General features: G+C 58.6%; 48 protein-coding genes, 1 tRNA gene and 2 pseudogenes. 24 read left to right on the top strand and 27 right to left on the bottom strand.

Translation table 11 applies throughout. The annotated features are described in order from the left end of the window. Positions 1 to 179 precede the first annotated feature (179 nt). The 3 genes and pseudogenes from NZ705_08370 (at position 180) to NZ705_08360 (ending at position 2,343) form a co-directional block, all read left to right on the top strand. Positions 180 to 437: pseudogene (locus NZ705_08370) on the top strand (ATPase, T2SS/T4P/T4SS family). A gap of 29 nt (positions 438 to 466) precedes the next feature. Next, positions 467 to 679, top strand: a complete 213-nt coding sequence (locus NZ705_08365) for a hypothetical protein (protein ID MCS7292967.1) — start codon at positions 467 to 469, stop codon at positions 677 to 679. A gap of 29 nt (positions 680 to 708) precedes the next feature. Then, complete coding sequence (locus tag NZ705_08360) at positions 709 to 2,343, top strand: protein kinase (GenBank protein ID MCS7292966.1); 1,635 nt, start codon at positions 709 to 711, stop codon at positions 2,341 to 2,343. On the opposite strand, the gene cysE is transcribed toward NZ705_08360, so the two are convergent. Then, entirely contained in the window at positions 2,340 to 3,053 is a 714-nt protein-coding gene (gene cysE / locus NZ705_08355) for a serine O-acetyltransferase (GenBank protein MCS7292965.1), read from the bottom strand. The two genes, NZ705_08360 and cysE, sit on opposite strands and share 4 nt — an antisense overlap. A 117-nt stretch (positions 3,054 to 3,170) precedes the next feature. Between cysE and NZ705_08350 the strand changes: the two are divergent. Continuing rightward, positions 3,171 to 3,374 (top strand): annotated as a pseudogene (locus NZ705_08350) (NAD(P)H dehydrogenase subunit NdhS). On the opposite strand, the gene NZ705_08345 reads toward NZ705_08350, so the two are convergent. After that, the gene (locus NZ705_08345; protein MCS7292964.1) at positions 3,371 to 3,844 is read right to left on the bottom strand and encodes an ATP-binding protein; all 474 of its coding nucleotides are present in this window, start codon (positions 3,842 to 3,844) and stop codon (positions 3,371 to 3,373) included. The pseudogene NZ705_08350 and the gene NZ705_08345 overlap by 4 nt on opposite strands. 32 nt (positions 3,845 to 3,876) lie before the next feature. On the opposite strand from NZ705_08345, the gene NZ705_08340 reads away from it, so the two are divergent. From NZ705_08340 to NZ705_08315, 6 genes are read left to right on the top strand one after another with little or no spacing between them, the layout of a single operon-like run. Then, on the top strand, positions 3,877 to 4,977 hold the full coding sequence (locus NZ705_08340) for a SpoIIE family protein phosphatase (protein MCS7292963.1): 1,101 nt from the start codon (positions 3,877 to 3,879) through the stop codon (positions 4,975 to 4,977). Positions 4,978 to 4,986: 9 nt separating this feature from the next. Next, the gene (gene dusB / locus NZ705_08335; GenBank protein MCS7292962.1) at positions 4,987 to 6,060 is read left to right on the top strand and encodes a tRNA dihydrouridine synthase DusB; all 1,074 of its coding nucleotides are present in this window, start codon (positions 4,987 to 4,989) and stop codon (positions 6,058 to 6,060) included. Continuing rightward, complete coding sequence (locus NZ705_08330) at positions 6,051 to 7,115, top strand: AI-2E family transporter (protein MCS7292961.1); 1,065 nt, start codon at positions 6,051 to 6,053, stop codon at positions 7,113 to 7,115. Before dusB ends, NZ705_08330 begins: the two co-directional genes overlap by 10 nt. 49 nt (positions 7,116 to 7,164) lie before the next feature. Beyond that, positions 7,165 to 7,440, top strand: a complete 276-nt coding sequence (locus tag NZ705_08325; protein ID MCS7292960.1) for a MoaD/ThiS family protein — start codon at positions 7,165 to 7,167, stop codon at positions 7,438 to 7,440. A 3-nt stretch (positions 7,441 to 7,443) separates the two neighbouring features. Beyond that, complete coding sequence (locus NZ705_08320; GenBank protein ID MCS7292959.1) at positions 7,444 to 7,854, top strand: DUF2996 domain-containing protein; 411 nt, start codon at positions 7,444 to 7,446, stop codon at positions 7,852 to 7,854. A gap of 24 nt (positions 7,855 to 7,878) precedes the next feature. Next, entirely contained in the window at positions 7,879 to 8,445 is a 567-nt protein-coding gene (locus NZ705_08315; GenBank protein ID MCS7292958.1) for a Uma2 family endonuclease, read from the top strand. Positions 8,446 to 8,498: 53 nt separating this feature from the next. Here the strand turns inward: NZ705_08315 and NZ705_08310 are convergent, their stop codons facing one another. Genes NZ705_08310 through NZ705_08300 form a run of 3 tightly spaced genes read right to left on the bottom strand, consistent with a single transcriptional unit; the run spans position 8,499 to position 9,678 of the window. After that, on the bottom strand, positions 8,499 to 8,969 hold the full coding sequence (locus NZ705_08310) for a photosystem I reaction center subunit XI (GenBank protein ID MCS7292957.1): 471 nt from the start codon (positions 8,967 to 8,969) through the stop codon (positions 8,499 to 8,501). 15 nt (positions 8,970 to 8,984) lie between these two features. Continuing rightward, a complete protein-coding gene (locus NZ705_08305) occupies positions 8,985 to 9,110 on the bottom strand; it encodes a photosystem I reaction center subunit IX (GenBank protein ID MCS7292956.1) in 126 nt (41 codons plus the stop codon). Between the two features lie 13 nt (positions 9,111 to 9,123). After that, the gene (locus NZ705_08300; GenBank protein ID MCS7292955.1) at positions 9,124 to 9,678 is read right to left on the bottom strand and encodes a hypothetical protein; all 555 of its coding nucleotides are present in this window, start codon (positions 9,676 to 9,678) and stop codon (positions 9,124 to 9,126) included. 142 nt (positions 9,679 to 9,820) lie between these two features. On the opposite strand from NZ705_08300, the gene NZ705_08295 reads away from it, so the two are divergent. The 4 genes from NZ705_08295 (at position 9,821) to fabG (ending at position 13,278) form a co-directional block, all read left to right on the top strand. Continuing rightward, positions 9,821 to 10,609: a tetratricopeptide repeat protein gene (locus NZ705_08295; protein ID MCS7292954.1), complete on the top strand. Its 789-nt coding sequence runs from the start codon at positions 9,821 to 9,823 to the stop codon at positions 10,607 to 10,609. Then, positions 10,606 to 11,538, top strand: a complete 933-nt coding sequence (locus tag NZ705_08290; GenBank protein MCS7292953.1) for an NAD(P)H-dependent glycerol-3-phosphate dehydrogenase — start codon at positions 10,606 to 10,608, stop codon at positions 11,536 to 11,538. The genes NZ705_08295 and NZ705_08290 overlap by 4 nt, the downstream gene beginning before the upstream one ends. Positions 11,539 to 11,546: 8 nt before the next feature. Continuing rightward, positions 11,547 to 11,619, top strand: a tRNA-Ala gene (locus NZ705_08285). A gap of 918 nt (positions 11,620 to 12,537) precedes the next feature. After that, entirely contained in the window at positions 12,538 to 13,278 is a 741-nt protein-coding gene (fabG, locus tag NZ705_08280) for a 3-oxoacyl-[acyl-carrier-protein] reductase (protein ID MCS7292952.1), read from the top strand. Here fabG and NZ705_08275 read toward each other — a convergent pair. The 5 genes from NZ705_08275 to NZ705_08255 are packed head-to-tail and all read right to left on the bottom strand — an operon-like array spanning position 13,268 to position 16,812. Next, positions 13,268 to 14,368 carry a glycosyltransferase family 4 protein gene (locus NZ705_08275; GenBank protein ID MCS7292951.1) on the bottom strand — a complete coding sequence of 367 codons (1,101 nt, stop codon included), beginning with the start codon at positions 14,366 to 14,368 and terminating at the stop codon, positions 13,268 to 13,270. The two genes, fabG and NZ705_08275, sit on opposite strands and share 11 nt — an antisense overlap. Next, positions 14,368 to 15,378 (bottom strand): NAD-dependent epimerase, encoded by a 1,011-nt coding sequence (locus tag NZ705_08270; GenBank protein MCS7292950.1) that lies wholly within the window; start codon positions 15,376 to 15,378, stop codon positions 14,368 to 14,370. The genes NZ705_08275 and NZ705_08270 overlap by 1 nt, the downstream gene beginning before the upstream one ends. Further along, complete coding sequence (locus NZ705_08265; protein ID MCS7292949.1) at positions 15,375 to 15,662, bottom strand: DUF3593 domain-containing protein; 288 nt, start codon at positions 15,660 to 15,662, stop codon at positions 15,375 to 15,377. The genes NZ705_08270 and NZ705_08265 overlap by 4 nt, the downstream gene beginning before the upstream one ends. Beyond that, positions 15,659 to 15,934: a DUF2499 domain-containing protein gene (locus NZ705_08260; protein ID MCS7292948.1), complete on the bottom strand. Its 276-nt coding sequence runs from the start codon at positions 15,932 to 15,934 to the stop codon at positions 15,659 to 15,661. Before NZ705_08260 ends, NZ705_08265 begins: the two co-directional genes overlap by 4 nt. A gap of 59 nt (positions 15,935 to 15,993) precedes the next feature. After that, on the bottom strand, positions 15,994 to 16,812 hold the full coding sequence (locus NZ705_08255) for a fatty acid desaturase (protein MCS7292947.1): 819 nt from the start codon (positions 16,810 to 16,812) through the stop codon (positions 15,994 to 15,996). A 147-nt stretch (positions 16,813 to 16,959) separates the two neighbouring features. Between NZ705_08255 and NZ705_08250 the strand changes: the two genes are divergently transcribed. After that, positions 16,960 to 18,069, top strand: coding sequence for a glycosyltransferase (locus NZ705_08250; protein ID MCS7292946.1), 1,110 nt, complete (start codon positions 16,960 to 16,962; stop codon positions 18,067 to 18,069). Here NZ705_08250 and bchD read toward each other — a convergent pair. Further along, on the bottom strand, positions 18,066 to 20,000 hold the full coding sequence (bchD, locus tag NZ705_08245; protein ID MCS7292945.1) for a magnesium chelatase ATPase subunit D: 1,935 nt from the start codon (positions 19,998 to 20,000) through the stop codon (positions 18,066 to 18,068). The two genes, NZ705_08250 and bchD, sit on opposite strands and share 4 nt — an antisense overlap. A 1,073-nt stretch (positions 20,001 to 21,073) precedes the next feature. Here bchD and queA point away from each other — a divergent pair. Next, positions 21,074 to 22,171 (top strand): tRNA preQ1(34) S-adenosylmethionine ribosyltransferase-isomerase QueA, encoded by a 1,098-nt coding sequence (queA, locus tag NZ705_08240; protein ID MCS7292944.1) that lies wholly within the window; start codon positions 21,074 to 21,076, stop codon positions 22,169 to 22,171. 25 nt (positions 22,172 to 22,196) lie between these two features. Next, positions 22,197 to 23,363, top strand: coding sequence for an LptF/LptG family permease (locus NZ705_08235; protein MCS7292943.1), 1,167 nt, complete (start codon positions 22,197 to 22,199; stop codon positions 23,361 to 23,363). Here NZ705_08235 and NZ705_08230 read toward each other — a convergent pair. From NZ705_08230 to NZ705_08215, 4 genes are read right to left on the bottom strand one after another with little or no spacing between them, the layout of a single operon-like run. Then, the gene (locus NZ705_08230) at positions 23,360 to 23,677 is read right to left on the bottom strand and encodes a DUF2488 family protein (protein MCS7292942.1); all 318 of its coding nucleotides are present in this window, start codon (positions 23,675 to 23,677) and stop codon (positions 23,360 to 23,362) included. The genes NZ705_08235 and NZ705_08230 overlap by 4 nt on opposite strands. 42 nt (positions 23,678 to 23,719) lie before the next feature. Beyond that, on the bottom strand, positions 23,720 to 24,304 hold the full coding sequence (locus tag NZ705_08225; GenBank protein MCS7292941.1) for a cation transporter: 585 nt from the start codon (positions 24,302 to 24,304) through the stop codon (positions 23,720 to 23,722). Beyond that, positions 24,282 to 25,331 carry an LOG family protein gene (locus NZ705_08220; GenBank protein MCS7292940.1) on the bottom strand — a complete coding sequence of 350 codons (1,050 nt, stop codon included), beginning with the start codon at positions 25,329 to 25,331 and terminating at the stop codon, positions 24,282 to 24,284. The genes NZ705_08225 and NZ705_08220 overlap by 23 nt, the downstream gene beginning before the upstream one ends. Continuing rightward, positions 25,328 to 25,849 carry a DUF4330 domain-containing protein gene (locus NZ705_08215; protein ID MCS7292939.1) on the bottom strand — a complete coding sequence of 174 codons (522 nt, stop codon included), beginning with the start codon at positions 25,847 to 25,849 and terminating at the stop codon, positions 25,328 to 25,330. The genes NZ705_08220 and NZ705_08215 overlap by 4 nt, the downstream gene beginning before the upstream one ends. Before the next feature lie 121 nt (positions 25,850 to 25,970). Here NZ705_08215 and NZ705_08210 point away from each other — a divergent pair, with 121 nt between their 5' ends. Beyond that, positions 25,971 to 27,017, top strand: a complete 1,047-nt coding sequence (locus tag NZ705_08210) for a Gfo/Idh/MocA family oxidoreductase (protein MCS7292938.1) — start codon at positions 25,971 to 25,973, stop codon at positions 27,015 to 27,017. Here the strand turns inward: NZ705_08210 and NZ705_08205 are convergent. Beyond that, the gene (locus NZ705_08205; GenBank protein ID MCS7292937.1) at positions 27,014 to 27,709 is read right to left on the bottom strand and encodes a cytochrome c biogenesis protein CcdA; all 696 of its coding nucleotides are present in this window, start codon (positions 27,707 to 27,709) and stop codon (positions 27,014 to 27,016) included. The two genes, NZ705_08210 and NZ705_08205, sit on opposite strands and share 4 nt — an antisense overlap. Before the next feature lie 72 nt (positions 27,710 to 27,781). Here NZ705_08205 and carA point away from each other — a divergent pair, with 72 nt between their 5' ends. From carA to NZ705_08190, 3 genes are read left to right on the top strand one after another with little or no spacing between them, the layout of a single operon-like run. Next, on the top strand, positions 27,782 to 28,936 hold the full coding sequence (carA, locus tag NZ705_08200) for a glutamine-hydrolyzing carbamoyl-phosphate synthase small subunit (GenBank protein ID MCS7292936.1): 1,155 nt from the start codon (positions 27,782 to 27,784) through the stop codon (positions 28,934 to 28,936). A 22-nt stretch (positions 28,937 to 28,958) separates the two neighbouring features. After that, on the top strand, positions 28,959 to 29,462 hold the full coding sequence (locus NZ705_08195; GenBank protein MCS7292935.1) for an NYN domain-containing protein: 504 nt from the start codon (positions 28,959 to 28,961) through the stop codon (positions 29,460 to 29,462). A 30-nt stretch (positions 29,463 to 29,492) separates the two neighbouring features. Next, entirely contained in the window at positions 29,493 to 29,960 is a 468-nt protein-coding gene (locus NZ705_08190; GenBank protein ID MCS7292934.1) for a DUF4079 domain-containing protein, read from the top strand. Positions 29,961 to 30,211: 251 nt separating this feature from the next. On the opposite strand, the gene NZ705_08185 is transcribed toward NZ705_08190, so the two are convergent. Further along, positions 30,212 to 30,892, bottom strand: coding sequence for a lipid-binding SYLF domain-containing protein (locus NZ705_08185; protein ID MCS7292933.1), 681 nt, complete (start codon positions 30,890 to 30,892; stop codon positions 30,212 to 30,214). Between the two features lie 115 nt (positions 30,893 to 31,007). Here NZ705_08185 and mrdA point away from each other — a divergent pair, with 115 nt between their 5' ends. Together mrdA and NZ705_08175 are read left to right on the top strand one after the other, a co-directional pair. Further along, positions 31,008 to 32,792 carry a penicillin-binding protein 2 gene (gene mrdA, locus NZ705_08180; GenBank protein MCS7292932.1) on the top strand — a complete coding sequence of 595 codons (1,785 nt, stop codon included), beginning with the start codon at positions 31,008 to 31,010 and terminating at the stop codon, positions 32,790 to 32,792. Further along, positions 32,789 to 34,372 carry a DUF3685 domain-containing protein gene (locus tag NZ705_08175; protein ID MCS7292931.1) on the top strand — a complete coding sequence of 528 codons (1,584 nt, stop codon included), beginning with the start codon at positions 32,789 to 32,791 and terminating at the stop codon, positions 34,370 to 34,372. Before mrdA ends, NZ705_08175 begins: the two co-directional genes overlap by 4 nt. A gap of 65 nt (positions 34,373 to 34,437) precedes the next feature. Here NZ705_08175 and NZ705_08170 read toward each other — a convergent pair whose 3' ends face one another. The 8 genes from NZ705_08170 to apcB form a co-directional block, all read right to left on the bottom strand. After that, on the bottom strand, positions 34,438 to 35,667 hold the full coding sequence (locus NZ705_08170) for a DUF4912 domain-containing protein (GenBank protein MCS7292930.1): 1,230 nt from the start codon (positions 35,665 to 35,667) through the stop codon (positions 34,438 to 34,440). Between the two features lie 119 nt (positions 35,668 to 35,786). Next, positions 35,787 to 37,226: an NADP-dependent isocitrate dehydrogenase gene (locus NZ705_08165; GenBank protein ID MCS7292929.1), complete on the bottom strand. Its 1,440-nt coding sequence runs from the start codon at positions 37,224 to 37,226 to the stop codon at positions 35,787 to 35,789. A gap of 308 nt (positions 37,227 to 37,534) precedes the next feature. Continuing rightward, on the bottom strand, positions 37,535 to 38,227 hold the full coding sequence (locus tag NZ705_08160; protein MCS7292928.1) for an NnrU family protein: 693 nt from the start codon (positions 38,225 to 38,227) through the stop codon (positions 37,535 to 37,537). Between the two features lie 6 nt (positions 38,228 to 38,233). Beyond that, the gene (locus tag NZ705_08155; GenBank protein MCS7292927.1) at positions 38,234 to 39,517 is read right to left on the bottom strand and encodes a S41 family peptidase; all 1,284 of its coding nucleotides are present in this window, start codon (positions 39,515 to 39,517) and stop codon (positions 38,234 to 38,236) included. Positions 39,518 to 39,528: 11 nt separating this feature from the next. Continuing rightward, positions 39,529 to 40,761, bottom strand: a complete 1,233-nt coding sequence (gene ispG / locus NZ705_08150) for a (E)-4-hydroxy-3-methylbut-2-enyl-diphosphate synthase (protein MCS7292926.1) — start codon at positions 40,759 to 40,761, stop codon at positions 39,529 to 39,531. Positions 40,762 to 40,823: 62 nt separating this feature from the next. Then, positions 40,824 to 41,186, bottom strand: coding sequence for a VOC family protein (locus NZ705_08145; protein MCS7292925.1), 363 nt, complete (start codon positions 41,184 to 41,186; stop codon positions 40,824 to 40,826). 33 nt (positions 41,187 to 41,219) lie between these two features. Continuing rightward, entirely contained in the window at positions 41,220 to 42,041 is an 822-nt protein-coding gene (locus NZ705_08140; GenBank protein MCS7292924.1) for a TlyA family RNA methyltransferase, read from the bottom strand. A 3-nt stretch (positions 42,042 to 42,044) separates the two neighbouring features. Continuing rightward, positions 42,045 to 42,644, bottom strand: coding sequence for an allophycocyanin subunit beta (gene apcB / locus NZ705_08135; GenBank protein MCS7292923.1), 600 nt, complete (start codon positions 42,642 to 42,644; stop codon positions 42,045 to 42,047). Between the two features lie 102 nt (positions 42,645 to 42,746). On the opposite strand from apcB, the gene glnA reads away from it, so the two are divergent. Continuing rightward, entirely contained in the window at positions 42,747 to 44,168 is a 1,422-nt protein-coding gene (gene glnA, locus NZ705_08130; protein ID MCS7292922.1) for a type I glutamate--ammonia ligase, read from the top strand. Between the two features lie 558 nt (positions 44,169 to 44,726). Here glnA and ruvA read toward each other — a convergent pair. Both ruvA and NZ705_08120 read right to left on the bottom strand, forming a co-directional pair. Further along, positions 44,727 to 45,338 carry a Holliday junction branch migration protein RuvA gene (gene ruvA / locus NZ705_08125; GenBank protein MCS7292921.1) on the bottom strand — a complete coding sequence of 204 codons (612 nt, stop codon included), beginning with the start codon at positions 45,336 to 45,338 and terminating at the stop codon, positions 44,727 to 44,729. Then, positions 45,335 to 45,660 (bottom strand): chromophore lyase CpcT/CpeT (locus NZ705_08120; GenBank protein ID MCS7292920.1); only part of this gene is annotated, 326 nt, incomplete at its 5' end. The genes ruvA and NZ705_08120, both read right to left, overlap by 4 nt.

Genomic DNA, 45,660 nt, shown 5'->3' with positions numbered 1-45,660 from the left:
ACGCAGGTCTGTGCTGTAAGGCTTAGACATGAAAAACCTCTATGAACTCATTAGCCCTATTCTATGCCAAGCTAAACATTTTTAGCTATAGACTACAGCGATGACGCTCCACTCCTGCAGGCGGCGGGAGAAGTTGTTGGAAGAGCCGTTCACCTAGCAGCCTGTGGCTAAATGTCCATAGCTTTAGGAACGGCCTGCGGGCCATCCTGCGCCAAGACCCCGACATCATCATGGTGGGGGAAATCCGCGACGGTAGTGCGCGCCGCCCTGACGAGGCATCTGGTGCTGACGACGATGCACACAATTGACACGGCGACGGCTATTCCCCGCCTGCGGGATTTGGGCCCCAACCCCGGCCTAATCAGCGATGCCCTGCTGGGGGTCTCGGACAGCGGTTGGTGCGGCGGGTATGTCCTCACTGTGCCGTGCCCTACCGACCCGCGCCCGAGGAGTTGGCCAGTCTCGGATGGACGCCCAACACTGGCGACGAGGACAGGGGTGCGCCCAGTGCCTGGGAACGGGCTATCTCGAACGGATTGCCGTGATTGAACTGCTGGAGGTGACAGACCCCATGCGCCAGTTCATCTACCAGGGCACCGTACGGGAATTGCGCCAGTACCTTGTGGCGATCGATGACGACGCTGGCCGAACTGCGCCGCGTGTTGGACCCGCAGGGTAAATTGGAAACAAACCCCTTGCGAATCCCCCGTGACAGCACCAGCCGGTTATTTGCACTTACAGAGCAACGGTCAGGAGCTATGGCTCGGTCCGATGCGGCCCCATGCCCTGTTAGGGCGACATCCCACCAGCGACCTCATCGTGGACAACTCCTTTGCGTCCCGTTACCACGCCCGCATCGAGTACCGTCCTCCCGATTTCTACCTGCGGGATGAAAGCCGCAACGGCACCTTTGTCCGCTGGGGAGAGCCGTCCCAGGTGTTGCACGTCCGGGGCGAGGAAATTCGCCTCCCCGCTGAGGGGGAAATTAGCCTGGGATGTGCCTTTGACCGGGAACCGCCTGACGTGATCCGGTTCCATTGCACCGCCACCCTACCAGACGCGCTAGCTCCACCGCTGACTAGCCCAGGCGACGAAACCTTGACCATCTACCCAATGCCACCCCAACCCCTGGCCCAGGTCCCTGCGGAACTGCAGGTGGGGCGGGTGCTAGAGCCGTTGGTGCGGGATTTGGTGGCCGTTCTTAGCCCCGAAGGCCGGATTTACTACCAGAATCCAGCGCTAGCCCAATGGTGGGGTCACAGCCTGGCCCAGGTATTGGGACGGGACTGGTTGGAATTTGTCCATCCGGAGGACCGGCAGGCGTTTGTGGATGGTCAAACCCAGGCGCTGTTGCAACAGCAGACCCTGGCACCTCAGGTCAGGCTGCGACTGCGGGTGGGGTCCGACGCTTGGCAACCGGCGGTGTTTACGCTGCAACCCCTGTCTCCCTTGGCGGGGCTAGCGGGACTCCTGCTGGTGGGACGACCGGCGGAGCAACCCCAGGAACACGGCCTCATCGGGGGACGTTACCGCGTGGAACGGCTGTTGACAACCGGCGGGTTTGGAGAAACCTATCTCGGGCGCGACCAGCACCGGCCTGGCGAACCGCTGTGCGTGATCAAACGTCTGCGGCTGCGCACCGCCGACCCCACCACCTTAGCGACCGCCCGGCGCCTGTTTGCCACCGAAGCCGCAACCCTAGAAACCCTAGGGCGGCATGACCAGATTCCTCTGCTGCTGGCCTACCTCGAGGTGGGAGACGATTTCTACCTGGTCCAGGACTTCATCGCTGGGCATCCCCTGCGCCAGGAGTTGGGTCCCCAGCACCTTTGGGAAGAAATGGACGTGGTCTGGCTGCTGTGGGAGCTGTTATCCATCCTGGAGTTTGTGCAACGACACCGCGTCATCCACCGGGATCTCACCCCCGATAACATCCTGCGGCGGGAATCGGACCGAAAACTCGTGCTGATTGACTTTGGGGCTGTCAAGGTGGCGTCCTCCACCCTGCTGGGGAAATCAGAACACACCGTCGTGGTCGGCAAACCCGGTTACATGGCGCCCGAGCAGGCCTGGGGACAGCCCAATCTCACTAGCGACCTCTACGCCCTGGGCGTGATTGCCATTGAGGCGCTTACGGGTCGGTCTCCTCAAGAATTGCCACAGCTTCCCGGCCTCAACGCCCTGGATTGGCAAGGGCAGGTGCAGGTGAGCGACCGGTTGGGGGAGCTGCTCAGCGGTCTCCTGCAACCAGACTGGCAAAAACGCTTTCCTTCAGCGCGAGCCGCTCTCAAACGCCTGGAGGCCCTGTTTGGTCCACCGCCCCGGCGCACCGATTTTCTCTAAATGCCCGCCCCGTCGAGAAATTCCTCCAGCGCCTTGTGCTGAGCGGCTACCATCGGGGGTTCAGGGGGCGTCTGACCCTGGCGCAGCGCCTGCACTTGCCGCTCCAGCTCTTCAATCCGATCCGCCAGCACCCGAATGGCCTGGGCCTCCGAGTCGGGCAAGCGCCCGTGCTCCAGGGGTTCCACCGTCGCGTCTTTACAAATCAGGCGACCCGGCACCCCCACCACCGTGCAATGGGACGGCACCGAGCGAAGCACTACTGACCCAGCCCCAATCCGCACATGGTTCCCAATCGTGATATTGCCCAAGACCTTGGCCCCAGCGCCAACAATTACATGGTCGCCCAGTGTGGGGTGGCGTTTGCCCTTTTCCTTGCCGGTCCCCCCCAGCGTGACACCCTGGTAGAGCAAACAGTAATCCCCGATCACAGTGGTCTCCCCAATCACCACGCCCATGCCGTGGTCAATGAAAAAGCCCTTGCCGATCTGGGCACCCGGATGGATTTCGATCCCCGTCAAAAACCGAGCAATATGGGAAATCAGCCGGGGAATGAGGGGAATTTTCAACCGGTACAGGGCGTGGGCTAGCCGGTACATTAACACCGCATGCCATCCCGGATAACACAACAGCACCTCCAGGGGATTGCGGGCCGCTGGGTCCCGCTCAAAGATGATCTGGAAATCGGCAATCAGGGTCTCCAATACCCGCATGACCTTTCCTGGTTGAGCGCTTCCTTCCCATCATACGCGATTTGGGAGCCGCCTGCTTGCCGACGTCGACAATTCCGCCTACAGTGGAAGGAGCAAGATTGGAGTGCGACAACTGTGAGCGACCTCAAGCCAACGGCCATCCTACCCGGCGCCCCCGTGCGGGTGATCAACCCCGGCGATGTGTACTACGGGTTCCAGGGGCAAGTGCAGCGTCTTAGCGACGGCAAGGCCGCGGTGCTTTTTGAGGGGGGCAACTGGGACAAGCTTGTGACCTTTGACCTCAAGGACCTGGCCCCCGCCGATGCCACCGTCAAACCCTAACCCTGGGAAGACGCGGGCGGGAATTGCTTGCGCAGAAACAGGCAATTCTGGTGCTGGTGCCGCTGGTACTCCACCACGTCGGCAAAGCGGGTTAGAAACAGCAAGCCCATACCCCCTTCGGGTTCGGGATCCAGGGGCAGTTGGGCTACCTCCGCCAGCTTGGCCTGCAGGTCAAACGCCGGCCCCTGGTCCCAAATCCGCATCTCAATCGCTTCGGGAAACACCTGCACCTCTACCGTAATGGGCGTGGTCGCGGGCAGGCCCCGGTGGGCGTGGCGCACCGCGTTCGTGAAACCTTCGTCCAACACCAGTTGACAGAACCACCAGATTTCGTAAGTCAAGGGTGGTTGATTGAACTGGCCAAACCAATCTAGCACCTGGGTCAACGCCCCAATGTCGGAGGGAACCACCAGCCGACCCATTCGGAGCGCTGCAGGATAAGAATGCGCATCCGGCGATGCAGGCGTCAAGAGCACCCTGGAATTCCGTTATCTTTGATTCTATGGCAAAAGTTTTGGTCATCGATGACGACCCCACCATGCGCCTGATGCTGCAACACAGTCTCAAGCAGCAGGGCTATGAAGTGACGGTCGCTGCCGACGGGTTGCAGGGGTGGGAGCTGGTGCAACGTTGGCAACCGGCTCTGGTGATCTGCGACTGGATGATGCCGGGTCTCAACGGGTTGGAGGTCTGCCAGCGGGTGCGGCAAACCCCCGCCCTGGCAACCACGTTTTTCATCCTGCTTACTTCGCGGGACCAAGTGGCTGACCGGGTGCAGGGGCTGGATACGGGCGCCGACGATTTCCTGGTCAAACCCATTGACGCCAGTGAGTTGCAGGCGCGGGTGCGGGCCGGACTGCGGCTCTACCAGTTGAACCAGGACCTGCAAAACCAAAAAAAACGCCTGGAGGACGAGCTGGCTGAAGCGGCGGCCTACGTACGTTCCCTGCTGCCAGCGCCTCGCCAGACGGGCGACGTCACCGCCGATTGGGTCTATCAACCCTCCACCGAGCTGGGGGGCGATTGCTTTGACTACTTCGACCTGGATGAACAGCGGTTGGTGTTCTACGTGGTGGATGTGGCGGGACATGGGGTGGGTGCTGCCTTGTTATCAGTCTCGGTGTTGAATCTCCTGCGCTCGGGTTCCATCGGGGATTTACATCAGCCGGCGACGGTGCTGGCCCGGTTAAACCGTCTTTTTCCGATGGAGCAGCACAAGGACAAGTACTTCACGGCATGGTACGGGGTGTATGACCGGCAAACGCGGCAATTGACCTACGCCAGCGCCGGTCACCCGGCGGCAGTGCTGTGGGAAGACGGGCAGGTCCAGACGCTGCCAGGCCAGGGTTTAGCAGTGGGAATGTTTCCGGACGTGGACTACCGCGAATACCAGCAGGTGCTAACCCCGGGTAGCTGCCTGTACCTGTTTAGCGACGGGGCCTACGAGATTCCTCTCCCGCCAAGCGGTCAGTTGTGGGGACGGGAAGCCCTAGTGCAATGGCTGGCGACGGGGAAAGATACTGCTTCCCTTTTGTCCCATATCCCCCGCGTCGGCGAGCATTGGCCGGATGATTTGTGCCTGCTACGATTGTGTTTTCGCTAGCTTCCTATAATGGAAGACACCACCGCCTGCACAATATTTACACCCACCATGCCAACTCTGAGTCCGGCGCTGCAAGAGCGAATGCGCACGCCCCTGCAAATTGGACCGTTGCAGGTTCATAGTCGGGTGTTCCAATCCCCCTTGGCGGGAGTGACGGATTTGGTGTTTCGCCGGTTGGTGCGGCGTTTTGCCCCCTACTCGCTGATGTACACCGAAATGGTCAGCGCCACGGGGTTGCACTACATGCGGCAATTGCCCCGGATCATGGAACTCGACCCCGGCGAGCACCCGGTGGGGATTCAGCTCTTCGACTGTCGCCCTGATTTTTTAGCTGCTGCTGCTGAGCGGGCCGTGGCGGAAGGCGCGGACGTTGTGGATATCAACATGGGCTGCCCGGTGAATAAAATCACCAAAAATGGCGGCGGTTCCTCCCTGTTGCGGCAACCAGAACTGGCGGAAGCGATTGTGCGCTCGGTGGTGCAGGCGGTCGCCCCCGTGCCAGTGACGGTCAAAACCCGCATTGGTTGGAACGACCAGGAAATTAACATCGTGGAATTTGCCCAGCGGATGGAGCAGGCGGGAGCGCAATTGATCACTGTCCATGCCCGGACACGCGCCCAGGGGTACAACGGTCCTGCCCGCTGGGAGTGGATTGGCCGCGTCAAGCAAGTGGTCCAGATTCCCGTGATTGCCAATGGCGATATTTTTTCGATTGCAGCGGCGGTGGCGTGCCTAGAAATGACTGGCGCGGATGGCGTCATGTGTTCGCGGGGGACGCTCGGGTATCCGTTTTTGGTGGGGGAAATTGACCACTTTTTCCGCACCGGTGAAGTCTTGCCCCCTCCTACCCCTGTGCAACGCCTGACCTGCGCCCGTGAGCATTTGTTGGCTCTGTGGGAGTACAAGGGGGAAACCGGGTTACGGCAGGCGCGCAAGCACTTGGCCTGGTATGCACGGGAGTTTCCCGGTGCCGCTCAATTTCGGGAAGCGGCGAGTCGCTTTGAGACCTTGGACGAAGGCTTGGCCCTGATTGACCGCACGCTGGAGCGTTTGCAGGCACAGGAGTGGCCCCAATGCGCATAGCTGGCTCATTACCGCCCTGGTTGACCTGGGGACTGGCCTTGCCGCTGGTGGTGCTCAACGGCTGGCTACTGTTGACGGCGGTCAATTACCTGCAACCTCTAGTGAATATCCTGGTGATTGCCACGGTGTTGTCCTTTTTGCTGAACTACCCCATCGAGTTGTTGCAGTCGTGGGGGATGCGACGCTCCTGGGCGGTGCTGGTCGTCTTGCTGGCGGCGGTCAGTGGTCTGACGGTGGCGGGGATTACCCTGGTGCCGGTGGTGATCAAGCAGGTGAATGAACTGGTCGTGCGCTTGCCGAATTGGTTGGCCTCGGGAACTGCCCAGCTCGAGAGCTTAGAACAGTGGGCGCAGGCGCACCAGTTGAATTTGGACTTGAGCGGTCTGGCCGACCAGTTGACCACCAGCATTTCCCGGCAGCTCAAAACGGTGACGGCCCGAGTGCTGGGCTTGGCAGTGGATACGGTCAGTTGGGCGGTGGATGTGATCCTGACGTTGGTGCTGACTTTGTATCTGGTCTTATACGGGGAGCGGTTGTGGACGGGGTTGTTTTCCTGGCTGCCGGAGCGGCTGGGGTCCCTGGTGCGGGAGTCTTTACACCGCAATTTCTACAACTATTTCCTAGGCCAAGCCACCATTGGCGTGGTGCTGGGCAGTTTGATGACCCTGGCGTTTGTGGTGCTGCAGGTGCCGCTGGCGTTGCTGTTCGGGTTGATTATTGGTCTAGCCAGCCTGGTGCCCTTTGGCGGTGCGGTTTCTATCGTCGTGATTAGTTTCTTGCTGTCGCTGCAGAATGCCTGGTTGGGACTGAAAGTCTTGGCGACGGCCCTGCTGTTGGCCCAGTTGAACGAGCATTTGATTGCGCCGCGGATTCTGGGGGACGTGGTGGGCCTCAATCCAGTGTGGATTATCTTGTCGTTGTTGCTGGGGGCGAAACTGGCGGGACTGCTGGGGGTGTTCATTGCGGTGCCGGTGGCGGCTTCCCTCAAAAGCGTGGCCGATAGTTTGCGGATGCCCAGCCCAACCCTACCGGAAAAGGTGGTTGCCAAGGTCTAGCGCGGGCGATACCATAGTACGACATGGGGATTGAATAGGAGCAGCGCCTATGGCAGTACGGGTGTTGATTCCCACGCCCTTGCAGAAACTCACCCAAGACCGAGAGGTGGTTGAGTGTGAAGCGACCTCGGTGGCGGAACTGGTAGAGTCGCTGGAGCGGCAGTGGCCGGGGATTAAAAACCGCCTGTGCGATGAGTCAGGCCAGATTCGCCGGTTCGTGAATATTTTTGTCAATAGCGAAGACATCCGGTTTCTCCAGGGACGGGAGACTCCCTTGCGGGACGGAGATGAAGTGAGCATTGTACCGGCGATTGCAGGGGGCTAAGTCATGACCAACGCCGAGCCGCCACCGACGGAAGGCCAGCCCGCCGCCAAGGAAAAGGCCGCCCCCAAAGCCCCTCCCATTGAAGCGAAACCCTTGCCCGCGTTTGTACAGGAGCATTTTCTACCAGCGCTTCAGGCAGCAATGGCCGCCAGGGGGATCACCGACGTGGAATTGCAATGGGTGCCCGAGCAAAACCAAGTGCGGGGGCGATGGGCGGACGGGCAACACGAGTTCACCATCACGTTTACCCAAGGAACGTTGCAGGGGTTAAAGACCTTCACCTACAGCAGTTACGGCGCACCCCCTAGCACCATTGAATCCTTCATGATTGACGAGCGCAAGGTCACGTTAGACTTGCTCGTTTTCTACACTCTGCAACGCCTTACCGCGCAAAAAGTGCTGGTGTTAAATTAGGGGCAAGCAATATTCGGCCCAGTGATGGTTGCTGAACGGGCATCGGCGCAACGGTTGTCCCTGCAGGAATTCCTGGCGCTTCCCGAGACCAAACCCGCCAGTGAATATATCCATGGGCAAGTTGTTGTGAAACCGATGCCCCAATTTCACCACAGCGTCTTGCAAGTTCGGCTGGCCTCCGCTATTAACCAGATTGCCCAGCCCTCCAAATTAGCTTTTGCCTTCCCCGAACTGCGCTGCAATTTTGGAGACGTATCCATCGTCCCTGACATTGTGGTGTTGCGCTGGTCCAACATCCCCTTTCAGCCCGATGGCGCCATTGCCGATACCGTGACCGGTGTTCCCGACTGGCTCATCGAAATCCTATCGCCGGCACAGTCTCCCCTGCAGGTGATGAACAAAATTGGTGTCGCTATGACCAGCGGCGCCCAGGTGGGGTGGCTGGTGCTGCCTGAACGCCAGGCGGTGCTGACCTACACCGGCGACGACATTCCCGAACTGAAACGGGGGGATGAAGCCCTGCCCGTGCTAGACGTGCTGGCGGATTGGCGCATCACCGCCCAGGCCATTTTTGAATTGTTGGTCCTGTGAAAAAAAAGGGAGCTACTTGGTTAGCCCCCCGCAAACAGCTCGCTCTGCCAGCGTTAGTTAAACAGGTTGTTGCCAATCCCCTGCAAGACTGGCAAGAAAAACAGGAGCACGCCGGCAAAAGCAACTCCCCCAGCGCCACCGATGAGAAACCCGCCAGTAAAGCTGCTCCAGCCTTCCGCCGTCTGCAGTTGGTCGGTTGTCCCCCCCGGTGTCGGTTTATCAAAAGACACACTGCCGTAGAGCGACAGACACACCGTCGCAATCAGCACTACTCCCAGGGCGGCCATCACGCCTGCTGCTAGGGCATACTCCGAATCCCGCAGCGGACCCAGCTTGTAAAATGGACCGACCAGAAAGTAGCCATGGGCCATACCGATTTCCAGCCCCCGCCGCGAGGGTTCCAGGCCAGGGCGATAGGCCGGCAAATTGTTGATAAGCGCCATGCCCAAACCCGCGCTCACCGGCGTTTCCAAATGCCCTTGCATCGGGTCGCCCCGCCAGGGCCGCACAAATTCCTCACTCATGGGTCCACCTCCAAACTAAAAGGGAAAAGCCAACGCATCGGGATAGAACCGGTTGATTTCAATCAAAAGGCCCGCTGTGATGAACAGCCAAATCGCCAGTAGCACCGGCGCCGTCGAAAGATACCGTTGCAAGTCCTGCATGGTAACCACCTCACTAGCGCGGAGAAACAGAAATTTCCGCATCCGGCACGGTTAATTGCCCCGTGGTTAACTCCCGGAACGCCATCACCGGCCAGCTGAAGCCCGACAACATACAGCGGATGGCTAGCGGCACATCCAGAACGACCTCCTTCTCAGTGGGTTCCTTTGACGACCGGATGGCGATCAAATAGGCTCGTCCAGCCCAGCCAATCCACCCAGCCATGTACAGAAACAGCAACCCTGGCAGAGTGAATTCCGCCGCGTGCGACCAGCGCCCATCGACAATCAAATGCGGGAGACCGTCCTCCCCACACAACAAGCCTTGGGCAGCGTAGCGCTCGAAGCGGGCCTTGGTTTGGGCAATCCGCCGCTCAATCGCCTGCGCCTGCGGACTCCCCGCTGCGTACAACGCCAAACGCGCCTCCTGTGTAGCTACTTCATTCTGCAATCGTTGCTGAAACGCCGCCGATTCCCGACAGGGGGTCAAGCCGGCGACATCCGCCTGGGCTGCAGGTGCCCACACACACCACAGCACCAGTGCCAGGACGAAAGCCAGGACTTTGGTCATCTCCTTTTCCTCTCATCACGGATAAAATCAGGTGGTGGGAGAATCCGCAACACCCCACATCAGGCCCCACTATAGCCTGACCTGTCCCTCCACGCAGCCGTGTCGCAATGTTCTGTAAACTTGTAACACCATGTAATTTTTTATGACGCCGCTTTACAGAAGTCTCGGGCGATGCCTCGGTCTGGCGCTCTTAGTTTTGAGCAACGGCTGCCAATTCCAGTTACTACCTTCCCAGCCGCCGGTGCGACCCACCCAAACCCGCCAGGACGAACTCAACCGGGAAGCGGTAACCAAAGCGCAGGCGGGCGATTACCCAGCGGCCATTCAACTGCTGAGCCAAGCGATTGACCTAGCCCCCCAGGACGCCGAACTCTACTACAATCGGGGGTCCGTCTACAGCGATATGGGCAAATACCCAGAAGCTCTTCAGGATTTCACCAGGGCCATTCAACTCAGACCCAACTTTGCCGAAGCCTACAACAACCGGGGGATCACCTACGCACGGGGCCGCAACTATACCCAAGCGATTGCCGATTTCAGTGCAGCCCTGCGTCTCAAGCCTGATTTCGCAGATGCCCATCTCAACCGCATCAAGGCCTACCGACTGCAAGGGAATTACCAAGCGGCGCTCGCCGACTGCAACGCCCTGCTTGAGCGGCAACCGCAGTTTGCCCAGGCGTATTACCAGCGGGGGAGCACGTGGCTAGCTATGAAGGCCTATCGCAAAGCTCTGGCCGATTTCGACACAGCCTTGCGCTATAACCCCCAGCTCGCCGCCGCCTATGCCCAGAAAGGGGTGGCCCATCGCGCCCTAGGCGAACGCCAGCAGGCCATCGAAGCCTGGCAACAGGCCGCCCAACTGTTCCGGCAACAAAACGACCGTGACGGTCTAGCCCAGGTCACCCGTTTGCTCCAGCAGCTCGTGCGATGAACCCAGAGCGCGTAACGGTTGTGGGCGCCGGAGTGTGGGGGTCCCTGCTAGCCGAGCTGATTCGCCAGAACGGTTATCCCGTGCAGGTTTGGTCACGCCGTTCCCCTCAACCGCTTGCCGAATCGGTTCAGACCGCCACGCTGGTAGTGATTGCCGTCTCCGCAGCGGGAGTGTTACCGGTCCTGCAGGCCATGCCGCCCTTAGCGCCAGCGACCGTGATTGTCAGTACCACCAAGGGCTTGCTCCCCGACAGCTACACCACGCCGACCCAGCGTTGGCAAAGTGCCTTTCCCCAGCAGGCGGTAGTGGCCGTTTCTGGACCCAACCTGGCTGCCGAGATTGCCCAGGGGTTACCAGCAGCGACCGTGGCGGCTAGTTATCAACCGGAGGCGGCGCGACGGGTGCAACGCGTCTTGGCCTCTGAACGCCTGCGGGTATACACCAACGACGACCCCTTGGGGACGGAACTGGGCGGTGCTTTGAAAAACGTCATGGCGATTGCCGCTGGGGTCTGTGATGGCTTGCGTCTGGGGGCAAATGCCAAAGCCGGTCTGATCACGCGGGCGCTAGCGGAAATGGTGCGGGTGGCGGTGGCGCTCGGTGCCCAAGCCCAAACGCTGTATGGTCTGGCCGGGCTAGGGGATTTGCTGGCCACCTGTAACAGTCCCTTGAGTCGCAACTACCGGTTAGGGTACGGGCTGGCGCAGGGGCGCACCCTCTCCGATATGCTCCGGGAGCTGCAAACCACCGTCGAGGGGGTGAATACGACGCAGGTGTTAGTGCAACTAGCCGACCAGCGGGGAATTGCCGTGCCGATTGCTCAGCAGGTGTACTACTTGCTCCAAGGGCGGGTGACTCCCCAGCAGGCTGTTGCCGCCCTAATGGAGCGGGATTTGAAGGCCGAATTTGCCGCCGACAAGCTATCATAGAAGATGCTGGGGAATTAGCTCAGTTGGTAGAGCGCTGCGATCGCACCGCAGAGGTCAGGAGTTCGAGTCTCCTATTCTCCATCCCCAAAGCACAAAACCTTGATAAATCTGACAATTACACCGACAGATTGTGCTCACAACGTTTGCAGACCAACCCGGAGTCTGAGGCGGGCTACTCGATAGGGCTTAAGCCAAAGGGGTAGACTCTAGTGAAAACGTGAAGGGCAAGAACTACAAAAGGGTGGGGTTGCGCTCTACGACCTAGGGGATGAGAAGCCTAGACGGTCGTCTTGTTTTTGTAATGGTTGAAATAGGGACACTTGGATTTGGGTGAAGCCATGAGTACAATTACTTGCCCCCTTTGCCAGTCTAAAATATTGAGAAGTACGGTCGTATCCATTTACGCCTGAAAGAAATACATTAATACATTCCTTGGAGAGTAGAAGCAATTAGTGGATAAAATGTTGTTAGAGCGACTTTCAATTGCGGCTATCTCTCGGGTGACAGGTATCTCTCAATCTTGGCTATATAAATGCGCCACATCGGAAATCGTAGAGATAGAGCTAGAGCACATAGAGCTAGAGCACGATGAAACATGCTCCCTTTGCGGTTCTATACCAAGCTACTTTAGCGGTCAGAGAGATCATCGGAAACCCAATCATCGGATTGTGCCCTGTAACTCAAGACAAGCATAACCGATATCATAGGGCAACGGCTTATCTACAAAAATTGCCACGTCATGGTGGTATAGCCCGCACAACCTGACGGGGTTGAAACAATTACAGCCAATTCGCCAGGATTTGTATGCCGAATTGGTGCTGGATAGCAACCTTTCCTTGCCCAATCAAAACTAAGTTTTATAGCTGACCGCTTCAGTTTGTCAGGGCGATGATAGGAAAACCCAAGCCGAAGCTGCGCCCTGCAACCTAAAAGATGACCAGTATAGATAGCTTAGCTATAACTGTGGGATAATCAGGACGCTCAGGTTCAGGAGTACGGATGGCGCAGGATTTACCCGTCGTGGTGATCACCGGTGCATCCCGCGGCATTGGCCGGGCAACAGCTTTGGCGTTTGCCGCTCATCCGGCGCGGGTGGTGGTGAATTTTCATCGCTCGGCCACAGAGGCGGAAACAGTCGCCCAGGAAGTGGAACGCTGTGGGGGCCAGGCGTTGCTCGTCCAAGCGGACGTTTCTCAGCCCGACCAGGTGGAAACCTTGTTCCAGCGGGTTACAGAGCAGTGGGGGCGAGTCGATGTCCTCGTCAACAATGCCGGCATCACCCGCGATGGCTTGCTGGTGCGCATGAAGGATGAAGACTGGCACGCGGTCATCAACCTCAACCTGCACGGCGTGTTCTACTGCACCCGAGCGGCGGTTAAGGTCATGATGCGGCAAAAATCAGGCCGGATTATCAACATCACTTCGATTGCCGGTGTCATGGGCAACCCTGGTCAGGTCAACTACAGCGCTGCGAAAGCCGGCGTCATCGGACTCACCCGCACCGTCGCCAAGGAGTACGCCTCCCGGGGGATTACAGTCAATGCGGTGGCGCCCGGCTTTATTGCTACAGAAATGACAGCGGAATTGAAAAAGGACGAATGGCTCAAGTTAATCCCGTTGGGGCGCTTTGGCGAACCGGAAGAAGTGGCGGGTCTGGTGGCCTTTTTGGGCTTGCATCCAGCGGCGCGCTACATCACGGGGCAGGTATTCCATATCGATGGCGGCTTGGTCATGGGCTAAGTCCCGTCACCTGGGCATACACCGTTAGGGTCTCCTGCAACAGTCGCTCAAACGTAAATAGGGCTTCGTAGCGCTGGCGTCCGGCATTCCCTAATTGCTGGCGATGGATGGGGTCTTGAACCAACCGCTGCAAACACTGCACAAGTTGTTCCTGGTCACCCGGCGGAATCACGTACCCTGTGACTCCTGGAACGACGGCCTCGGCAGCGCCCCCGACATCCGAAACCACCACCGGCAACCCAGCGCGCATGGCTTCTAGCGTTGAACGCGGAAACGCTTCCCAGTGGGAAATCAGGGCAAAGATATGGGCCTGGGCCAGCAAACGCGCCACATCCGGGCGATAGCCCCAAAACGTGACTTGCTCCTGCAAACCCAATGCCGACGCCAACTGCTGCAAGTCCTCGCGCAAGGGACCATCGCCGACGATGTCCACCCGCACCTCGGGGTTTGCTAATTGCGCGACCGCCTGCAGTAAATCAGCGTGGGCTTTTTGGGGTTCCAGGCGTCCCACGGTCATAATGCGCACGGGTGGACCTTGCCCCGGTTGCGCCCGCAGTTCTGGGTGAATATCCGGCATGGCGTTGTAAATGGTGACCAGCTTTTCTGGTGCAATGCCGATAGCGATTCCCTGCTTTCGGATGGCCTCTGCTACACAAATGATTTTGGGTGTGATCGCTGCAAATCGTCGTTCCAGCCAACGATAAAAAAAGGCCAACCGGCTGGGCATCCCGAACGACCACCCATGCACCGTAAACACAAAGGGAATCCGGCGTTGATAGCAGACCAACCGCGCCAGAATCCCCGCTTTACTGGAGTGAATCGAGACCACATCCGGTTGCAATTTCCCTAGCAATTGCTGGAGTATCCAGTAGGCTTGGACATCTTTCCAGGGATGGAGTGGTCGCACCAGTTCCGGCAGGACGTGATGGGGAATTGCGTGTTGGGCTAGTAATTGCTGGAAGGGTTCCCCGGCGCCAGAAATGACTGTTACGGTGTGGCCGATTTTTCGCAAATGGATGGCCAAATCTTTCACATGAATTTGTGCGCCGCCAATCGCATCTCCCCGAGTGACAACAAAGACAATGCGCATCAGGAAATGCGGTAATAATCCCGATACCAGGCTACAAATTTGGGAATGCCTTCTTCGATGGGGGTATGGGGGAGAAATCCCACCGCTGCAGTCAAATCAGCAATATCGGCGTAGGTGGCCGGCACATCCCCCGGTTGCAGGGGCAAGAAATTTTTAATTGCCGTGCGTCCCAACGCCTGCTCGAGCACTTCGATGAAATACAGCAGTTTCACGGGCCGGTGGTTGCCGATGTTGTAGAGCCGGTAGGGCGCCACACTCACCCCTGGGTGGAAATCCGTTAGTCCTGGGTTTGGCGTGGGAATTTGCTCTAGCACCCCCAACATTCCCTGCACCACATCATCAATGTAGGTAAAGTCTCGTTCCATCTGGCCGTGGTTATAGACATCAATGGGCTGGCCTTCTAAAATGGCGCGGGTGAATTTGAACAAGGCCATATCCGGGCGTCCCCAGGGGCCGTAAACCGTAAAAAATCGCAGTCCCGTCACCGGCAGATTAAACAAATAACTGTAGGTGTGGGCCATCAATTCATTCGCTTTTTTCGTCGCTGCATACAGGCTAATCGGGTGGTCCACGTTGTCTTTGACTGAAAAAGGCATCTTGGTATTCAGCCCATAGACGGAACTAGATGACGCAAACACCAGATGTTTCACCCGCTGATGGCGACAGCCTTCCAAGATATGGAGAAACCCGACTACATTGCTTTCGACGTAGGTGTGGGGATGGTCTAGGGAATAGCGCACCCCCGCCTGCGCCGCCAAATGCACCACGATTTCCGGCGGAAATTGGGCAAAGAGTTGTTCCACCCCCGCGCGGTCGGCCAAATCTAAATGCACAAACACAAAATTGGGGTCATTTTTCAATTGCTGCAAGCGGTCCCGTTTGAGTTGCACATCGTAGTAGGGATTGAGATTGTCAATGCCGATGACCCGTCGCCCCTGGTCGAGCAACGCCCGCGCGAAATGAAACCCGATAAACCCCGCCGCTCCCGTGACCCAAATGACACCGGTCATGTCGTTTCCGCCTTTTGCCGCAGTGCCCGCCGCAGCCCGAGCACCAAACTGGCATTCGCCACCGTTAGCCAAAACTCCGCTCCCCCGTGTAACCAGTCCACATCCGCCAGCGACCGGCCATACCAACGTTGCGCCGCCACACCCGCCGGGATGCTGATGGCGACAAACAGCAACGTTAGTCCAAACCCCACCAGAATCCCGCGCGGCGCTTTGGCCCGGTGCAGGCACCAGAGAAACCCCAGGTACGGAAACAGCGACAGCGCAAACAGCAGGTTCTCCGTCATGGCTTGGCGGTGCGCATTAAATTCCAGGCGGCCCACCAGAGCGCGCAATTCCCGAACAACGTCAGCCCTGCTTGCCCCGTGACCAACCACCTCAGCGCCGGGTCATTGTCAAAAAAGTGCCAGGTAATCGCGCACATGGCTCCCCCCAGCGCCGGAATCATCGCCCAGGTGAACGTGCGCCAGCCGTATTGCCAAAACAGAACCATCGCCGTCCCCCACTCCAGCACACTGGCAATGTGGATTACCCACGTCGGCAGCGACAGCGCGTGCATCGTCTCCCTTACTGCTCGCTGTAGTCACCATAACACACCGGGCAGGGGACATTGACCGGTCAGGCTGGCCCGTTGACCAGGCGTACTTTCGTGGCCAATCCCAGTTTTTGCAACGCCCAGATCATCATCCATGTCGCATCAATTTCCCACCAGCGCAATCCGTGCCGCGCCGAATGGGGAAACGCATGGTGATTGTTATGCCACCCTTCGCCAAAGGCCAGCAACGCCACCCACCAGCAATTGGTTGAACGGTCTTGGGTTTCATAGGTGCGATAGCCATATTTGTGCGTGGCGCTATTAACAAACCAAGTCGCGTGATAGACGAAAACCAAGCGCACAAAAATACCCCAAACCACCCAAGGCCATCCCCCTAGGGCAAACAACAGTAATCCCAACCCCACTTGCAAGGGCAACATCCAATTCTGCAAAAACACATACACCCCGTCTTGATTGATATCTTTGGTGTATTTGGGAATCTCTTGATCCTGGGGCAAATGGTGTAACATCCAGCCCATGTGGCTCCACCAGAAACCCCGGTTGGAATCATGGGGGTCGTCTTCCTGGTCTGAATGCAAATGGTGCAACCGATGCAACCCTACCCAATCAATCGGTCCTCCTTGACAGGCCAACGTTCCGCAAAACGCTAGAAAATACTCCAACCCTTTGGGCACTTCAAAACTACGATGGGTAATGAGCCGGTGAAATCCCAACGTGATGCCCAAGCCCCCCGTGATGAAGTACAAAATCAACATCACTCCCACCGCACTCCAGTTGGTCATCCCTGGGACAAAAGCAAGAAGCGCACCCAAGTGAATCACTCCGATGAAAAAAATCGTTACCCAGTCCAGCGGCAAACGCGGCGCTGTCGTCGTTGTCATATTGCGAACCTGAAATCAACCTTGCTTACTTTATCACAGAATCTCGACGGTGCGACCGTACCTGACCCGCCCATGATACCCTGAAGCCAAAGGTAAACTCCATGACCGCCTATGCTGGTATTAAGCGTACAAATTGTATTAACATTGTTGGTCATTTGTAGTGCAATTTTTTATCTGTTTAATAGCTGGGTTGGGCTGGCGTTTGCCCGTGAACAAACAGGCTTGGTATTACCAGAAAAACCGGCGGGGGTTTCGTTACTGATCCCAGTGCGGGGGTTGGACGAAGGTGCAGCCGAAAATTGGCGTTCATTTTGTCAGCAACGTCATCCCCAGTACGAAGTGATTTTCGGTGTCATGGAACCGGATGATCCGGCTGTTCCTTTGCTACGCGAACTTTTAGTCACCTATCCCCACGTGCGCCTGATTTACGGTTTACACATCTACGGCGTGAACTATCAAGTCAGTAATCTGATCCATCTGTTGCAGGCGGCTCGCTATGAAATGGTGGTGTTTGCCGACAGCGATATCCGGGTGACGCCGGATTATTTAGCCACCGTGACCGCCCCCTTGCATCAACCGGAAATTGGTTTGGTGACCTGTGGCTACATGGACCATCACCCGCAGTTTTTGGGGGCAGCGTTGGCGTCTCTCAACCGGTGTGTGGAGTTTTTGCCGGCCTTTTTGCTGGGACGGGCGCTGGATGGGGGGTTGCGCTATGCCCTGGGGCCGACCATTGCCACGCGCAAGGATGTCGTGCGGGCCTGGGGGGGTCTGGAACAAGTCGTCAATCGCATTGGTTCGGATTTCCACATGGGGCGGCTGGCACGGGCGGCGGGATTCCGAGTCGAGATGTCGCCCTATGTCCTGGATAACTGCTGTGGCCGGGAGTCGGTGGGGCAAGTGCTGCAACGGGAATTGCGCTGGGCCAGAACCATTCGTATGAACCGGGGCTGGCAATACTACGGCCTGGGGGCGACGTTTGGGCTGGTGTACGGGGTTTTACTACTGCTCGTGAGCCAGGGGGCAAGCTGGGCAGTCCTACTGGTGCTGGGAATGTATGCGCTGCGTTTGGCACAGGCTGTAACAGCCATTCACGTGTTCCGGTGTCCAGGGCTGTACCGCTGGTTGTGGGCCTTGCCGCTGCGGGATGTTTTAAGTTTTGGCGTGTGGCTGGCTGGAGCCGTGGGACGACGGGTGTACTGGCGGGGTCGCTGGCTGGAGATTCAACCGGGGGGACTGTTGCAAAGCAGCACCTAACCCTGACGTAGCGTTTTGAGAGCGTTTTGGGTGACCTGGGCGAGCGCTTGTTCATTAGCCCGCGGCAGGTGGTAATAATTCCCCCCAGCTTTTTCGGCCAGTTCCTTGGCAAAACCCGTGGAAACGAACCGGTTTTCCGTGTTGATGACCAGCAGGCGAAAGTCCAGCGCGCGCATCTTGGCGGCAATATCGAGCAGTTCACCTTTGATGTCCACCTGGGGGTCCACGGGTTGACCCAACGAGCGCGCCAGTGGCACATTCCCCCGTCCATCGGTAATTGCTACTACAATCACCTGGCCGATATCGCCGCTCTGCCGAGCGTTTAATCCCACGCGCACCGCCTGCGTTAACCCATGCGCCAAGGGGGACCCGCCGCCACAGGGCAGTTGGTCGAGCCGACGCCGGGCAGCTTCAACCGAGCGGGTGGGGGGCAACAGCACTTCCGCCTGTTCACCCCGGAATGGAATCAGGGCCACCTGGTCGCGGTTTTGATAGGCTTCGGTGAGTAAGCGCAAAACAGCGCCCTTGGCTGCCTGCATCCGGTTGAGCGCCATCGAACCCGATGCATCCACCACAAAAATAATCAACGCCCCCGCCTTGCGCACCAGGCGTTTAGCCCGCACATCGTCAGCAGTGACCACAACTTTTTTATGGGGCTGGGCCTGGCGCCGGCGTTTCTGGTGGGGAGCTGCCGCCCGTAGTGTGGCATCAACAGCAATCCGGGGATGGGGACCCTGGGGCAACACGGGTTTGACATAACGCCCGCGGGTTTGGGACAGGGTTTGATTGCGTTGACCGGCGCGGGCGCGGGGGCGACATTTCTGGGCAAAGTCCAGCAGGTTGGGGTCGAGAATCACACCTTCCGGGTCAAACACAAATTCTTCTGGGATGCTAGGAGCGTCGGTTGGCTCTTGCGGCTCCTGGTCTTCTGTTTCGGGTGTCTCGTTGGCTGGGGGTTGCGGCGGGGGTGGGGGGGGCGGCGCTGGGGTTTGGGGAATCGTGGTCGCGCGGGGCACAATCACCAATTCCACGGCCACTCGTAAATCCTCAGCGTTCACCTGGTTGCGTCCCCAGAAAGCCGCATGGGCGCGAGCCACCCGTGCCGCAAAGAGTTCGCCCCGATGGCCCTGGACGCCCGCCCGCAGCGCTTCTTCCACCAGATAAGCCATTTGCTCCCTGGTCAAGGTCACCGTGGGCAACCATTCCCGCGCCAGGAGTAGTTGCGTCCGCAGCGCTTCAATTTCCGCCTGATGTTCTGCCCACAGCCCGAGCGGGTCATCGCCGTAGCGGAGCGCTTGGGTCACAGCTTCTACCCGTTCGTTCAGGTCCGCCAGCGGCGTCATGGTCAATTGGATGGCGAACCGGTCGCGCAAGTGGCTACGGATTTCTCCTTCCTCGGGGTTGTAGGTGGCAATCAGCAATGGACGACAGGGATGGACAACGCTCATGCCTTCCCGTTCCACCCGGTTTACTCCCTCGGCCAACACCGTTAACAAGATGTTGACCACGCCATCGTCGAGCAGGTTCAATTCATCCACATACAAAATGCCCCGGTGGGCCTGGGCGAGAAGTCCGGGTTGAAACACTGCCGTGCCCTGTTTGAGCGAAGCGGTTACATCAATCGCCCCTACCAACCGGTCTTCCGTCACCCCCAGCGGAATCTGCACAAACGGGGGCGTGATGACTTGGGTCTGCACCTGAGCCTGGGGAAACGGCCACTCTTGCGGGTGCTGGGGGTCGTCCTGGTAAGGGGAGCCGCGCACCACTTCGATAGGGGGCAACAACGCATGGATTGCCCGCGCCAGTACAGATTTGGCGGTTCCCTTGGCTCCCGCTAGCAAGATGCCGCCCAGTCCCATATCCACCGCCCCCAGGAGCAGAGCCAGCTTCACCCGTTCCTGCCCCACGACAGCGCTCAAGGGAAAGGTCACTCGTTCACCACCCATTGGTAGACCCGCCAGTAGATTTGCCATTGCGCCGCTGAAGTGGTGTCCCAGTTAGAGCAAATCCGTTCATGGCCTTGCCAGAGCCGATCATAGCTTTCCTGGGGCGACAAATGCTGGGTAAGTCAGCGATATTCAACTATCAGTGCGGCTAGCTAACAAATGAATGCCCTCGGCGGACGCCCTAGCAAGGCTAGCCCTACCTGGTGGTGGGGGTAGCAGTAGATGTAACCCAGAGCAAGGTGTTCAAGCAGGTCAAGGGATGATTACCACCTAGTGCAGCGGTTGCGTTACCTACAGCAACGACATGCCCATGCTGGTAGTGCCATGTAAGTAATGATGCATCATAAAGCACAGGGTTCTCCTAGCCAAGCGGCTAACTCCCTGTCTAGGGGTGTTGTTGAAGCGCTCAATCAAGTATGTTTTACTACTCCCTTTGGTACCGGCTTCCTGTTGAGATCTCGGAATAACCTTCCAATGAACTGACAAAGAAAATTAGTACAAAATTTTGCTCGTTTCCACCAAATAATTTTTCGCTGTCTCTATGCTTCTGTCTCCTAGACAAGCCGCTAAAATCATACGTTTCTTTCTCTCTAGAAGCAGCCAGAGCCCTTGGAGACAAAACGACCATATCTCTTCGCATCCCAGTTCTATCTCTTCATCGTCATAGAGCTGAATATTCATCATTTCTGATGTATAAATTGCCTTTTGCTTTACACAATTTTATACAGCCAAGACTGTGAAATTCCGGTCACCCGTGAAATGGCTCCGATTGAAAGTCGCTCTAACAAGTTACCTTTGCGCTTCTGAAATGGATTTCTTCCTGGCTTCAGGCGTAAATTGCCGATGGCCGTTTTCCATTATGGATATGACTGTACTTCACAATATTTTGAGACTGGCAACGGGAGGGCAAGTAATTATACTCATGGCCTCACCCAAACCCAACTGCCCCTAGACTATCCTCGTGACTTAGGATGTTAAGCTTTATTGCAAGATTCAACACTTCTGGATTAACTCTGGACCACAAAAGGCTTAGCCACCCAGTTAACTGATACACTTGTATGCCTTTTCCTGCACACCCACCCAGTGAAGGCGATTGGGAACTCGCCAACTACGACTATCCCTTGCCCACCGAACTCATCGCCCAGTCTGCGATGGTGCCCAGAGACCACGCGCGGTTGCTGGTGGTCTATCGAAATACCCATCGCCATTGCCATGTGTACGACTTGCCCGATTTGTTGTGTCCGGGCGACTTGCTGGTGCTCAATAACACCAAGGTGATTCCGGCGCGATTGAAGGGCGTGCGACCCGGCGGAGGTCTGACAGAGTTTTTATTGCTAGAGCCTGGAGAAGGTGATGCATGGCGGGTGCTGGTGCGTCCAGGACGGCGGGTGCGCGTTGGGATGCAGGTGACGTTTCCAGCCCAAGGCCAACCCCAACTGGTCGGTGTGGTGCAAGCGCGAGACCCGGAAACCGGTGGCCGCTGGGTGACGTTTCAAACGCCTGATGGCACCGTGCTAAATCCGACCCAGTTATGGCCCCTGCTGGAACAGATGGGGGAATTGCCGTTACCACCCTATATCGAGCGTTTCCAGGGCGACCCTAGCCAGTACCAGACGGTCTATGCCCAAGTCGCTGGCTCCGTTGCGGCACCGACGGCGGGGTTGCATTTTACCGAAGAATTACTGGCGCGGTTGCAGGCGCGGGGGATTGCCCAGGCGATGATTACCCTGCACGTGGGTCTGGGCACTTTTCGCCCGGTGAGTACGTCGGATATCCGGCAGCACCAGTTGCATAGTGAATGGATAGAAGTGTCAGCAGCGACAGTGGCGAAAATTCAGCAAACGCAACAGCAGGGCGGGCGGGTGATTGCTGTGGGCACGACTGTGACGCGGGCGTTAGAGGCGGCGGCTCAAGGGGGAACCCTGCAACCCACCACTGGCAAGGTGAATCTCTACATCTATCCCGGTTACCAATGGCGGGTGATTGATGGGCTGATGACCAATTTCCACTTGCCCAAATCCAGTCTGTTGCTGCTGGTGAGCGCGTTGATCGGGCGGCAACGGGTGATGCACCTGTATCAGGAGGCGATACGGGAACGCTACCGGTTTTATTCGCTAGGGGACGCCATGTTGCTCCTACCGGATATGGCACACTAGGGGAAGTGCTCCTCGGACAGGTGCGATGGCAACGGTTGTTTCTCCCGCAACCCGCATCCACAAGTTTCTGAGCTTCTGGAGTCACAGAGTACCGTTGCTGGACCGCTACCTGCTGCGGCTGTTTATCGGGCCGTTTGTTTTTGGGATGGGGGCTTTTAGTTCGCTGGGCCTGTCGGTGGGGGCGCTGTTTGAAACAGTACGGCGGGTGGTGGAGTCGGGTCTGCCCCTAACCCTTGCGTTTCAGGTCCTGGCACTCAAGGCTCCCTACTTCATTGGGCTGGCGTTTCCGATGGCGACGTTGCTGGCGACGTTGCTCACCTACAGCCGCTTGAGCGCTAATAGCGAGTTGATTGCCCTGCGAGCCTGTGGCATCCCGGCCCGGCGGTGGGTGGTTCCGGCTCTCATTTTCAGCTTGTTCACCACCAGCTTGACGTTTGCCTTTAACGAAGCCGTTGTTCCTGTGACCAACTACCAGGCAACCGTCCTTGTGCGGCAGGCCCTGGACAAAGACCGGCCCCGTGTGGAGCGGCGCAACATTATCTATCAAGAGTTCGACCAGACCACCGGCAAAGAATTGCAGCGGTTGTTTTACGCCAGCCGGTTCGACGGGCGCTACATGCGGGGATTGACGGTGTTGGATTTTTCCCAGGAGGGATTGCAACAAATTCTCACCGCCGAGACAGGATTTTGGAATGCTGAACGCATGGCCTGGGAATTTCACAACGGTACGATTTACCTGGTGGCCTACGACGGCAGTTACCGCAACATTATCCAGTTCAAAAAGCAAGAAATTACCTTGCCCAAAGCCCCTTTTGACCTGGCCACCCAGCGGCGCACCCCTGAAGAAATGAGTTTTTGGGAAGCGCGGCGGTATTTGAAAATCCTGGAAGGCAGCGGCAATCTGGCGCGGATTCGGGAATGGCAGGTGCGGATTCAACAAAAAATTGCAATCCCCTTTATTTGTTTAGTGATGGGGGTGGTAGGCACGGCGCTCGGAAGTTTACCCCGCCGCAGTTCGAGTGGTTGGGCGTTTGGTTTGAGCGTGGTCATTATCTTTATCTATTACCTGCTGATGTTTATCGGCGATGTGATGAGTCAAGCGGGTGTGATCGCCCCCGTAATTGGCGCTTGGTTCCCGAACGTGTTGGGACTGCTCACAGGTGTTTATCTCTTGCGTCAAGCCGACCGTTAAACGGTGCTGGCCAAAGGGTCGGGAATGGTGGGCGACGGCGCTTCAAAACTGCCGGTTAGCACAAACTCCAACCGCAACTTCATAAAGGTGGCGAAATCTGGATTGGTGGTGACAATGGCCGCCGCCGGTTGAGGACATCTGGCCTTTACTTCGGCAAATTCAGGAGCTTCCAAAAAGGCAGGACGCCGCACCAGGAAAAAATCAATCTCCTTACCTTCCCGCTGGTAATATTTCGTCCGCTCCCGAAAGACCTCCTCTAACGGCTCGATTTCGGTGAGAAATTTTTCACTGGCCAAAACGTAGTAGTACTTCATGCGCGGCGACGAAACTCTCCCAAGTCGAATTATTCTAGCACCCTAGGTTTGCTGTTCCGCGCGGGCTTGGCGGTACACCTTCCAGGCAGCATCGGTGTTGAGGGCGAAAATCCCCACCCCGACCACCACATCTGGCCAAGGGGAGGGATAAGCAGCGGTGAGCAACCCCGCCAGGATGATGGCCAGGTTCGCGAGCGCATCGTTGCGGGCCGAGAAAAACGCCGCCAGCGCCAAGCTGCTGCCCTGGTGGCGAAATCGCAACAACAACAGGGCGCACAACCAGTTGACCGCCAAGGCCCCCAGACCCGCCAGCGACAGGGGTACTGGTTCTGGCGGCAGGGGTGCTTGCAACTTGCGCCACAGGGAACCCAAGGTCGCCAGCGCCGGCATCAATAACAAACCCGCTAGACCTAGGCTCACCCATGTTTGGTAACGGCGTCGCCAGCCCAGCGCCCTGTACACCAGGGCATTCAGCAGGGTGTCCTCCAAAAAATCGATTGAATCGGCCCACAGGGACACCGAGCCAATCGTCACGGCAATTCCCGCTTCTACGGTAAAGTAGGCGAAGTTCAGCAACGCCACGGTCAGGACGGTGCGGCGCAATTCAGCGCCATTCGGGGTGGGCACTTGCCTCACCTCCCGATTCGTTCAACCGCCGGATGAGCTGGTACAGCCGCCCGTAGTCCCGCTGGTTGAAGCGAAACACCAGGCGCGGCAGATGGTCGGTCTCGTCCCCCATTTCTTCTGGAAATGCGCCTCGCTGGTACATGACCCCCTCAGCGACAATATCGGCAAACTCTTCGTTCAACTGCGCCACCACTGCTTCTGCTAAGGGATGGTGCAACCGCAGCACAAACTCATCGCGCACGTAGCGACTGGAGTGATAGACCCGGTAGAACTGGCGAATCGTTTGACAGGCCACCGCCACGGAATCGGTGATGGTGTAGAGTTCCACGTCGTCGGGACTGATCAGGTGGGTACGCCAGAAATGCTCCCGCACAAAGGCGTCCCACGCCCGCCAGTAGGTGCCCCCCGGCTGCTCGAGCAACACGATGGGAATGGGCGGGCAGCGCCCGTTTTGGCACAGGGTCAAGGCCTCAAACACCTCGTCCTGGGTGCCAAAGCCCCCTGGAAAGGCGCACACCGCGTCCGTCTCCCGCAGGAAAAATAGCTTGCGGGTAAAGAAGTATTTGAAATTGATCAAGCGCGGGCTGTCGCTGACAAAGGCATTGCTGCCCTGCTCAAAAGGCAGTTGGATGTTGAGTCCAAAGGAACGTTCGGTTCCCGCGCCTTCATTGCCGGCCTGCATGATGCCGCCGCCAGCCCCCGTCATGACCATAAATCCCTGTTCACCCATGCACCGCGCAAATTGCACCGCCAGTTGGTAGTTGGGGTCGTCAGGACCAATGCGCGCCGAACCAAACAGGGCAATTTTCCGCACCTGGCGGTAGGGCTGAAACACCCGAAACCCCTGCTCCATGTCTTGAATCGCGCCGGCGATGATCTTCCAATCCAGGCGGTCAAGGGAGGTTTGGGAGAGCCGCAGCAGCGATTCCAAGGCTCGCCGCATCCACTTGCCGTGTTTGGCCGTATCCAATTGCGCCAACCAAGCCAGCACATCGGGGGGCATTTGCTCCGGCGGCGTGACCGTCATCCTGACCCCACCCGGACATCCATCACCGACCCCCGCAGGTTGTATTGCGGCCCCTCCAGTTCCACCGGTACGCCGACCTTCAGCTTGGTATTCCCCAGGACCACACCACCGTCCACGATTTGCGCCGTCCCCGTCAACGTAATCATCATGTCCCGCAGGTAACGGTTCTGGGAACGGGCATCCGGCAAAAATTTCACCGACCCATCCGGTTGGGGAACTTCGACTTGCGGCGGAAAGATGGCCAGATGCTTCACAGTCAGATGGCCCGAGGGTTGGTTGCGCACGATGAAACTGGCCCTGTCCCCAGGGCGAATAAGGGTTTCGGGGCGGACCACGCTCAATCCCCGCACCATCATGTCAATTTCCACCGGTTGACTCGGCCCCACTTGGGCCACCGAACCGGTTCCCCCCGGCACCAGGAAAATGCCCACCAGCACGAGCAGGACGACCACCAGCGCCCCCAGGTCAATCACACTCACCTTGCCGCCGATACGTCCCTGCCGGTCTATCCAAGCCATGTCTATCGTTCACGCGCCTGACTTCATTATCCAACGCCAAGGTGCGTTGTTATACCGGATTTCTGATTTTAGCGCTCCCACCCAAGTATGTTAGGATGGGGCTGGATGTCGGTGGTTGTTGGTGTTTGAGGAGTTGCCACCCGTGCCCGCTCTGACAAACCCTGGTATCAACAGCGCGCGTCCGATTGCAGTGGGGGTGATTGGAGTCGGGAACATGGGGCAACACCACGTGCGGGTGCTGAGCTTTCTCAAGGATGTGCGCCTGGTGGGCATTGCCGACATTAACGTGGAACGGGGCCTCCAACTGGCGGGGAAATACCAGGTACGGTTTTTCGAGGACTATCGGGATTTGTTGCCCCACGTGGAGGCGGTGTGCGTCGCGGTTCCCACCCGTTTGCACTACGACGTGGGCCTGACCTGTATCCGGCAAGGGGTCCATATCCTGATGGAAAAACCCATCGCCGCCAGCGTCATTGAGGCGGAACGGCTGGTCAACGCCGCCGCCGAGGCCAATTGCATCCTGCAGGTAGGGCACATCGAACGTTTCAACCCGGCGTTTCGGGAACTGCAAAGGGTGTTGCACCAGGAGGAAATCCTGGCATTGGAGGCCCATCGCTTGAGTCCCTACTCCCAGCGGGCCAACGACGTCTCGGTTGTCCTGGACTTGATGATCCACGACATTGATTTGTTGCTGGAACTCACGGCTGCGCCGGTGGTGCAGTTGACCGCCAGCGGCACCCACGCCCTGGACTACGTCACCGCTACCTTGATGTTTGACAACGGGGTGATTGCCTCCTTAACCGCCAGCAAGGTCACCCATCGCAAGGTGCGCCGCCTGACGGTCCACGGCAAACATTCTCTCACCGAGGCCGATTTTTTGAACAACGAAATCCTCATTCATCGGCATCTGCCCGGCCAGCCCACTGGCCAGGTGCTCTACCGGCAGGACGAATTAGTGGAACGAGTCTATGCCAGCAACATCGAGCCGCTGCAGGCGGAGCTGGAGCACTTTGTCCACTGCGTGCGGGAGGGCAACCAACCTTCTGTCGGCGGGGAACAGGCCCTGAAGGCCCTGCGGCTGGCTACCCGCATCGAGCAAATTGCCCTGCACAACCAGCTCTGGTCCACTCCCTGCAACGGCCTGGAAAAGTCCCTGGTGGTTCCCTAGACCAGCTGGCTCCAGAGGGTGTACACGCCAAAACCCAGCAACACAGCACCGCTCCCCCAGGGAAACCAGCGGGAAATCGGGCGCAGCCGTAACCAGTAGCGCACTGTCGTCGTAAATGCCCCCGCCACCCACACGGGCAACGTGTACCCCAACGTGTAGGCCAACAACAGCCCTAGCCCCAGCAGAGCATTGCCCGTACTGGCCACCCAGGCCAACAACGTCGCCAGCACCGGCGTACTACAGGGTGACGCGCTCAGCCCAAACGTCAAACCCAGGCCGTAGGCCCGCCAGTGTCCGGTTCCCCCCAGCGACGGCCCCGTCCACACCGGCAACGGTAACACCTCCAGCAGGACCAATCCCATGACGATGGCGACGCCCGCCACCAGCAACGGCAGGCCCTTGCCCCATTGACCATACACCCGACCGAGCAGCGCCGCGCCAAGCCCCAATCCCGTCAAGGTTGTCGCTAGTCCCAACGTAAACCAGCTTGCTTGCCGCCAATCGCCCCGCCGGTCGCCGCCCAAACAGGCCACCGTCACCGGCAACAGCGACAGCACGCAGGGGTTCAAACTGGTGAGCAATCCCGCCGCCCACACCAGCCCCACACTCCAGGGCGTCAAATGCTGCAGTTCCTGCACCACCCACCGGTCCGCCCAATGCTCCCACAGGTAGAGCGTGCTGGCAAGGTCCATCCGTCTCCCCCTCAGAATCTACACAAATTGTAACAGGAAGCACCAGGGCGTGTTAGGATAGCGGTTATGGGCATGATGACGCCCCCACCGGCATTACTGGTTTTGGCCGACGGCACGGCTGTACGGGGCTACCGCTACGGCGCCAGGGGCACGGCCATCGGGGAAGTAGTGTTCAACACTGGCATGACCGGCTACCAGGAGGTCATCACTGACCCCAGCTACTGCGGCCAGATCGTCCTATTCACCTATCCCGAACTGGGCAATACCGGCGTCAACCCCGAGGACGAAGAATCTAGCCGGGTGCAGGTGCAGGGGATCATTGTCCGGCACGGGTGCCGCCAGCCCAGCAGTTGGCGGGCCACAGAATCCCTGCTGGCCTATTTGGAGCGGTGGCAAGTGGTGGGGATTACCGGTGTGGACACTCGGATGCTGACCCGGCGGCTGCGGGAACAGGGAGCCATGAACGGCGCGATTTCCACTGAAATCCTCGACCCCCAGGAGTTGCTGGACCAGGTTGCCCAGGCGCCCCCCATGACCGGTCTAAACCTGGTGCCCCGCGTGACCACGCCTCACGTGTACGAGTGGCAGACCCCCACCCCGAAAACCTGGGAATTTGCTTCACCACCAACCCGTCCTGACCCCTTCGTGGTGGTGGCGATAGATTTTGGGATTAAGTACAACATCCTGCGGCGACTGGCCAGTTACGGATGCCGGGTGATCGTGGTGCCGGCGACTGCCTCAGCAGCGGACATCTTGCGCTACGACCCGGATGGTATCTTTCTTTCCAACGGCCCTGGCGACCCGGCGGCGGTGACCGAGGGGATTCAAACGGTGCGGGAGCTGCTGAACAGCGGGCGGCCCATGTTTGGCATTTGTTTGGGACATCAGATTCTGGGATTGGCCTCCGGCGGCCAGACCTACAAGTTGAAATTCGGGCATCACGGGCTGAATCACCCAGTGGGAGCAGGACAACACGTTGCCATGAGCAGTCAAAATCATGGGTTTGCCCTAGCGCCGGAAACGCTTCCGCCCCAATGGCGCATCACGGATTGGAATCTCAACGACCAGACGGTGGCTGGACTGGCGCACCAGGAACTACCGGTGTTTTCGGTGCAGTACCATCCGGAGGCCAGCCCTGGCCCCCACGACGCTGACTATTACTTCGCCGAATTTGTCCGCCGCATGGAACAGTACCGGCGGCAGAAACGGGCGCGTTACCATAGTTAGAGATTTTTTTATCTTTCCCAGCATGTCACCCAAAGCAGCGACCCTGATGGTGGTGGACGGCTATAACGTCATCGGGGCTAAGTGGGACTTGCGCCAGGGCGACCTAGACCCCCACCGGCAAGCACTCATCGAACACCTGTGCAACTATAGCGCGATGCAGGGCTACGAGACCTACATCATCTTCGACGCCCACCGGTGCCCGCAGCCAGAGCGCTGGGAGCCGATTACGGACCGGGTGCAGGTGTGTTACACGGGGTATGGAACGACGGCAGACGCCTACATTGAGCGGTTTTGCGCCCAGCACCGAGGCCGTGACCAGCGGTTGATTGTGGTGACCTCCGACCGGTTGGCCTGGATGACCGCAGGAGGCTACGGCGCGGAGTGGATGTCATCTCAATCCCTATGGCAAGCTATCGCGCAGCTGGACTCCCAACACCGTTCTACAGCCTCCCCACGGCCGTCGCGGGGCTTACCCCAGGCCGTCCAAGCGCGGTTGCGGCAGTGGCTTGAGAACGATACGCTATGATGGCGGGTGTGTATCCGAGGGGGTGGAGCGATGATCACGGTTCCTGATTGGCTGAAGCCAGCGTTGCCCTTTTTTCATCCGGTGTTGATGTGGTTGCTGTTGGCCCTGAGTGGCTATGCCCTGTACACAGGGATCCAGGTGATTCGCACCCGCACCGCCAAGGGCGAAGAAAAAAGCCGCCTGCTCAAGGCTAAGTTTCGGGAGGTGCATTTTCAGGTCGGTGCCCTACTGCTCGTGCTGATGGTCTGGGGCACGCTAGGGGGGATGGCCGTCACGTACATCAACAATAAAAAACTGTTTGTGGGTCCCCATTTGCTGGTGGGCTTGAGCATGACGGGGTTGATTGCCTTTTCGGCGTCCCTGGCTCCCCTGATGCAGCAGGGGAAAGATTGGGCACGCGCGCTGCACATCACCATCAATGGCCTGGTGCTGGGGCTATTCGGCTGGCAGGCAGTGACCGGCATGCAGATTGTCCAGAAAATTCTCACCCAGGGCTAGTCACTCCCCGTAGTAAAAAGCCAGCGGTCACCAGCTTGGCATTCAAAAATCCATTCGCGAGCGCATGGTGTTAGCAACGCCGCTAGGTTGCCGATTGACCTCCAGGGTCATGACCTAGTTGGGTGGGAGTGGCGTCCTGTCCAAAATTTATCCTTCGCTCGCTCCACTGCCTCGGCACCTTGTATCTCCCCAGCACAAACGGTGGCAATACTCAAGGCTAGGTTCATCCCTGGGGGTACCGCCCCCGCTTCCTACTGCATGGCGCGGTTGATGGTCTGGTGCAAACGTTCCACCACCGGCGGGATGGGAATCGTGGGGTCGTTGAACACCGTCTGGGCGGTCAAGGGCGAACGTCCATAAAAAGCCTCGGTGCGGTCGCGATTAAACGAAATCTTCTGCCCGGCTAAACTCACACCGGCGAATAACCCAGCGCTGCGGGAATAGGCGTAAATATCCACGTTTCCCGGCGCATCGGTTGGTACAACGGCATTGCTCCCTACAGGTCCAGCGGCAACTCCCACATCTCCCCCTAAACTAAACGATTGTCGCAAGAGCGTCCGTACAGCCCGTTGGTTCATGAACACCAACACAATGTCTGAGGAGCGAGCGCCCACCTGGAGGCCCACACTCCCACCGGCAATATTGACAAAAATCGGGTTGCTCCAGCGACCGTTGTCATGTTTGACCGTAATGATGCCGGACCCACCCATCCCCCCAAAGATAAACCCAGCGCTGGTGACACCTGGCAAAATGGCAATCCCCCGGGCTTGACGCAACACGCTGCGGGGGATGCGCTGGTTTGGGTTGGCCATGAAGGACGCTAACGTATCGGCGGCGTTTTGAATTTGTTCGTCCAGGTCGCTGGCGCAAGCTGGTTGAGCAACAGTGATGACCACTGCCGGAATCAACCCCATGAGCAAACCGTAACGCATGCCCTTCACTCCCCTTGATGTTTATCGGCAGAGGACGTTGGCAGCCGGGTCCCAGTTCCCGTTGCACTCAGCCCATTTGTGCTATGAAAAAGGATAGATTTCTGAGCCGCAACCGATGGTGCTCTGGCAATCGGCGACGCGCCTGCGGTTTTCGCCCTGGGCAGAGGTCGTGGTCGGGCGGGGCCAGCAGGCACTGGTGCTGATGACGGTCATAACGCTGGTCCTGTTTGGTGGCATTGGCGGTCGGTTGGCCTACCTCCAGTTGGTCAAGGGCGAAGAGTTCCGGCAGATGGCGGATAACAACCGGATTCGCCTCATTCCCAAACCCCCCGACCGGGGTCGGATCTTTGACCGGCAGGGGCGCCTACTGGCTGGAAGCCGGTTATCCTACTCGGTATTCCTGTGGCCAGTTGCCCAGCGTCCCGAGGAATGGCCCCGCACCCTGGCGACCCTGGCCCGTCTGCTGGACATGCCTGAGAAGGAAATGCAAAATCGCCTGCAACGCGCGGGTTACTACTCCCCTTACCTGCTGCGACTGACGCGGGGGATTGGTCCAGCCCAGATTACGGCCCTGATGGAACACAGCGACCGGTTGCCGGGCGTGATTCTCAACGCCGAGCCGATCCGCCACTACCCCCACGGGGAATTGCTGGCCCATGTCATCGGCTACACGGGGGAGATTAGTGAGCAGGAGTTGAAAGCGCGTCAGCACCAGAACTACCGTCTGGGGGATGTGATTGGCCAGATGGGCATCGAGGCGGCACTAGAGCATCGCCTGCGGGGGGAATGGGGCGGCCAGCAGGTGGAGGTGGACGCGCGCGGCCAAGTGCTGCGGATTCTAGGGAAAAAGCCGTCGGTGGCTGGGCATGATGTGACCTTGACGCTGGATTTAGACTTGCAACGGGCGGCGGCACGCGCCTTAGGAACCCGGCGAGGCGCGATTGTTGCAATAGACCCCCGTGACGGGGCGGTGCGAGCGCTGGTGAGTTCTCCGAGCTTTGACCCCAACATCTTTTCCGGGCGGGTGACTCCCCAGCAGTGGCGGGAACTCCAACGGCGCAGTTTTCCGTTTGTGAATCGGGCGTTGCAGGTCTATCCTCCGGCCAGCACGTTCAAAGTGGTCACCACCACGGCGGCGCTGGAATCCGGGCGCTTTCGTCCCGACACAGTTCTCCCCACCTATCCCTTTATAACTGTGGGGGGCATCCAGTTCTGGGATTGGAACCGGGCAGGGTTCGGCCCGTTGGACTTCGTGGGGGCAATGGCCTGGAGCAGCGACACGTTTTTTTACCAGATTGCCCTAGGGACGAAGGCGGAACCGATTATTGAGTGGTCACGGCGCTACGGGTTTGGGGAAAAGACGGGGATCGAACTGGCAGCGGAGGAAGCGCCGGGGCTGGTTCCCGACGAGGCCTGGAAACGGGCAACTGTCAAGGAACCCTGGTACGCGGGTGATACAGTGAACATGTCCATCGGCCAGGGGTTTCTCCAGGTGTCGCCGTTGCAGTTGGCGGTGATGTTTGCGGTGGTGGCCAACGGGGGTTATCGGGTGCGTCCTCACCTTTACCGCGCGCCGGGAGACCCGCCGCCCCTGCGCACACCCATCGGTCTTAGCCCCACGACCTTGGACATCCTGCGACGCGGGTTGCGCCGGGTGGTGACCAGCGGCACAGGCACCGTGTTGAACGTGAGTCATCTCCCGCCCATTGCCGGCAAAAGCGGCACGGCTGAAGACCCACCCCGCCCGAGCCACACCTGGTTTGGGGCCTACGCGCCGGCGGATAAGCCAGAGATTGTGGTGGTGGCGTTTGGGGAAAATTCCGGCGGTGGGGGTGGCAGCGTGGCCGGCCCTATGGTGCTGCGGGTGCTCGAGACCTATTTTGCCCAGAAACGCCGATGAACAACTTACCGGTGATTTTGCTGGCCAGTCGTGAGCCGATCCTGCGGTTGGGCTTGTCCTCATGGCTGGAGCAACAGGGCTTGGCGCAGGTCATTACCACCGACCGGCCAGAGGAGCTACAGAATTTCTTGAGCGAGCGGTTACAGATGGCCCAGCCGCTCGTGAATTTGCTGGTGCTGGATTTGGAGGTCACCGACATTCCCCTGTGCCAATCCCTCAAGCGCCGTTATCCCCACTTGCCCATCCTAGCCCTGGGACCGCCGGCCAGCCGCGACCAGCTATTGGGGTATCAACAACTGGGTTTGGCGGCCTATGTCGAACGAACGACGCCGGCGCTGACTTTGTGGCGTTGGATGCAGGCGCTGCTGAGCGGCTATTCCCCCTGGCTACAGCCGGAACGGGTGACCCCCGCCTGGCGCTCCCACCTGTACCAGCAGGGGTTGCAGCAAATTGAAGCTGCGCTACGGCAGTGCGAGCAGTGGCAACAGCGCCCACGTCCTTGGTGGGAACGCCAGATCATCAAAGGCCGCCAACGGGAATTGCGCGCCGCGCGGTGGTTGCTCACGTGGCTCTGGCGACCGGGACCGGTGTTGGCGCCGCCGCCGCAGGTGGTGCGTCCCCCTATGGCATTGCCCCCAAGCGAACGAGTCAACCGGGTGCGCCAGGCGTTTAACCAGACCCTGCGCAATGACAGCGGCCTGCTGTTGGAAACGGACCTGCTGCGGTTTGAGAAGCAGCGGGAGCTGTGGAACACGGTTCTCAATCGCTGGGAGACCCTCCTGGCCGAGTTGATCGAGGCTCGTGTTACGGAGGCGGAGGTGACCCCGCGCATCCCGGACCTGCTACGGCGCCTGTGGCAGGAGTCCTTGACGGAGTTTGTCGGGCGATACTACACAATTGACGGGCAGGAGGTGCTAGAGACGCTCCTGGCGCAGCAGCCAACCGTTGAAACCTTGATCCTGGCGAAGATTCCGCTGGTGGAGGACCTGTTGCGCTATCACTTGTTTCAGGCGCCCCTGCAGATTGATGGGGTGTTGTACGCTGCCAACAGCCAAATTGCGGCGGACCACGCAGCGGCGCTCCTGGAAAACCTGGTCATCCAGGTAGCTAATGCCGTTGTCCAACCCCTGCTCAACTGCTTTCCCCACCACGACTCGGTCAAGCAGCGGTTTTACCGGCGCACCCTGATTTCCACGCGGGAGACCGAACGCCTGCGCAACCAGCTTTCCCAACGCTACCGCTGGCAGAAGTACTGGGAGGAACCCCGCGCCATCTTTGAAAGCCGCTATCAACTGCTGCGCATCCAAAACCAGGCGATTGTCACCTACCCGGTCTATGCGGGGCGAACGGCGGAACTGGCCCAACTGCGGGGCATCCCCTGGCTGGTCACCCTGTGGCTAGAGTTCCAGGATGCCATAGCGCCCGTGCTACGGGCGATTGCCAACTACCTGGGGCGCACCACAGCCTACCTGTTGACGCGGATCATTGGGCGCGGTCTGGGACTCATTGGGCGGGGGATTTTGCAGGGCATTGGCAGTACGTTGCAGAACAACCAAACCCCGGAGTCCTCCCAACTTTAGGGCAAAAAAACAACCCCCTGGTCCTCACCAGCGGGTTGCGCCCATCCCACAGGAGTTGTCAGCCCTTAGCCCATGAACCACTCCTCCACCGCCTCTTCGCGGGTGTTGGTGCGGCGCGACAGGGTGCGGCGGTCGAAGGTCATGTGGATTTCGCGGGTCTGCTCCCCGTCAGCGGCTACCGCAAAGATGGGGAAATCCAGGTTGCCATCGGGGAAGCTCATCTGGAACCGGAACGTGCCGTCGGGATTGAGTTGAATCTTGCGACCCCCCACGGTCACCGTCGCATCCGGCTCTGTCGCTCCGTAGACAATCAATTCCGCATCGGCCACCAGCCAGAACTTGCGGGGGCGCATCGGCGGGATTGAAGCGGCAAACCCAACGCCCGACATCCCAATCCCCGACAGCGTGGGAATAGCCCAGCGCCCAATCCCCGATGGGAACACGTAGGAACTCACGGCAAACTCGGCACTGCTGACCAGGGAGCCAGGCACGTGCTGCATCGAGCCGTACAGGGAACCCGCCACCCGCATGGATTCAGCCGCCGCCGCCCGTTGCATCACCTCGTCGTACACCGGCGTTTCTGCAGCTGGTTGTCGCTCGCTGGGGGGCACCAATTGGAAGAACCGCCGGCCCCGCAGGTCCTCCTCAAACCCCACCGTGATGAAGTGGTCCTCGACCCAATCCGAGGGATAGACCGGTGGAATCCGCACCGCCGCTGACCGCGCCAGGCTCAACCACCGCCCGTCTGCGGTGCGATAGCCAATTTCCACCACATAGTCTCGGTCGCTTACAGGAATCGGCAAGTACCATTCCCGGGCCAGTTCATCGCAGGCATACTCCTGCACACTGTGGGGTGCCTGCACTTCCAAGTTGATATTCGTAACGTCGTACAGGCGCAGCGCCAATTGCTGCCCGCCCTGTTTGCGCCGCTCCTCCCGTGCTTCGTTGGGAATATCCCAGTAGGCATAGGCCCATTGGGGGTCGCGGGGCATTAGGACAATCCGGCTCTCGCCATAGCCCCCCGGTAAATCGGGTAGGCCCTCATCCACATCCTGCAATGCCGTTGCCGTCAGGGTTTGCGCCGGCATGGTCGGTTTGTCACTGTCCACGGTCGTTTGCGCCTCCTGCGTCGTGGGGGATTGATGGGAACGAGTGGTTTGTAACTCTGCCGCCCGAATTGCTGTGACCAGATAGGACTTGCGCATCCGGCTATAGCGAGCGATGCCCAACTCGCTGGCCAGGCGACGCAATTCCCGCAGGGTCATCTCCTCCAGCGGCACATCTTTCTGGGTCATATCGGGAACCCGTACCACGGGATCACAACGTTACCCTGCACTTTACGCAAAAAATCCCCAGGGATCAAGCGCCCAACCCCGGTTTGATGCCGTGAAATTGCCCTGCTATCGCCAAAATGTCAAGATTTCTTGAGATCTACCATGTGTTGCACCACCGCTTGGGCAAATCCCGAGCAGGACAGGGGCGGGTCCACGGGCGGTTCCATCAGGCGGGCGAGGTCGTAGGTGACCTGGCGCTGGGCAATAGCCCGTCCCAGGGCCTGGTGAATCAAATCCGCAGCCTCCTGCCAGCCCAAAAACTCCAACAGCATGGCTCCCGACAGGATCAGGGAGCTGGGGTTTACTCGGTCTTGACCCGCATACTTAGGCGCGGTGCCGTGGGTGGCCTCAAAAATGGCGCAGGTATCCCCCAGGTTAGCCCCCGGTCCCATGCCCAACCCGCCGACCATGGCTGCTGCGGCATCCGAGAGATAATCTCCGTTGAGGTTCATCGTCGCCAGGATGGAATACTCCTGAGGGCGGGTCTGGATTTGTTGAAAGATATTATCGGCAATCCGGTCGTTAACCATGACTTTGTGGCGCCAGCGCCCTTGACCATGACTTTCCCCAATTGTGTCCAGCACCCGCTGCACCTCGGCGCACAAAGCGGCTTGCTTGGCACTGGGCAAATGGTCAAACCCCGGCTCGATCAGACGCGCGTTTTCCGCAACCGACAAACCGGGATTTTTTTCCACATTCTCCAGAATCCAGGATTCCCGCTCCGTCACGCACTGCTGGCGAAATTCCGTTTGCACCAGCTCGTAACCCCAGTCCCGGAACGCCCCCTCCGTGTACTTCATGATGTTGCCCTTGTGGACCAGGGTGACCGTTTGTTTTCCCGGCGGCAAGCGCAGGGCGTGTTGGATGGCTCGCCGGATCAGGCGTTGGGAACCCGTTTTGCTGATGGGTTTGATGCCGATGCCGCTTTCGAGCGGAATTCGCTTGCCCTGATGCTCCGGCGTGTTGGGGATGAATTGCTCGTTGAGCAGTTGTATCAGTTGGCGCGCCATCTGGCTCTCAGCAGGCCATTCGATCCCTAGGTAAATGTCTTCCGTGTTTTCGCGGTAGATGATGAGGTCAATCAGTTCTGGGTGACGGTGAGGCGATGGCGTGCCAGGGTAATAGCGACAGGGGCGGATGCAGGCGTACAGGTCAAAGATTTGACGCAGGGCCACGTTCAGGGAGCGAATCCCACCCCCGACGGGGGTTGTCAATGGTCCCTTAATAGCCACGCCGTACTCGCGAATCGCCGTCAGCGTGTCCTGGGGAAGGTACTGCAACTCGCCGTACACGGCACAGGCCTCGTCCCCGGCATAGACCTTGAACCAGTGGATTTTCCGCGTTCCCCCGTAGCTCAGGCGCACGGCCTCATCCAACACCAGGCGGGTCGCCGGCCAGATGTCCACGCCAATGCCATCGCCGCGGATGTAGGGGATGATGGGCTGGTCCGGCACCTGGGGCAACCCCTGCACAAACGTAATGCGTTCGCCCTCAGGCGGTGGAGTGATTTTTTCGTACATGGGTCAACCGTTGACTATCGGGTGTAATTTACCATAGGGAGCTTCACGGGCGTCCAGAGTATTGCAATCGCTGCTCAACCGTCAGTTGGATTTGGGGGCGTATGTGTGATTCGTCCAAACAGTGACCTTTTGTTCAGCGGGGTCAACAATCCAGTACTCGGCAACACCCCAACTCCAAAACGGCAAGCTCTGATTTCTCATTGCTCTAGAACACCCAATCGCACAATTTGCTCGTAAGCGACATGACAAGGATTTCTCCGTCGGCCAGTTCTACCCGACTACCTGTCAAAGTCAATTTTTTCCCTGACTTACCACGGCAATCGCTCGGCCCACCTCCACATCTGCGGGTGTAACCAGTACACGATAGCGACAAAAACAGCAACTCCCGCATAGGCTGGGCGTAAAAATTCAGAGAGCACTAACTTTTGTTTGCCTTCCCAAATCGCTTTGAAGGGAATGATGGAAGTCTGCGCTTTTAGAACCGCAAAGGCTTCGGGATACCGTTGCCCCCAGCGCCGGTCGCCATGCCAGACGCCAAACAAGTGATAGGCGATTAACCCCAGGGATGTCACCAGCGCAAACGAACTGCCAATCCACAAGGTATGGGCGATACACCATAGGGTTTGGCCCACCATCTGGGGATGGCGACAGATACGGATAATGCCCTGGGTATAGAGATGCACTTGCGGTTTTTGAATCGCAGCGATCTCCCCCAAGTTAAACGTCGCCGGATAGAGAAATAGAAAGGCAATCACGGTGAGAACCGCCACTAGCGCCCGTATCCCCGGCACGTCCTGCACTTGCCACAACTGCACCCCGTCGTAGCGGTGTTTCAAGAAATAAGCCAGCATCGGGACGGCAATCAGCAAGCTCAAACTGGCAAACAGCACGCGGTACCCACGCGCGCCCAGGACCTTTTCCCCACGGGGTCGTAAGGCAGCAAGACCGCTATGGACCAAGGCAAACCCGAGCAACCACCCCAGGATAACGACGTGGGACATGTATCGCTAGTGGACCGCGCCCCGTTGAATCGGCGTCCCCTTGCGCACAATATCAGTTAGCACATCCAACGCCCGCGCAAATTGGGGGTCCGCCGGTGTGCCAATCGCTCGGTCCCGGATAATTCTTTCCCGCTGCTCGTCCGTGAGACTGATTTCCACATCCGGCTTGATGCCCTCCTTGTTGATGTCGCGACCATTGGGCGTCAAATAGCGGGCAATAGTAATCGCCACACCCGAACCGTCCTGGAGTTCCCGCACCGATTGCACCAGCCCTTTGCCAAAGGTTTTTGTACCCACCAACACCGCCCGGCGATTGTCCTGCAATGCCCCGGCCAGGATTTCACTCGCGCTTGCAGAACCTCCATCCACCAGCACCACCAAGGGCCGGTTGGTCAAAGGCCGTCGCGACGCTTCGTACCGCTCCGCTTCCCCGGCGCGTGTCACTGTCGAAACAATCGTGCCCCGTTCCATCCACATGCGGGCAATTTCAATACTCGCTTGCAACAGGCCCCCTGGATTCGACCGCAAATCCAGAATGTAACCAATTACCCCTTGGGACTCCAGCTTGCGAATCGCCTCGCGCATGTCTTGGGGAGAATTGGCGTTGAACTGGGTCATGCGGATATAGCCCACCTTGCCCGCCGGCGTTTCCCGCACCTCGTGCCGCACCGCATGGAGTTCAATCCGTTCCCGTTTCAACGTAAAGGTCAAAAGCTGACCGCCCCGCTCAATCACCAAGGTTACCGTCGTCCCCGGTTTGCCGCGAATCAGGGACACCGCCTCGTTGATGTCCATGCCCTTGGTGCTGCGCCCGTCAATGGAGACAATGTAGTCCTGGGCTAAGATACCCGCCCGCGCCGCCGGCGTATCTTCAATCGGGGCAATCACCACCAGCCGGTTCGTTTTTTCCTCCTGCGCCAATTGGATGCCAACCCCGTGCAATTCCCCCGAGGTATCCATCCGCAGGTTGGCAAATTGTTTGGGGTCGAGGAAGCGCGTGTAGGGGTCGCCCAGTTTTTCCAGCATCTCGCGGATAGCCTTGTAGGCTTCTTCCTTGCTGCTGTATTCCCGGCTGAGATACTGCTGGCGGACTTGCTTCCAGTTGGTCTGGTTAAACGACGGGTCCACGTAGTCCCGGTAAATGAGCTGCCAGACCTCATCCACCAGTTGCTTGGGACTTTCTTTCAAGCTGGCCCAACTCTGTTTCCCTACACCGGTGGCCAAGAAGCTAACTGCTACTGTTGCTGTCGCTCCGATGGCTACGCCCCGCGCCCATTGCTGGTGTGTCATGATGCATCCCCCTATGTTGTTGTGTCTGCCGGCGGATCAACCCAACGGCCATCCGCTTTGATGAGATTAATCAACTCTGTTACGCCTTCCGACTCGGGCACCCGTTTGATTTCCTCCCGACCGCGATACAGGGCAATTACCCCTGGCGTTTTCCCGACATACCCATAATCTGCGTCCGCCATTTCCCCTGGCCCGTTGACAATGCACCCCATCACGGCAATGTTCAAGCCAGTCAGGTGCTTCGTCGCTTCCCGAACCTTGTGCAAGACCTCCTCCAGGTTAAACAACGTGCGGCCACACGACGGACAGGCCACATACTCGACCATCGTCCGGCGTAGCCCCAGAGCCTGTAGAATACTGTAGCATACCGGAATTTCCTTCTCCGGCGCTTCTGTCAACGACACCCGAATCGTATCGCCAATCCCTTCTGCTAGCAGGGTGGCAATCCCCGCCGTGGACTTGATGCGACCGTATTCCCCATCGCCTGCTTCGGTCACCCCGATATGGAGTGGGTAATCCATCCCCAGTTCATCCATGCGCTTGACCATCAGGCGATTGGCGGCAATCATCACCGGCACCCGCGACGCCTTGAGAGAAATCACCAGGTTGCGGAAATCTAGCGATTCGCAGATGCGGATAAATTCCAGCGCCGATTCCACCATCCCTTCGGGCGTATCCCCGTAGGTAAACAACATGCGCTCTGCCAGGGACCCGTGGTTGACCCCAATGCGCATCGCCTTGCCTTCGGCCTTGAGCAACTTTACCAGGGGCGCTAGGGTATCCCGGATTTTTTCCGCAATTTCATCGAACTCCGCCTGGGTGTATTCCGTGCGATTGGGCTTGGGTTTCTCGAACACATACAACCCTGGATTGACCCGCACCTTGTCCACATGCTTGGCCACCTCCAGCGCAATTTTCATGCCGTTGTGGTGGACATCCGCCACCAGGGGTACGTCCATGTATTGCTGTCGTAGTTTCTGGCGAATTTCCCCAACGGCGTGGGCATGGGCCAAGCTAGGCACCGTCACCCGCACAATCTCGCACCCCAGCCGATGCAACCGTTCAATCGCTTTGGCCGATGCCTCCACATCCAGCGTGTCCTCGTTGATCATGGACTGTACAACAATGGGATGGTCGCCGCCAATGGTTACGTTTCCCACGCGCACGGGGCGGGTGCGCCGACGCGGAAATGTAACGGGCAAATCGGTATAGGGCGTAGATGCTGGCTTTTCCAGGGTCTGCATAACTCAGGGATGGATACACCGCTTGCCTTCAATTCTAGTGCCTGGGGCGGCTAGGAGGAAGGTCACACCTGGCTGAGTTCGAGGATATGGCCGTCCGGGTCCTGGGTAAACAACGCCGCCCGTCCTGAGGTACTTTTCTGCACTGGATAACCGGCAGCACGCAATTCCTGTTCGGCCTGCGCTAAATCCTTGACGGCAAACGCCAGGTGTGGGTTGCGTCCCCAGCGATGGGGGTCGGGTCGTTCTGGGTGGACGTGGGGCTGTTCGATGAGATGAATCTGCACCCCGCCAATTTCATACCAGACGCCAGGGAAATTCAAGGCGCGATGCACCGGTTGCAGGCCCAGCACCCCTTCGTAAAACGCTTGCGCCCGTTGCAGGTCCCGCACCGTGATGGCGGTGTGGAGATAGGCCGTGAGTTGCATAGTCGGTCGGCATCAGGGGACTTATTTGCCATCTTAATTGCCGAATCCAGTGGTAGGGTCATGGTCCGTCACCACTTGCGCAAGCAACGCCGGCCAGTCGAGTTGCCCAGACGGGTGGGTCATCCGCAGCCATAACAAAAACTCCCGGTTGCCTGCCGGTCCCAGCAAGGGGGATGCCGTGAGGCCCTGCACATGCCAGCCCAAGGTTGTAGCGGCCTGGGCGACGGATTGAATGGCCTGCGCCTGCGCTTGGGGCGACCGCACGACACCGCCTTTGCCCACCTGTTCCCGGCCCACTTCAAACTGGGGTTTCACTAGCACCACTAGCTCGCGCGGGGGTAAGAGTAAATGCCACACGGCGGGCAGTACCTTCGTGACTGAAATAAATGACAAGTCCAAGACCCCTAAATCGGGCCAGGGGTCGTCAGGGCCGTAAATCTGTTCCGGTTGCAAATACCGCAGGTTGGTGCGCTCTAAGAGTTTCAAACGGGGGTCCTGCCGCAATTGCCAGGCCACTTGCCCATAACCCACATCCACGCCATAAACGCGCCGCGCGCCCGCCTGGAGTAAACAATCTGTAAACCCGCCTGTTGAAATCCCCCCATCGAGCGCCACACGGCCAGCCACGGCAATACCAAATGTACACAGGGCATGGGCCAGTTTTTCGCCACCCCGCGAAACGTAGGGCGCCCGCGACTGGATAGTAATGGCGCTGTCTGCTGGCACGAGCGCTCCTGGCTTGTCCACCACCTGGCGATTGACCTGCACCCAACCCGCCTGAATCGCCCGACGCGCCTGCTCACGGGTGGGAAAGTGCCCCTGGGTGACCAGCAGCGTATCCAGCCGTTCCTTCAAGGGTTAAACGTCTTGCTCGCTCAAGCCCTGGGCTAGGTAGTCAAAGGGTTCGGCAATGAAATCGCCGGTAATACCCGCCTGCGCTGCCATCGCCTGTACTTTTTCCTTTAATATCTGAATGCCCCGCACCGATGGCCCCAAGGGAACCCCCAGCGAATTATAGGTTTCCCGCAGTCCTTCGAGCACCCGTTCGTCCAAGACATCGTTGTTGCCGGCCACCAGGGCATAACTGGCATAGCGCAGGAAGTAATCCATGTCCCGCAGGCAGGTGGCGTAGCGCCGGGTGGTATAGGCGTTGCCCCCCGGACGGATCAACTCCGGCTGCTCGGTAAACAATTGGGAGGCGGCGGCACGCACCAAATTGGCGGCTTCGGCAGTGATCATCCGCGCCACCTGCACCCGCGCCAACCCCGTATCAAAGTAGGCTTGTAAACGCTCAATTCCATTCCGGTCAAAGTAACGTCCGGCTAGGTCATAACGGGCGATTAAACTGGTGATGGCATCTCGCATGGCGTTGTCTAAAAAATCTAGGGATTGAAAGTCCAGCAAATAGATTACCACGAGAACCCCATCGGGCGACGGTTCGTTGCACTCTGTAACCATGACCCCGCCAGTAAATGGTATCCCAAGATACAAACACCCAGCGCGCTTGCTGCCTAAAATCGGCGCATTGTGGACGCGAGCAGATGTTCAGGAGCAGTGCTGATGGCAAAGACGGCGCAGGACGTTTTACAGATGATTCGGGACCAGAATATCCGCATGGTGGACCTGAAGTTTGTGGATATGCTGGGGGTGTGGCAACACTGCAGTTATGCCAGCGAGTTGATTGACGAGAACACGTTTGAGGTAGGCATGCCCTTTGACGGGTCGAGTATCCGGGGCTGGAAGACCATTAATGAGTCCGATATGTTAATGCGTCCCGACCCAGCGACCGCCTGGATTGACCCGTTCATGTCGGAACCCACCCTGAGCATGATCTGCACGATTTGGGAACCGCGCACAGGGAGTACCTACGGGCGGTGTCCCCGGGCGATTGCCCAGCGCGCCGCCGATTACCTGATCAGCACCGGGATTGGAGACGTGGCCTACTTCGGGCCGGAAGCAGAATTTTTCGTGTTTGATGACGTGCGTTTTGACCAGCGGGAGTTCGAGTGCTACTACCATGTGGACTCGATTGAGGGGCGCTGGAATAGTGGTCGCGTCGAAGAAGGGGGCAACCTAGGCTACAAACCCCGCTACAAGGAGGGCTATTTCCCCGTGTCGCCTAGCGATACGCTCCAGGATTTGCGCACGGAAATGCTGCTGACGATGGCGGCCTGCGGGGTGCCGGTTGAAAAACATCACCATGAGGTGGCGACTGGGGGGCAATGCGAGTTGGGGTTCCGGTTCTCACCCCTGGTAACAGCGGCGGACTACCTGATGACCTATAAGTATGTAATCAAAAACGTGGCGCGGCGGCGGGGGAAGACGGCGACTTTTATGCCCAAGCCCCTGTTTAACGACAATGGTTCGGGGATGCACACCCACCAGTCGATTTGGAAGGACGGGCAGCCCCTGTTTGCCGGAGATAAGTACGCGGGGTTGAGCCAAGTCGCCTTATGGTACATTGGGGGCCTGCTGAAGCACGCGCCGGCGCTCCTGGCGTTTACCAATCCCACGACCAATTCCTACAAGCGGCTGGTGCCGGGGTTTGAGGCGCCTGTGAACCTGGTTTATTCCCAGGGCAACCGCTCGGCAGCGATTCGGATTCCAGTGACGGGAGACAATCCCAAGGCCAAGCGGCTGGAGTTCCGTTGCCCAGACCCCATGTGCAACCCTTACCTGGCATTCTCAGCCATGATGATGGCGGGTCTGGATGGGATCAAAAACCAGATTGACCCGGGCGAACCACTGGATAAGAACATCTACGAACTCACGCCGGAGGAACTAGCGCAGGTGCCTTCGACGCCGGGTTCGCTAGAGGATGCCTTGTCCGCTTTGGAAAAAGACCACGAGTTTTTGCTAGCGGGCGGGGTGTTTTCAGAGGACTTTATCGAGAACTGGATCAACTGGAAGCTGGACAACGAAGTTAACCCTATGCGTCTACGGCCCCATCCCTACGAGTTTGCCCTCTACTACGACGGTTGAGGGTTCGACGGCAGCCGTGATGGCAACCTCCAACTGCAACGCCTCTGCCTTGGGCGGAGGCTTTTTTTAACCGTTCCTAAAGCTATGGACATTTCTCCACAGGCTGCTGGGCAAACGGCACTCCCAACAACTTCTCCCACCGCCAACGGAATCCCACCGGCAAGCCACTGTTGCACGCAAACCAGGCTCGCGGATGGTCAGGTGGCCGGAGACTCACACGACCCAGTGACTGCGGTACGACCGCCGCTCGCACCTGAGCAAAAGCCTGTCAAAACGCCCACCCATGCTGCTCCCGATTCCTTGCAGGTAGGGAAAAGGTGCCGTGGACAGCGCGCCAAAGAACAAGCGGACTTTCTACCCAGGCGCAGGACGCTTCTATAGCAGGAAACATTTAGGTTGTCGCGCTTGAGAAGCAACCAACAGGAAAACATGTAGGTTCCCGGTTGCTGCCCATGTCAAGCATTCTGTGCTCAGCTATAACCAAACCCCCTGTGGTTTGGCCAATCCCTTGACTTCGTTGACAGATATTCATCTCTGGCTACAAAAGTGCATAAATTGCTAACCCAACCGGCGAATCGCCTGGCGAATCCACACCTCCACGTCGGTTGTCTGCTGGCACTGGGGGTCTTGACGCAGTTGGGCCAGGGCCTGGCTAATTTCGGCGGTTGTATAACCCAGGGCGCTCAGGGTCAATGTAATTTCTTCCTGTAGCGTTGCGGGCAGGGTCACAGCGCCTTCTTCGCATGGGATGCCCGACCACTGTTGCAATGGCTGTCGTAGTTCCAGTGCCAGACGCTGGGCTGTCTTCGGGCCGACGCCGGGGGTTTGGCTGAGCAGTGCGACATTGCCGTTGACAATCGCCTGCACCAGTTCCGCCGGGGTAAAGGTGTCCAGCAGGGTCAAGGCCAGTTGCGGGCCAACACCATTGACGCGCAGCAGTTGCCGGAACAAATCCCGTTCAGTCGCACTCGCAAAGCCGTAGAGCGCCAGTTGCTCATCGCGGCACTGGAGATGGGTGAAGAGCTGAGCGCTCTGGCCAGGGGTGAGCGTCTGGGCGCATCGTTGTCCCACCTGGACTTCCCAGCCAATCCCCTGCACCAGTAACGTGACCAGCCATTTCCCCGTTGCTGGGTTGATAGATAACACCTGCCCCTGGAGACACCCAATCATTCCCGTTTCTGGAAAATGTACGGCCCCATGAGTGCGCCCCACAACGCTTGGCCCGTTTGCGGGTCCACTCCCCGGTCGTAACTGATAAACGTGGTGGGATTCACCCGCCAGCCAATGTCCACTTGCCGTTTTTGTCCCTGGTACTCAAATTCGCACCGGTAGCCGGGTCGTATCTGGGCGTGAAATTCTCCATTCTTGTACTGCACGTCCAGCACGCAACCGGGCAAGGGCAGTAGGTCGGCTTCGGTGAGGTGAATCAATCGCGCCGGTTCCTGACCACACCCGCGCCAGCGTTCCGGTTCTCGACAAGCATAGTACTGCA

Origin of the sequence: Gloeomargarita sp. SKYB120, assembly GCA_025062155.1 — a bacterium.
Classification (GTDB): domain Bacteria; phylum Cyanobacteriota; class Cyanobacteriia; order Gloeomargaritales; family Gloeomargaritaceae; genus Gloeomargarita.
Note: the sequence above shows the minus strand (reverse complement) of the source record. Positions and strands in the feature narration are given on the sequence as shown.

Coding starts and splice junctions, on each gene's coding strand:
- NZ705_08365 (MCS7292967.1), top strand. CDS start 467: ATGGACGCCCAACACTGGCGACGAGGACAGGGGTGCGCCCAGTGCCTG.
- cysE (MCS7292965.1), bottom strand. CDS start 3,053: ATGCGGGTATTGGAGACCCTGATTGCCGATTTCCAGATCATCTTTGAG.
- NZ705_08340 (MCS7292963.1), top strand. CDS start 3,877: ATGGCAAAAGTTTTGGTCATCGATGACGACCCCACCATGCGCCTGATG.
- dusB (MCS7292962.1), top strand. CDS start 4,987: ATGGAAGACACCACCGCCTGCACAATATTTACACCCACCATGCCAACT.
- NZ705_08330 (MCS7292961.1), top strand. CDS start 6,051: ATGCGCATAGCTGGCTCATTACCGCCCTGGTTGACCTGGGGACTGGCC.
- NZ705_08325 (MCS7292960.1), top strand. CDS start 7,165: ATGGCAGTACGGGTGTTGATTCCCACGCCCTTGCAGAAACTCACCCAA.
- NZ705_08320 (MCS7292959.1), top strand. CDS start 7,444: ATGACCAACGCCGAGCCGCCACCGACGGAAGGCCAGCCCGCCGCCAAG.
- NZ705_08315 (MCS7292958.1), top strand. CDS start 7,879: ATGGTTGCTGAACGGGCATCGGCGCAACGGTTGTCCCTGCAGGAATTC.
- NZ705_08310 (MCS7292957.1), bottom strand. CDS start 8,969: ATGAGTGAGGAATTTGTGCGGCCCTGGCGGGGCGACCCGATGCAAGGG.
- NZ705_08305 (MCS7292956.1), bottom strand. CDS start 9,110: ATGCAGGACTTGCAACGGTATCTTTCGACGGCGCCGGTGCTACTGGCG.
- NZ705_08300 (MCS7292955.1), bottom strand. CDS start 9,678: ATGACCAAAGTCCTGGCTTTCGTCCTGGCACTGGTGCTGTGGTGTGTG.
- NZ705_08295 (MCS7292954.1), top strand. CDS start 9,821: ATGACGCCGCTTTACAGAAGTCTCGGGCGATGCCTCGGTCTGGCGCTC.
- NZ705_08290 (MCS7292953.1), top strand. CDS start 10,606: ATGAACCCAGAGCGCGTAACGGTTGTGGGCGCCGGAGTGTGGGGGTCC.
- fabG (MCS7292952.1), top strand. CDS start 12,538: ATGGCGCAGGATTTACCCGTCGTGGTGATCACCGGTGCATCCCGCGGC.
- NZ705_08275 (MCS7292951.1), bottom strand. CDS start 14,368: ATGCGCATTGTCTTTGTTGTCACTCGGGGAGATGCGATTGGCGGCGCA.
- NZ705_08270 (MCS7292950.1), bottom strand. CDS start 15,378: ATGACCGGTGTCATTTGGGTCACGGGAGCGGCGGGGTTTATCGGGTTT.
- NZ705_08265 (MCS7292949.1), bottom strand. CDS start 15,662: ATGACGGAGAACCTGCTGTTTGCGCTGTCGCTGTTTCCGTACCTGGGG.
- NZ705_08260 (MCS7292948.1), bottom strand. CDS start 15,934: ATGCACGCGCTGTCGCTGCCGACGTGGGTAATCCACATTGCCAGTGTG.
- NZ705_08255 (MCS7292947.1), bottom strand. CDS start 16,812: ATGACAACGACGACAGCGCCGCGTTTGCCGCTGGACTGGGTAACGATT.
- queA (MCS7292944.1), top strand. CDS start 21,074: ATGCCTTTTCCTGCACACCCACCCAGTGAAGGCGATTGGGAACTCGCC.
- NZ705_08235 (MCS7292943.1), top strand. CDS start 22,197: ATGGCAACGGTTGTTTCTCCCGCAACCCGCATCCACAAGTTTCTGAGC.
- NZ705_08230 (MCS7292942.1), bottom strand. CDS start 23,677: ATGAAGTACTACTACGTTTTGGCCAGTGAAAAATTTCTCACCGAAATC.
- NZ705_08220 (MCS7292940.1), bottom strand. CDS start 25,331: ATGACGGTCACGCCGCCGGAGCAAATGCCCCCCGATGTGCTGGCTTGG.
- NZ705_08215 (MCS7292939.1), bottom strand. CDS start 25,849: ATGGCTTGGATAGACCGGCAGGGACGTATCGGCGGCAAGGTGAGTGTG.
- NZ705_08205 (MCS7292937.1), bottom strand. CDS start 27,709: ATGGACCTTGCCAGCACGCTCTACCTGTGGGAGCATTGGGCGGACCGG.
- carA (MCS7292936.1), top strand. CDS start 27,782: ATGATGACGCCCCCACCGGCATTACTGGTTTTGGCCGACGGCACGGCT.
- NZ705_08195 (MCS7292935.1), top strand. CDS start 28,959: ATGTCACCCAAAGCAGCGACCCTGATGGTGGTGGACGGCTATAACGTC.
- NZ705_08190 (MCS7292934.1), top strand. CDS start 29,493: ATGATCACGGTTCCTGATTGGCTGAAGCCAGCGTTGCCCTTTTTTCAT.
- NZ705_08185 (MCS7292933.1), bottom strand. CDS start 30,892: ATGCGTTACGGTTTGCTCATGGGGTTGATTCCGGCAGTGGTCATCACT.
- mrdA (MCS7292932.1), top strand. CDS start 31,008: ATGGTGCTCTGGCAATCGGCGACGCGCCTGCGGTTTTCGCCCTGGGCA.
- NZ705_08175 (MCS7292931.1), top strand. CDS start 32,789: ATGAACAACTTACCGGTGATTTTGCTGGCCAGTCGTGAGCCGATCCTG.
- NZ705_08170 (MCS7292930.1), bottom strand. CDS start 35,667: ATGACCCAGAAAGATGTGCCGCTGGAGGAGATGACCCTGCGGGAATTG.
- NZ705_08165 (MCS7292929.1), bottom strand. CDS start 37,226: ATGTACGAAAAAATCACTCCACCGCCTGAGGGCGAACGCATTACGTTT.
- NZ705_08160 (MCS7292928.1), bottom strand. CDS start 38,227: ATGTCCCACGTCGTTATCCTGGGGTGGTTGCTCGGGTTTGCCTTGGTC.
- NZ705_08155 (MCS7292927.1), bottom strand. CDS start 39,517: ATGACACACCAGCAATGGGCGCGGGGCGTAGCCATCGGAGCGACAGCA.
- ispG (MCS7292926.1), bottom strand. CDS start 40,761: ATGCAGACCCTGGAAAAGCCAGCATCTACGCCCTATACCGATTTGCCC.
- NZ705_08145 (MCS7292925.1), bottom strand. CDS start 41,186: ATGCAACTCACGGCCTATCTCCACACCGCCATCACGGTGCGGGACCTG.
- apcB (MCS7292923.1), bottom strand. CDS start 42,644: ATGGTTACAGAGTGCAACGAACCGTCGCCCGATGGGGTTCTCGTGGTA.
- glnA (MCS7292922.1), top strand. CDS start 42,747: ATGGCAAAGACGGCGCAGGACGTTTTACAGATGATTCGGGACCAGAAT.
- ruvA (MCS7292921.1), bottom strand. CDS start 45,338: ATGATTGGGTGTCTCCAGGGGCAGGTGTTATCTATCAACCCAGCAACG.